Annotated in this window: 58 protein-coding genes, 1 pseudogene and 1 riboswitch (1 of these 60 running past the window's edge); of the genes and pseudogenes, 51 read left to right on the top strand and 8 right to left on the bottom strand. The window is 51.5% G+C overall.

Annotated features, from left to right (window positions below; all coding sequences use genetic code 11):
• Positions 1 to 168: 168 nt before the first annotated feature.
• From E2980_RS14525 to E2980_RS14545, 5 genes are all read left to right on the top strand, one after another.
• Positions 169 to 1,005 carry a hypothetical protein gene (locus E2980_RS14525; RefSeq protein WP_135152906.1) on the top strand — a complete coding sequence of 279 codons (837 nt, stop codon included), beginning with the start codon at positions 169 to 171 and terminating at the stop codon, positions 1,003 to 1,005.
• A gap of 31 nt (positions 1,006 to 1,036) precedes the next feature.
• The gene (locus E2980_RS14530) at positions 1,037 to 1,648 is read left to right on the top strand and encodes an NAD(P)/FAD-dependent oxidoreductase (protein ID WP_135152907.1); all 612 of its coding nucleotides are present in this window, start codon (positions 1,037 to 1,039) and stop codon (positions 1,646 to 1,648) included.
• A 194-nt stretch (positions 1,649 to 1,842) separates the two neighbouring features.
• On the top strand, positions 1,843 to 2,478 hold the full coding sequence (locus tag E2980_RS14535; RefSeq protein WP_135152908.1) for a TVP38/TMEM64 family protein: 636 nt from the start codon (positions 1,843 to 1,845) through the stop codon (positions 2,476 to 2,478).
• A gap of 62 nt (positions 2,479 to 2,540) precedes the next feature.
• Positions 2,541 to 3,212: an ankyrin repeat domain-containing protein gene (locus E2980_RS14540; RefSeq protein ID WP_135152909.1), complete on the top strand. Its 672-nt coding sequence runs from the start codon at positions 2,541 to 2,543 to the stop codon at positions 3,210 to 3,212.
• A gap of 65 nt (positions 3,213 to 3,277) precedes the next feature.
• Complete coding sequence (locus E2980_RS14545) at positions 3,278 to 3,649, top strand: ArsR/SmtB family transcription factor (RefSeq protein WP_205699977.1); 372 nt, start codon at positions 3,278 to 3,280, stop codon at positions 3,647 to 3,649.
• A gap of 152 nt (positions 3,650 to 3,801) precedes the next feature.
• Here the strand turns inward: E2980_RS14545 and E2980_RS14550 are convergent, their stop codons facing one another.
• From E2980_RS14550 to E2980_RS14570, 5 genes are all read right to left on the bottom strand, one after another.
• The gene (locus E2980_RS14550; protein WP_135152911.1) at positions 3,802 to 4,941 is read right to left on the bottom strand and encodes a polysaccharide pyruvyl transferase family protein; all 1,140 of its coding nucleotides are present in this window, start codon (positions 4,939 to 4,941) and stop codon (positions 3,802 to 3,804) included.
• 72 nt (positions 4,942 to 5,013) lie between these two features.
• On the bottom strand, positions 5,014 to 6,633 hold the full coding sequence (locus tag E2980_RS14555) for a glycosyltransferase (protein WP_167747136.1): 1,620 nt from the start codon (positions 6,631 to 6,633) through the stop codon (positions 5,014 to 5,016).
• A gap of 1 nt (position 6,634) precedes the next feature.
• Positions 6,635 to 8,275 (bottom strand): bifunctional glycosyltransferase family 2 protein/class I SAM-dependent methyltransferase, encoded by a 1,641-nt coding sequence (locus E2980_RS14560; RefSeq protein WP_135152913.1) that lies wholly within the window; start codon positions 8,273 to 8,275, stop codon positions 6,635 to 6,637.
• Between the two features lie 24 nt (positions 8,276 to 8,299).
• A complete protein-coding gene (locus E2980_RS14565) occupies positions 8,300 to 9,436 on the bottom strand; it encodes a glycosyltransferase (protein ID WP_135152914.1) in 1,137 nt (378 codons plus the stop codon).
• 75 nt (positions 9,437 to 9,511) lie between these two features.
• Positions 9,512 to 9,928 carry a hypothetical protein gene (locus tag E2980_RS14570; protein ID WP_135152915.1) on the bottom strand — a complete coding sequence of 139 codons (417 nt, stop codon included), beginning with the start codon at positions 9,926 to 9,928 and terminating at the stop codon, positions 9,512 to 9,514.
• A gap of 140 nt (positions 9,929 to 10,068) precedes the next feature.
• A riboswitch (TPP riboswitch) is annotated at positions 10,069 to 10,182 on the top strand.
• 116 nt (positions 10,183 to 10,298) lie between these two features.
• On the opposite strand from E2980_RS14570, the gene E2980_RS14575 reads away from it, so the two are divergent.
• From E2980_RS14575 to coaD, 11 genes and pseudogenes are all read left to right on the top strand, one after another.
• The gene (locus E2980_RS14575) at positions 10,299 to 11,363 is read left to right on the top strand and encodes an ABC transporter substrate-binding protein (protein WP_240703039.1); all 1,065 of its coding nucleotides are present in this window, start codon (positions 10,299 to 10,301) and stop codon (positions 11,361 to 11,363) included.
• Positions 11,364 to 11,393: 30 nt separating this feature from the next.
• Complete coding sequence (locus tag E2980_RS14580; RefSeq protein ID WP_135152916.1) at positions 11,394 to 11,696, top strand: thiamine-binding protein; 303 nt, start codon at positions 11,394 to 11,396, stop codon at positions 11,694 to 11,696.
• Complete coding sequence (locus tag E2980_RS14585) at positions 11,686 to 12,471, top strand: ABC transporter permease (protein ID WP_135152917.1); 786 nt, start codon at positions 11,686 to 11,688, stop codon at positions 12,469 to 12,471. The genes E2980_RS14580 and E2980_RS14585 overlap by 11 nt, the downstream gene beginning before the upstream one ends.
• A complete protein-coding gene (locus E2980_RS14590; RefSeq protein ID WP_135152918.1) occupies positions 12,468 to 13,253 on the top strand; it encodes an ABC transporter ATP-binding protein in 786 nt (261 codons plus the stop codon). The genes E2980_RS14585 and E2980_RS14590 overlap by 4 nt, the downstream gene beginning before the upstream one ends.
• Positions 13,246 to 13,635: a TatD family hydrolase gene (locus E2980_RS14595; RefSeq protein WP_167747137.1), complete on the top strand. Its 390-nt coding sequence runs from the start codon at positions 13,246 to 13,248 to the stop codon at positions 13,633 to 13,635. The genes E2980_RS14590 and E2980_RS14595 overlap by 8 nt, the downstream gene beginning before the upstream one ends.
• Positions 13,636 to 13,790: 155 nt before the next feature.
• Positions 13,791 to 14,909: an RNA-guided endonuclease InsQ/TnpB family protein gene (locus E2980_RS14600; RefSeq protein WP_135152920.1), complete on the top strand. Its 1,119-nt coding sequence runs from the start codon at positions 13,791 to 13,793 to the stop codon at positions 14,907 to 14,909.
• A 196-nt stretch (positions 14,910 to 15,105) separates the two neighbouring features.
• A pseudogene (locus E2980_RS14605) lies at positions 15,106 to 15,474 on the top strand (TatD family hydrolase); the annotation flags it as partial.
• A gap of 459 nt (positions 15,475 to 15,933) precedes the next feature.
• Positions 15,934 to 16,665, top strand: a complete 732-nt coding sequence (locus E2980_RS14610) for a class I SAM-dependent methyltransferase (protein WP_338080691.1) — start codon at positions 15,934 to 15,936, stop codon at positions 16,663 to 16,665.
• A 52-nt stretch (positions 16,666 to 16,717) separates the two neighbouring features.
• Positions 16,718 to 17,086 carry a 4-fold beta flower protein gene (locus tag E2980_RS14615; RefSeq protein WP_135152922.1) on the top strand — a complete coding sequence of 123 codons (369 nt, stop codon included), beginning with the start codon at positions 16,718 to 16,720 and terminating at the stop codon, positions 17,084 to 17,086.
• A gap of 788 nt (positions 17,087 to 17,874) precedes the next feature.
• Positions 17,875 to 18,510, top strand: coding sequence for a 16S rRNA (guanine(966)-N(2))-methyltransferase RsmD (gene rsmD, locus E2980_RS14625; RefSeq protein ID WP_135152924.1), 636 nt, complete (start codon positions 17,875 to 17,877; stop codon positions 18,508 to 18,510).
• Positions 18,479 to 19,009: a pantetheine-phosphate adenylyltransferase gene (gene coaD, locus E2980_RS14630; protein WP_135152925.1), complete on the top strand. Its 531-nt coding sequence runs from the start codon at positions 18,479 to 18,481 to the stop codon at positions 19,007 to 19,009. The genes rsmD and coaD overlap by 32 nt, the downstream gene beginning before the upstream one ends.
• 73 nt (positions 19,010 to 19,082) lie before the next feature.
• On the opposite strand, the gene E2980_RS14635 is transcribed toward coaD, so the two are convergent.
• Positions 19,083 to 20,330 carry a nucleoside recognition domain-containing protein gene (locus E2980_RS14635; protein ID WP_135152926.1) on the bottom strand — a complete coding sequence of 416 codons (1,248 nt, stop codon included), beginning with the start codon at positions 20,328 to 20,330 and terminating at the stop codon, positions 19,083 to 19,085.
• 93 nt (positions 20,331 to 20,423) lie between these two features.
• Positions 20,424 to 21,659, bottom strand: a complete 1,236-nt coding sequence (locus E2980_RS14640) for a nucleotidyltransferase (protein ID WP_135152927.1) — start codon at positions 21,657 to 21,659, stop codon at positions 20,424 to 20,426.
• A gap of 148 nt (positions 21,660 to 21,807) precedes the next feature.
• Between E2980_RS14640 and E2980_RS14645 the strand changes: the two genes are divergently transcribed.
• From E2980_RS14645 to ftsY, 12 genes are all read left to right on the top strand, one after another.
• On the top strand, positions 21,808 to 22,326 hold the full coding sequence (locus E2980_RS14645; protein ID WP_135152928.1) for a YceD family protein: 519 nt from the start codon (positions 21,808 to 21,810) through the stop codon (positions 22,324 to 22,326).
• Between the two features lie 54 nt (positions 22,327 to 22,380).
• Positions 22,381 to 22,554 (top strand): 50S ribosomal protein L32, encoded by a 174-nt coding sequence (gene rpmF, locus E2980_RS14650; RefSeq protein WP_115990919.1) that lies wholly within the window; start codon positions 22,381 to 22,383, stop codon positions 22,552 to 22,554.
• A gap of 199 nt (positions 22,555 to 22,753) precedes the next feature.
• Complete coding sequence (gene fapR, locus E2980_RS14655) at positions 22,754 to 23,320, top strand: transcription factor FapR (RefSeq protein ID WP_135152985.1); 567 nt, start codon at positions 22,754 to 22,756, stop codon at positions 23,318 to 23,320.
• Positions 23,321 to 23,333: 13 nt separating this feature from the next.
• On the top strand, positions 23,334 to 24,320 hold the full coding sequence (gene plsX, locus E2980_RS14660) for a phosphate acyltransferase PlsX (protein ID WP_135152929.1): 987 nt from the start codon (positions 23,334 to 23,336) through the stop codon (positions 24,318 to 24,320).
• A 10-nt stretch (positions 24,321 to 24,330) separates the two neighbouring features.
• Positions 24,331 to 25,317, top strand: coding sequence for a beta-ketoacyl-ACP synthase III (locus E2980_RS14665; RefSeq protein WP_135152930.1), 987 nt, complete (start codon positions 24,331 to 24,333; stop codon positions 25,315 to 25,317).
• A gap of 19 nt (positions 25,318 to 25,336) precedes the next feature.
• Entirely contained in the window at positions 25,337 to 26,263 is a 927-nt protein-coding gene (fabD, locus tag E2980_RS14670; RefSeq protein WP_135152931.1) for an ACP S-malonyltransferase, read from the top strand.
• Positions 26,264 to 26,308: 45 nt separating this feature from the next.
• Positions 26,309 to 27,055, top strand: a complete 747-nt coding sequence (fabG, locus tag E2980_RS14675) for a 3-oxoacyl-[acyl-carrier-protein] reductase (protein ID WP_135152986.1) — start codon at positions 26,309 to 26,311, stop codon at positions 27,053 to 27,055.
• 65 nt (positions 27,056 to 27,120) lie between these two features.
• Entirely contained in the window at positions 27,121 to 27,354 is a 234-nt protein-coding gene (gene acpP, locus E2980_RS14680) for an acyl carrier protein (protein ID WP_115990925.1), read from the top strand.
• A gap of 77 nt (positions 27,355 to 27,431) precedes the next feature.
• A complete protein-coding gene (fabF, locus tag E2980_RS14685) occupies positions 27,432 to 28,670 on the top strand; it encodes a beta-ketoacyl-ACP synthase II (protein ID WP_135152932.1) in 1,239 nt (412 codons plus the stop codon).
• 78 nt (positions 28,671 to 28,748) lie between these two features.
• Positions 28,749 to 29,441, top strand: coding sequence for a ribonuclease III (gene rnc, locus E2980_RS14690; protein ID WP_135152933.1), 693 nt, complete (start codon positions 28,749 to 28,751; stop codon positions 29,439 to 29,441).
• Between the two features lie 39 nt (positions 29,442 to 29,480).
• Positions 29,481 to 33,062, top strand: coding sequence for a chromosome segregation protein SMC (smc, locus tag E2980_RS14695; RefSeq protein ID WP_135152934.1), 3,582 nt, complete (start codon positions 29,481 to 29,483; stop codon positions 33,060 to 33,062).
• 152 nt (positions 33,063 to 33,214) lie between these two features.
• Positions 33,215 to 34,219 carry a signal recognition particle-docking protein FtsY gene (ftsY, locus tag E2980_RS14700; protein WP_135152935.1) on the top strand — a complete coding sequence of 335 codons (1,005 nt, stop codon included), beginning with the start codon at positions 33,215 to 33,217 and terminating at the stop codon, positions 34,217 to 34,219.
• Positions 34,220 to 34,285: 66 nt separating this feature from the next.
• Here ftsY and E2980_RS14705 read toward each other — a convergent pair whose 3' ends face one another.
• The gene (locus tag E2980_RS14705; protein WP_135152936.1) at positions 34,286 to 34,465 is read right to left on the bottom strand and encodes a hypothetical protein; all 180 of its coding nucleotides are present in this window, start codon (positions 34,463 to 34,465) and stop codon (positions 34,286 to 34,288) included.
• 77 nt (positions 34,466 to 34,542) lie between these two features.
• Here E2980_RS14705 and E2980_RS14710 point away from each other — a divergent pair, with 77 nt between their 5' ends.
• The 23 genes from E2980_RS14710 to E2980_RS14820 all read left to right on the top strand — a co-directional run.
• Positions 34,543 to 35,502, top strand: coding sequence for a helix-turn-helix transcriptional regulator (locus E2980_RS14710; RefSeq protein WP_240703041.1), 960 nt, complete (start codon positions 34,543 to 34,545; stop codon positions 35,500 to 35,502).
• Between the two features lie 610 nt (positions 35,503 to 36,112).
• Complete coding sequence (locus tag E2980_RS14715; RefSeq protein WP_135152937.1) at positions 36,113 to 37,717, top strand: PucR family transcriptional regulator; 1,605 nt, start codon at positions 36,113 to 36,115, stop codon at positions 37,715 to 37,717.
• 38 nt (positions 37,718 to 37,755) lie between these two features.
• Positions 37,756 to 39,081 (top strand): 5'-deoxyadenosine deaminase, encoded by a 1,326-nt coding sequence (locus E2980_RS14720; protein ID WP_135152938.1) that lies wholly within the window; start codon positions 37,756 to 37,758, stop codon positions 39,079 to 39,081.
• Positions 39,082 to 39,098: 17 nt separating this feature from the next.
• Positions 39,099 to 40,151, top strand: a complete 1,053-nt coding sequence (locus E2980_RS14725; protein WP_135152939.1) for an XdhC family protein — start codon at positions 39,099 to 39,101, stop codon at positions 40,149 to 40,151.
• Positions 40,111 to 40,767 (top strand): nucleotidyltransferase family protein, encoded by a 657-nt coding sequence (locus E2980_RS14730; protein ID WP_167747138.1) that lies wholly within the window; start codon positions 40,111 to 40,113, stop codon positions 40,765 to 40,767. The genes E2980_RS14725 and E2980_RS14730 overlap by 41 nt, the downstream gene beginning before the upstream one ends.
• Positions 40,715 to 42,250 carry an ABC transporter ATP-binding protein gene (locus E2980_RS14735; protein WP_135152941.1) on the top strand — a complete coding sequence of 512 codons (1,536 nt, stop codon included), beginning with the start codon at positions 40,715 to 40,717 and terminating at the stop codon, positions 42,248 to 42,250. Before E2980_RS14730 ends, E2980_RS14735 begins: the two co-directional genes overlap by 53 nt.
• Positions 42,247 to 43,371, top strand: a complete 1,125-nt coding sequence (locus tag E2980_RS14740; RefSeq protein WP_135152942.1) for an ABC transporter permease — start codon at positions 42,247 to 42,249, stop codon at positions 43,369 to 43,371. The genes E2980_RS14735 and E2980_RS14740 overlap by 4 nt, the downstream gene beginning before the upstream one ends.
• 15 nt (positions 43,372 to 43,386) lie before the next feature.
• Positions 43,387 to 44,316: an ABC transporter permease gene (locus tag E2980_RS14745; protein WP_135152943.1), complete on the top strand. Its 930-nt coding sequence runs from the start codon at positions 43,387 to 43,389 to the stop codon at positions 44,314 to 44,316.
• Positions 44,317 to 44,345: 29 nt separating this feature from the next.
• Positions 44,346 to 45,275 (top strand): FAD binding domain-containing protein, encoded by a 930-nt coding sequence (locus E2980_RS14750; protein ID WP_135152944.1) that lies wholly within the window; start codon positions 44,346 to 44,348, stop codon positions 45,273 to 45,275.
• A complete protein-coding gene (gene pucD / locus E2980_RS14755) occupies positions 45,262 to 47,535 on the top strand; it encodes a xanthine dehydrogenase subunit D (protein ID WP_135152945.1) in 2,274 nt (757 codons plus the stop codon). Before E2980_RS14750 ends, pucD begins: the two co-directional genes overlap by 14 nt.
• Positions 47,532 to 48,035: a (2Fe-2S)-binding protein gene (locus E2980_RS14760; protein WP_135152946.1), complete on the top strand. Its 504-nt coding sequence runs from the start codon at positions 47,532 to 47,534 to the stop codon at positions 48,033 to 48,035. The genes pucD and E2980_RS14760 overlap by 4 nt, the downstream gene beginning before the upstream one ends.
• Complete coding sequence (uraD, locus tag E2980_RS14765) at positions 48,032 to 48,544, top strand: 2-oxo-4-hydroxy-4-carboxy-5-ureidoimidazoline decarboxylase (protein ID WP_135152947.1); 513 nt, start codon at positions 48,032 to 48,034, stop codon at positions 48,542 to 48,544. Before E2980_RS14760 ends, uraD begins: the two co-directional genes overlap by 4 nt.
• Before the next feature lie 24 nt (positions 48,545 to 48,568).
• Complete coding sequence (gene pucL / locus E2980_RS14770; protein ID WP_135152948.1) at positions 48,569 to 49,519, top strand: factor-independent urate hydroxylase; 951 nt, start codon at positions 48,569 to 48,571, stop codon at positions 49,517 to 49,519.
• On the top strand, positions 49,519 to 49,878 hold the full coding sequence (gene uraH / locus E2980_RS14775) for a hydroxyisourate hydrolase (protein WP_135152949.1): 360 nt from the start codon (positions 49,519 to 49,521) through the stop codon (positions 49,876 to 49,878). Before pucL ends, uraH begins: the two co-directional genes overlap by 1 nt.
• A 13-nt stretch (positions 49,879 to 49,891) precedes the next feature.
• Positions 49,892 to 51,157: a Zn-dependent hydrolase gene (locus E2980_RS14780; RefSeq protein WP_135152950.1), complete on the top strand. Its 1,266-nt coding sequence runs from the start codon at positions 49,892 to 49,894 to the stop codon at positions 51,155 to 51,157.
• Positions 51,154 to 52,407, top strand: coding sequence for a pyridoxal-phosphate-dependent aminotransferase family protein (locus E2980_RS14785; RefSeq protein WP_135152951.1), 1,254 nt, complete (start codon positions 51,154 to 51,156; stop codon positions 52,405 to 52,407). The genes E2980_RS14780 and E2980_RS14785 overlap by 4 nt, the downstream gene beginning before the upstream one ends.
• Before the next feature lie 412 nt (positions 52,408 to 52,819).
• The gene (locus E2980_RS14790) at positions 52,820 to 53,086 is read left to right on the top strand and encodes a CD3324 family protein (protein ID WP_135152952.1); all 267 of its coding nucleotides are present in this window, start codon (positions 52,820 to 52,822) and stop codon (positions 53,084 to 53,086) included.
• Between the two features lie 255 nt (positions 53,087 to 53,341).
• Positions 53,342 to 53,695 (top strand): YlxM family DNA-binding protein, encoded by a 354-nt coding sequence (gene ylxM / locus E2980_RS14795; protein WP_135152953.1) that lies wholly within the window; start codon positions 53,342 to 53,344, stop codon positions 53,693 to 53,695.
• Between the two features lie 64 nt (positions 53,696 to 53,759).
• On the top strand, positions 53,760 to 55,136 hold the full coding sequence (ffh, locus tag E2980_RS14800; RefSeq protein WP_135152954.1) for a signal recognition particle protein: 1,377 nt from the start codon (positions 53,760 to 53,762) through the stop codon (positions 55,134 to 55,136).
• Positions 55,137 to 55,181: 45 nt separating this feature from the next.
• Positions 55,182 to 55,454, top strand: coding sequence for a 30S ribosomal protein S16 (gene rpsP / locus E2980_RS14805; RefSeq protein WP_135152955.1), 273 nt, complete (start codon positions 55,182 to 55,184; stop codon positions 55,452 to 55,454).
• Between the two features lie 26 nt (positions 55,455 to 55,480).
• On the top strand, positions 55,481 to 55,714 hold the full coding sequence (locus tag E2980_RS14810; RefSeq protein WP_115990949.1) for a KH domain-containing protein: 234 nt from the start codon (positions 55,481 to 55,483) through the stop codon (positions 55,712 to 55,714).
• Between the two features lie 189 nt (positions 55,715 to 55,903).
• Positions 55,904 to 56,872 (top strand): NAD-dependent epimerase/dehydratase family protein, encoded by a 969-nt coding sequence (locus E2980_RS14815; RefSeq protein WP_205699976.1) that lies wholly within the window; start codon positions 55,904 to 55,906, stop codon positions 56,870 to 56,872.
• Between the two features lie 120 nt (positions 56,873 to 56,992).
• Positions 56,993 to 57,671, top strand: partial view of a lysylphosphatidylglycerol synthase transmembrane domain-containing protein gene (locus E2980_RS14820; protein ID WP_135152956.1) — the 5' portion only. Its footprint extends 269 nt past the window's final position; the window shows 679 of its 948 coding nt (coding positions 1–679); its start codon is at positions 56,993 to 56,995; its stop codon lies beyond the right edge, outside the window.

Genomic DNA, 57,671 nt, shown 5'->3' on the forward strand with positions numbered 1-57,671 from the left:
ATCTGTTTTGGGCGCTTGCCTATAATGTCATCGGTATTCCGATTGCAGCCAGCGGTTTTCTCGCTCCGTGGCTTGCCGGGGCAGCTATGGCACTCAGCTCGGTTTCGGTCGTACTAAACGCATTGCGGTTACAAAGAATAAAGCTTTAAATCTACGGGAGGTACCCCAATGAAACGATTACCACTCTTATTGTTAATTGTCGCTCTTGTTAGTTTGACCGCCTGTTCCAAACAAAATGGCAATAACCAAATGGAACATGGCGGCAATGGAATGGATCACGGATCACATGCAGAGAAGGATCCAACAAGCGCCGCACAATCAACAAGTGCCGTCTGGAAGCTTTCGACTGAAAAGCCGAAGCCGAATACAGATACGGACATCACGATTCAAATTCAAGATAACGAAGGCAAGCCAATCGAGAAGTTTGATATCAACCATGAGAAGAAGATGCATTTAATCGTAGTGAGCAAAGATTTATCGTTCTTCGACCATATTCATCCTGAATACAAAGGTGACGGGAAATTTGTCGTGACGACGCAGTTCCCGAATTCTGGGGACTACAAGTTGATAGCTGACTATGTCCCGACCGGCAGTTCAGCGACTTCCCAGAGCGAATGGGTGAATGTGGAAGGGGATGCTCCAAAATTAGCTGAAATAACTCCTGAAACAAGCTTCGTAAAGACGGTCAACGACATAGATGTTACGTTATCTTTTGATCATCTGATGTCTGACATGGACTTGAACTTGAAGTTCAACATGGTTGATGCAAAAACGAAAAAGCCGGTTACTGATTTGCAACCATACCTGGGTGCAGTTGGCCATGTTGTTATTATAAGCGCGGATGCTGAGCAATATTTACATGTTCATCCGACGGATGAGAAAGCCAAAGGACCGGATGCAGAGTTCATGACGAAATTCCCGAATAGCGGTGTTTATAAAATCTGGGGGCAGTTTCAACGGAATGGCGAGACCTTTATTGTCCCGTTTGTCGTAGAAGTTCCTTAAGTTTGATGTGAATTTTTTGGGAGGGGAAAAAATGAAAATCGCAGTTGCTCCACGTATTGGGGTCGGGGGAAGTTTGTTCACTGCAGAACAGTGGAAATCGATTGGAGATGTGCTTCATGCAGACGCTAAAATTGAATTCACCACGTTTAAGCAGCTTTATATCGATATCGAAGAAGATCATTTCGATGAAACGAAAGAAAAACTCGTAGAAGCGGGTTTAGAGGTTTATCCGACCGGTTTCTTCTCCAAAAACTTAATCGCTTGTAATTTCTGCAGAGGCGCGGAAGAAGCAGGACTTTCCGTTGCACTTAAATTGAACGAAATCGTCGCAGGCCATGCGGTTCCCAGCCCGCTGAAAGTTGGGTATGCAGGTTGTGCGAACGCGACAAGCGAGCCGCTATTCAAAGATATCGGGATCGTCAAGATGAAAGCCGGGTTCAATATTTACGTTGGCGGGGAAGGGAAATCTATCAAAGCCTCATTGGCTCAAATACTGTTCGAGAATGTTCAAGAGATTCAATTAATTCCGATAGTCGAGCGCCTGATCTCCTATTACCAACAGAATGGCAAGACTAAGGAGAGATACTCGCGGTTTGTGCAGCGCATGACCTTAGAGCGGCTTAAGGAAGAAATAATCTCATAAAGTGCGGCAGCAGTCGATTCGTTTTTATGGAAAGGTGTTAAACGAAGTTCCCAAGAACGACCAACGAATGATCGTTGAAGGGATCAAAATGTTTACAGCTGCAATCACACGTGTTAAAGGGGACCAAATCGTTTCCATTGTGCTTTCGTTGGGGTTTATTGCTTTTACTTTAATAGAATACGGATGGTAGTTGAATGTTAAAGAAATGTTTGATTATCGGACTATACATTTTGGCGGCAATTTCTCATACAGTATATCGTGGTCCTTTAATTCTGTGGATGTCATCTGATACTGTCTGGTATTTTGATATCTTGATATTTCTGTCCGCATTACTAATCGCAATAGTGCCAGCAATTCCGTATGGAATAGTGGCGGTCGTCATCGGAGCGAAATATGGGGCAATGATTGGTGCATGCGTTAATATTGCCATTTCTGTATTGGGGGCAATAATCATGTTTATATTTGTTCGGGCTGCTTTTTCAGAAGAAGGAAGACTTAAGACCGCAAATAGGAGGGGAATTAAGTTCTTCACCAAATACGCCGAACGCAACCCTTTTTTTGCCGTTTTATTTGCCCGATTATTACCGCTCATACCTGCTCAAGCCATAAATATCTTTGCTGCGATTATGAGAATACCTTGGAAACTCTATCTCTACGCGACCATACTTGGAAAAATCCCCTTTATCCTGCTGGTCTCCTTGTTAGGTGCTCAATTTCTCAATGCGCCAGATTTTAAGGTAACTATCATCATCATAAGTGTGTACGGATTCTTCTTGTTGGCGGTGTATGGGTTATATCGAAATTTGAAGTGGAGGTGGACAAGATCTTAATATCCATAGACAAACCGCTAGCTTCCGCTTTAGTTAAGGCGATTCACACTGGCGATCTCCCAATGTTAAAGCGATTACTTACAGAGAATCCAGGTTTAATCGCGGCAAGAATAGTCGGATATGACCACGACTACGACAGCGACAGTAATTCGCGCACTCTGCTGCATGTAGCGACGGATTGGCCAGGCCATTTTCCAAACGGTGAAGCAATCGTGTTAGCGTTGATCGAAGCCGGTGCTGAAGTTAATGCTCGGTTCGCTGGTCCACATAGCGAGACGCCGCTGCATTGGGCAGCGAGCAGCAATGATATCGAAGTACTAGACGCATTGCTTGATTCTGGTGCCGACATCGAAACGACAGGCGCGGTAATAGCCGGCGGTACGCCTCTAGATGATGCTGTTGCATTCGGGCAGTGGCAAGTTGCTCAACGGCTGGTAGAACGAGGGGCGCAAACCAAACTCTGGAATGAAGCTGCACTCGGGTTGATGGATCGCGTCAAGGAACGTTTTATTGGGAACAATGTTCCTTCCCCCAGTGAAATTACTATAGCATTCTGGCAGGCCTGCCATGGCGGGCAACGTGAAACGGCGGAGTATCTCCTTGATAGCGGGGCCGATCTTAACTGGATAGGATACAATGAGTTAACCCCGCTAGATATTGCAAGCCATTCCAATGCCGACAAGATAGTGGAATGGTTGCGCAGCCTTGGCGCGCGGTCGTCCGAAGATTCGTAAATCGTAACCTTTCCGAAAAACTCCGAACTTGCTATAATAGTTTTAAATCGTGTAATTCAAAGGTGATGCAGGTGGAAAAGCAATTAATCGAGATGTGCGGCAATACTTGCGACGGCACAGAAATATTTTTACCCGCAGTTAAACAAAAGATGATCGATGAAACGTCCGCCTACGAAATGGCTGAACTATTTAAGGCGCTTAGCGATCCGACTCGAGTGAAATTAATCGGAGCATTGTTAATAAACGAATTGTGCGTACATGATTTAACTGTTTTACTTGAGATGGGACAATCGGCAATATCACATCAGTTAAGATACTTAAGAAACCTTAGAATTGTAAAACGACGCAAATCCGGTAAGACGGTCTATTATTCCCTAGACGATATGCATATCGAACAGATATTTGTGTTGACTTTGCAGCACTTGAAGCATGAGTAATTTAAGCTGTACACGATGTTCCGCTATAAAAGAACGCTCCGATCCAGTTTCAACAGGGATTCGGAGCGTTTCTTCATTTTTGGATGGATAAGTTTTTAACTAATCCGAACGGATATTTACGAAAATAAATAAGGCAGATTCGGGACGATTGCCTACGTAATCATTTGTATAATATTATTAAAATGTTGTTCAACTTGATTTATCAAGTCTTCGCGTATTTTATTTTGTTGTTCATTTGGATTTGGTAGGGTGGAGTTATTTTTATTTTCCAAAGCAGTCTCAATATCTAATAGGGAATTCACGCAAAGATCAGGTTCCTTAATTAATTCAAAAAAACCATTCAACTTTACTAGAACTGCAGTGTTAATAGCCATATGGCCAATTCCGTATGAAAAGGCAGCAATATTTCCGTGTAAACTTGAACCTATAAAAAATCTTGATGAAACAATGAAGGATAGAATATCGATGGGGGATAATTTATTTTCAATATAATGAAAACAATGCGGATGAACACTATTGATTCTTTCTAGAGTCAACCCGTCGTTATGACAATACCCGATCGGTAATAGAACAATTTGAAAACCATATCTTAATTTAATGGATAATAAGATATCGGCTGCCTTTTTAATATTTTCTGCTCCCCAAACAAATCCAGGGGATGACTGGAAAATAAGAAAATCCTTTCCGATAGCTAAGCCATTAGCATTTTTTAATTTCGTGAAATGTTCAACCAAAGCATTTTTGTTGAAGTAATTACTTAAAGCAACCGCAGTATCAGGCACGACGAGAATTTCCCTCTTTACGCCGGCATCTATTAATATATTCTTTGAAAGATGGTCCCTTACAGCTAAATAATTTATATGATCGCAATATGCGCGAACGAGTTCCCGTTCATTTTCATTGCGAAATTTAAAAGGAACGCCGATCGAATTCCAGATGACCGGTATGGAATATTTATCTGCAAAGGTTGAGACATTCCATAATAATTGGGTAGCTGGCGTCATTCCTTGGGTGTAGAACTCCGAAATGTTTGTGTCCAGTCGAAAGAGGTCGCCTCCACCCAAAATAACGGCATTGAAGTTATGTTTTTTATGTTCGGCATCAAAATTAGTGATGGGTTGTACCATGGTATGGGGTTCAAATGGTTTTGGACCGCCAATCGGTGAAAATAATGAAAAACGATTTAAATCGATCCGTTTAGATAGACCACGCTTCAAAATTTCCGGAAAAAGCAAGTCTCCAAAATTCTCTACGTCAAAAGTCCCAATGTTTGCTATATGACTTCCTCTCATTTCAATCCCCTTTTCACTGGTTTGGCGATTTTGTGCGCTGTTTCCGAACGGTAGAATTTATCTAAGTCGGTTTTAATCATGTCTGTACGGAGATTGCAGTGGATGAACAATAGACTGAATGCACTGAGTAATGACCGAGTCGACGGAGAGGGTTTCCAGCAAATCTTGCCGGTCCGCATTAATAGCCATTTGCAAGAGATTCGAACTAAGCCGTAACTGATGGATAAGCGCGGTTTTATAATCCTTCTCGCATTGAAGAAAACCGTTCTTTCTCGCATCCTGTATCAGATGGAACCAGTTGTTGAGAGTGGGGAACATCGTATTTAGATCATTCTGACCTTGACCGGAGTGTCGGCGAAAGTAACTTAAGGGCTCGGCTATATACACTGCGTTTCCCTTGGTCAGAAGATGCAGCCATGAAGCCAAATCGTTGATGCATATATGTCTTCTACCTTGGTAGTGATTAAATTTTTCCGTTAAATCTTTTTTTCTGAACAGGACGGTTGTAGGCTCCCCGATGATGTTTGTACAATACTTTAAACAGAAATTTCCCAGATCTTTACCGTTTATTACGACGTCACTTTCGGAAATTCTTGCTGTGCTTTCAGTGTCAGGCAGCGGTTTCCCCTGTCCGTCAATACATCTACGATAGGAAGTAACGAGCGATACATCAGGTCGGTTAACCAACCAGTGCACCATTTTCGCGATTTTTTCGGGATAAAACAAGTCGTCATCGTTCAGGAAATTAATGTAATCGCCGGTCGCCAATTCAATGCAACGCTCATAATTACTTTCGATGGAACTTTGTTCATTGTGATAATAACGGATACGAGGGTGCTTCGACAGGTAAGGCTCGAGCATTCGCCGCACCCCGTCATGGGTGCTGTCATCGCTTATGATGATTTCAGTATGCGGATAGGTTTGATTAAGTGCGCTCTGAAGCGCAAGCTCCAAAAAATGCGGCCGATTGTATGCGGGAATCAAAATACTGACGAGCGGCATGTCGGATACCTGCGGGAAGTCTTGGGCAAGGTAGTTTCGGCAAAATGTTACCCGGGCCCGGTCATAAGCCTCATCGATAGGCGTTACGCCGCAATCATGCCAACACCAGGGTTCCTGCTGGTTCGGAACAGCTACCTTATAACCTGTCTGAATAAATTCCATACATTGGGACGTATCGTAAAAATGCCAGCCGTCAAACAGGTCATCGCGCCACCTTAAATCGTATTGCGTAGACATCAGCAGGCCATCAACCACCAGAACCTCGGATAACGCTCCGGTAAATCCGCCCCAATCGGTAATCGCCGCTTTGCCGCTGATCGAATCGTAGATTTTACCGACTCTTTTAGGCGCTTCCCACCATATGCCGCTTACCGGGAGCGTTTTGGCGCCGACTACGCCAAGAAGACCTATGGCCGGATGTTCTTCAAACAATTTGATCAGATCGACGAAGAAACGCCGATTCAGAATCAGCACGTCCTGATGCATATAGACTTTATATTTAGCATCGGTTTGCTGAAGCGCTTGGTTATATCCTAATGCCATGCTGCCGGAACGGCGTACGGCGAGCGGTTCGACCGTGAATCCTGCTGGGACCGTTAAAGCATGAATAAATTTCAAGCATTCCGCATATTTCGATTCGTCGTTAACACAGCTGATGACGGCAATTTTCCGAGGGTCAGTGCCGTTCATGCTATCGATTACCCTTCGACAATTTTCCAAGCAGCTCTTCTTTTGAAGGAAATAGTCCATGGTTCATCAATATTTCGGTGATTTTCTGCGCAGTCTTAAAAGGAAAAACGACATCTTGCTCGAGGATGTTTGCCATATCCTTAACTTCGATTTCTCTATTCCGATACATTTCGACCAGTTCCGCACTGCTTTCTTCCGGATCAATCTCCCACTCGATGCGTCGAACGAGTTTTCTCAGCTGTATGATGACTTCAGATCGTGATGTGTCTGGAGCAGGCTGTTTTTTATAGGCTTTTACAATATACTGGTAGACTTTCCATTCTTCCTTCATATCATTGCCGACAAGGCGCTCCATCGCGTCCATCCATTCCTCGTCTTCCCGAGAAGGTTGCAGAATATTGACTCGGAATTGCAAAGCTTGGAATCCGGTGCCAAAAAACAAGCGGCCTATTCCCTCCCGGGTAAAAAAACGAAGATGAGTAACATCCAACAACCCTTTGTCCGTGTAAGTCCAATATCCCTTGAGCAGGTCGCGAATAACCGAGTAATGGGCGACGTTCGGAATGCTGGCCAGCACTTTTCCGTTCTCTTTCAAATAAGGCATAACAGTGCGGAGAACGTTCCAGGGTTCGACCAAATGCTCGAGCACGTCCGCGAAGATAATATAGTCGAAGTATTCGTGCGGCAATTCGATATCAATCGATTCGATATTTTCTGAACGGACATTCGCAAAGCGGGAGGCGATGGCGGCCGCATGCGGGTTTAGTTCGATGCCGTGCAGCTCCGCATTAGGATACCAGTTTTTCAATTCAAGCAGCGTTGCCCCGCAAGCGCAGCCGACTTCGAGAACCCGAATCGGTTCAGCTTCAGGCTCTTCTAAGCACTGTAAAATATCATGCCGAATTCCAAGGGAATAATCCGGGCTAAACCCCCATTTTTGCGCGAACTTTCGGCTATTGGTTTGCATCAAAGCGTAAAAGGATTGCGGATCCTCCCGGAACGAAGCGCTGCCTTCATGATGGATAAACGTATCCGTACTTAACATCAGCCGGTAACCGGCCTGGCGGATGCGAAGACTATAATCGTCATCCTCAAAATTGCCGGGCGAGAATCGTTCGTCCAAATCACCTACGGCTTCGTAAACTTCGCGTTTGATAAGCAGGCAGAAGCCTACTAACTTGAGGCGCTCCTCCCATTTTGAAGGGTCGGTGCGGTTGTATTGCTCGGCAAAGGGGATCATATCCTCCAAAGTCTGGTAAGGAACCTGGAGAGCCGAGTAGTAGGCAGCAGCGTTTGTGACAGGGCCGACCCCGCCGATCCAATCGTCGCTGTAAAGGCAGGAGAGAAGCTGACCAAGCCATCTGGGGGTAACGATCGTATCGTTGTTAAGCAGAAGCAGGTTATCTCCCTTGGCCAGCGCCATACCTTGATTGCAGCCTTTCGGAAAGCCAGCGTTGTCCTTATTATAAATGACTTGTAAATCGGATTGCGCCCTAAGCCACTCGACAGTCCCGTCGGTTGATCCGTTATCGACGACAATGATTTCATAATCGTTCGGCGGGGTATTTGTCCGTATGCTATCGATACATTTTCTCGTAAACGAAAGACCGTTATAGGTCAGAAGAATGATGCTCGTTTTCACCCAGGTTCACCTGCCTCTGCGATTTCAGTTTTTTTTGCCAAACCCATCCGAGCTGTCCGGCCTCGTATTTATAGGCATGCGCATGGCTTCCTCCAATTGTTTTTTGTTTTGCAGAAGGTTGCCGTCTCCCTTCAAATAGTCCAGTGCCTTCAGGTTATGTTCGTACGCTTTTTCGAGCAGGGCAAGCTTGCCGTAACAAATCATTAGTTGAACGTGGGGAGCCCATGTCCAGCAGCTTTTATTCATTAAACCGAACACATGCTTCGGAATTTCATGCCTAAGAGCCGTTTCGTACCAATAGACGGCTTTATCATAATCTTGACGTTCCTGATACCAAAGTCCAATTCGGCAACAATAATCCGCACGGGGCAAATCGAATTCGAATGTACGGAACAAGTAGTGCAGTTCGCGTTTATGCTCGCCTTTCGTACGATAGCAATGCGCAAGGTAGCCGCAGGCGGTCACTTGATCTTCAAAGTAGGCTTCATCCCGGAGAAGAAACGATTCGTACAGGACAATTGCTTCCTCCAGCTGTCCGGTATCCATTAATTCATTGGCGTAATAATAGTGGTAGCGGGAGTCCTCAATGTTATGCTCAGGCTCCGAATGTTTTTCAATAATTTTCAGGTTGCGCTTGGGATCTTTCTTTTCCCGGTTAGGTCCATGCGTGATTTCGATCTCGGAGATCAGCAAATTGCCGCCGACGAGCAGCACCTCGTGAACGGGGTATACCCATCGAAATTGTTGAGACCTCTTCACAAGCCGATTCCGCCTGGTAAACAGCAGCGTATTTCCATAAGCATCCCGCGACACCGCGTAATCCATCAAGACCGAATCGTAGAACGGATTCAGCGTCGCTTTCAGGCTGCGGAATGCTTCCCGGTCTTTGTCTAGCAAGAAATCGTCCGCATCCAGCCAAAGGATATATTCTTTCGTTGCATGCCGGAATGAAAAATTGCGGGCGGCGGCAAAATCGTCGATCCATTCGAAATCGAAAATGCGGTCCGTATAAGCGGACACAACTTCTTTCGTCCTGTCAGTCGAGCCTGTGTCGACGATATTTATCTCATCTACCAGATCCGACACCGAGTCGAGGCATCGGGCGATGTTATTTTCTTCATTTCGGACGATCATACAAAGGCTGATCGTAATCAAATTCATTCATTCCTCTCATTAACAACTTTCTAATTGGGTAAAAAAGCTACACGGCACGAAAGCCGTATAGCTTCTGAAAGATTAGACGGTTGAAGAAGCAATACCCCAGAAGACTTCTGGGCCGACCCGAGTGATAGGGCCGCCGCCAGGCGTAATAACAACGGCTGCCTCGTAGACGATTTCAGCTGCCGCAGGGGCGAGCAAATCTTGCGCCGTAAAGGAAGTAATATCGCCAAGAGGCGCACCAGTTGTTCCGACTTGGGCGGTATAGAAGACAACACCATTGCGGGTTACTTGAATCAATGCCGTAAGGCCGAGAGCGCCTGAGAGACCGATTGTACCCGTGAGATCGACGATCGGATTCGGCACGCCTTGTGTCTGCAGACCGATGCGTCCGAAGATGGAAGTCGTGAGACTAGGGGTTGATGTGACGCCGATAGCTATCGATCCCGTTGAATTGCTGTTCATTGAACTTCGTTGATCAAGAAAAGTTCCCATATGACATCCTCCTTTCTTTTGTAGGATAGTACATGCTATTCAAAAGACAGAGGGATTGAGTAGGTCAAGCATCACCGTAATTTGCGGATTTTGAATAGTTTGCTATAATAAGGGTTGAAAGAAGCGGGTTTCATGAATTGAATAAGCCCCGGGGGAGCTGGAGCAAGGCCGGCTGAGAGTGCATCCCATCGAAGATGCAGACCCTTATACCTGATCTGGTTAATGCCAGCGTAGGAAGGTGGGAGCACGACTTTTAATAGGTTGTGTGATTCGTCCGTGAATATAGGACGCCCTCCGGAAAAGGTGGGCGTTTTTTTGATTATAAGAAGCCCTCTTCTCATCAAATAGATTTATAGAGAGGGAGAGAAAGATGAAAAAAAGCAACAAGGTTTGGCAAGGTTTGGGGTTAACGATGTTAGCGGGTATGTTGCTATTGGCGGGCTGCGGCAACAATGAGAACACGTATGGTTCCGGAAGTCCTTCAGGGGCAAGTCCATCGGCTTCGCCTGCAGGAAGCGTGGAGGAGCCTGCACAAGCGCTGCAAGAAGTGACGCTCGTGCTGGATTGGACGCCGAACACGAACCATACCGGGCTTTACGCGGCGAGAGACCAAGGCTTGTGGGAGAAACGCGGGCTTAAGGTGGAAATCATTCAGCCTCCTGAGACAGGTTCGGACGCAATGGTGGCGAGTGATGCGGCGGAGTTCGGAGTTAGTGCCCAGGAAGGTATGATGCTGGCTCGGGAGCAAGGGTTGCCGATCGTTTCCATAGCAGCCATCATTCAGCATAATACGTCCGGATTTGCTTCCCCGGCGGCCAAGAACATCAAGGAGCCCAAGGATTTCGAGGGTAAAACTTATGGCGGATGGGGTTCACCCGCGGAGCAAGCGGTCATTCAATCCCTAATGAACGTTCAAAGCGCAGACGTCAACAAGGTGACTTTCGTCAATGCAGGGTCTGCGGACTTTTTCACGGCGGTAAAAAAGGATATCGATTTCGAGTGGATTTTCTACGGGTGGACGGGAATCGAAGCCGAGCTTCGCAAAGAGCCTATCAATATGGTTTATTTGTCCGATTACAGCAAACAATTGGATTACTACACCCCTCTTCTGACAACGAATGAAAAGCTGATCAAAGATAAGCCGGAACTCGTTCGCGCGTTCGTGGAAGGGGCTGCGGAAGGTTATCAGTATGCGATCGACAATCCGGATGCGGCTGCCGAGCTGTTGCTTAAGGCGGTTCCGGAACTGAATGCTGATTTGGTAAGAGCAAGCCAGAAGTGGTTAAGCCCCAAATACAAAGACGATGCTTCGCGTTGGGGCGAGCAGAAGAAGGAAGTATGGTCCGGATACGGGGAATGGATGACAAAGAACGGACTGTTGAAAAAAGAACTGAACTACGACGCGATGTTCACGACCGAATTTCTGCCTAAATAAATATAGCAGGACCATAAGGAGATGGGACGCATGGCTCAAGCTTTAATAAGCATCCAAATATTGCCGAAAGTAAATGCAGGCGAAGAGGTTATTCCTTACGTAGACCGGGCAATCGAAATTATTAAGGCATCCGGAGTCCTATATCGGGTCGGACCTTTGGAGACGACGATGGAGGGCGACCTCGACCATTTGCTCGATATCGTGAAACAAATGAATGCTGCCATGTTCGAAAAAGGAAGCCCCTCGGTCATGTCGCAAATCAAATTGGTCGTGGACGGACAGGAAGGCGCATCAATCGCGCGTCTGCTGCAGAAATATCCGGATGGGCAATAAGGCTCTCCGAAGCTTTCTGATCCCGATAGCGACTCTGATTGGATTCATCGCGGTATGGCAAATAAGCTGCATCGTATTTGAGATGGACCCGTGGATTTTACCTGACCCGCGGACGATTGCGCTGCGAATGGCGGAAGACTCCGCGCTGCTCTGGAAGCATTTCCTATCGACGCTGAAGCTGGCGCTTATGGGTGTTGGGCTAGGATTGGCGGTAGGAATTATCGTCGCTATCGTTCTTCATTCCGTTTCCTTTTTGCGTACAGCTTTATCTCCTTTATTGGTTCTGTCGCAGAATGTTCCTATTATTGCGCTTGGACCGCTGCTGATGATCTGGTTCGACTTCGGTCTTATGCCCAAATTGATATTGCTCATCATCGTTTGCTTTTTCCCGATTGCCTTGTCGATGCTGATCGGGCTTGGACAAGCCGAGCCTCAGCTGCGCGAATATTTGGGAATGATCGGAGCAACCCGGTGGGAACGGATGAAACGGTTGGAATTTCCGGCTTCGCTGCCCTATTTGTTCTCGGGCCTGAAGATTACGGCAACCTATGCGGTCTCATCGGCGGTCGTAGCGGAATGGCTCGGGGCTAGCAAGGGGATCGGCTATTATTTGGTATTGAAATTCAAAGGTTACGATACTTCCGCCGTATTCGGAGCGATCGTCTGCATTGTCACGCTCAGCCTGTTGTTGTATGGCGCGGCGGCTTTGCTGGAGCGTCTAGTCATCCGTTGGCGTCCGCGTACTTCCGACGACTGGGCAGGTGAATCGTCATGAAGGAATATGGGCGCAAGATGCTGGAACTTACCGGAATTTCCAAGTCATATCGAAGAGGAAAATTACGTGTACCTGTTCTGCAAGAAATAACGTTGAACGTCCGAGAGGGCGAGTTCGTAACGCTCATCGGACCATCGGGAAGCGGTAAGTCGACGCTGTTTCGTCTCATTGGCGGCGTGGAGCGCCCGGATGAGGGGCAAATTGCCGTCGACGGGAAGGTAGTGACCGGCAAACGAGGCCTTATCAGCTATATGCCGCAGCAGGCGGCGCTGTTTCCTTGGTTGTCCGTGGCCGACAACATTTCTTCGGCATTGGCGACTTCGGGTACATCGAAGAAAGAAGCGAAGGAACAAGCGCTCGAGTGGCTTCACCGCATCTATCTGGGAGGCGTGGCGAAGGAATATCCCCATGTCCTTTCCGGCGGAATGCAGCAGCGAGTGTCCTTCTTGCGTGCATTGCTCATGCGGCGCGATGTGATGTGCTTGGACGAGCCGTTCGCGGCTTTGGATGCTTTAACAAGAGCGGATATGCAGAGGTGGCTGCTAGAGCTATGGGAGTCTGATCGCCGTTCCGTATTGTTCGTTACGCACAGCATCGAAGAAGCGTTGATGTTATCGGACCGTATTTATGTGCTGTCTCCTGCGCCGGCGACCATTTTACAAGAAATTACCGTTCCTTTTGAACGTCCTCGCCGCGCGGATGTTTGGATGGAGCCGGCATTCGCGGAGTTGAAGCGGGAAGTGCTCAACCTGTTGGAAAAAGGGGATATCTCTCGTGTTTGATACACATATCCATCTTGATCTTTATGAGCCTGAAGAGCGGAATAGGATGCTGGAAGCGGCTTGGGGATCGGGTATAGAAGGCGTGGTGTCCGTGTCCATGGGAATGGACTCTAGCCTTGTCAACCGCGAGCTGGCGTTGCGGCATCATGGACGGATCATGCCCGCTTACGGCCATCACCCTGAGCAGCCGCCGCTTGACGGGGAAGGGCTGCAGGTTTTGTGCGATTGGATTCGGGAGCGGGGAACAGAGCAGGAATCGTTCGCCATCGGAGAGGTCGGTCTTCCTTATTATACGCGCAAGGAAGCGGAGGAAAAGGGGGAGGCATTCGATCTGTCGCCCTATAGGAGGCAGCTGGAAGACTTCATCCGGTTGGCGGCGTAGCTGGACCGGCCAATCGCGCTTCATCAATTTCACCTCAGGATACTCCCGCTTCTATAAGCGGGGGAGGAATGAGTGTCAGGCGACAGTCTGAATGCCTTAATGATGTGCACTTCTCCCAGAATATGCTATAATCAGCACAGAAAGGAGGCGAACATATGATCGTAACCATTACCGCCAAAATCAAGATCAAGCCGACTGAGATCCAAATCCGCGCCTTACAGGAAACCAGCCACGCTTATCGACAGGGTTGCAACCTCGTATCCGCTGTTGTTTTCGAATCATACGAATTAAACCAGGCTATTCTGCATCGCAAAATCTATCATACCCTCCGCAGCACGATTGGCCTCCGCTCCCAAATGTCTCAATCCGTTATGAAAACCGTTATCGCTAGATATAAGACGAATCAGTCCAACGGCCATGACTGGGTGTGCGTTCGGTTCAAGAAGCCGGAATATGACCTCGTCTGGAACAGAGACTATTCGCTGACCTCGAACCTATTTTCCGTAAATACGCTTCAGGGACGAATAAAAGTGCCGTATGAAGCGAAAGGGATGGAAAAATACTTCGATGGTTCGTGGGATTTCGGTACAGCAAAGCTAGTGTGTAAGCATCAAAAGTGGTTCCTGCATATCCCGATGTCTAAAGATATTTCCAAACCGTCAATGGAGGCGATCACACAAGTTGCAGGCATTGATCTTGGCATCAACTTTGTCGCAACCGCTTATGACTCAGATGGCAAAACCGTTTTCTTCCGGGGCAGAAAGTTAAAGCGTAAACGGGCGAACTACAAACGTATGCGCCAGCAGCTGCAACGAAAGGGAACGCCTTCGTCCCGCCGCAAGCTGAAACAAATCGGAGAGCGAGAAACCCGTTGGATGACCGATGTAAACCATCAGGTCAGTAAGGCACTCGTATCCCGATATGGGGCGAATACGCTGTTTGTACTTGAAGATTTGACAGGCATCCGCCAGACGACTGAAAAAGCCAGGCTCAAGGATCGTTACGTGACGGTATCGTGGGCATTCCGCCAATTGCGCCAAATGGTGGAGTATAAAGCGAAACTGGCAGGATCACTGGCCATTGCGGTAGATCCGAAACGTACCTCGCAAGCGTGCCCGAAATGCGGCCTTGTCGCAAAGGCGAACCGGGACAAGCGCAAACATCGCTTTTGCTGCAAAGGATGCAGGTATCAAAGCAACGACGATCGCATCGGAGCGATGAACCTGACCCAAAAAGGCAAACAAATCCTTCTCCAAGGTGCAGGCGCAGCATGACTGCGCCTGCAGGGCAGCTGTCAATCTGCCCATCGATAAGCGTAATCTTATCGTGGATGTGACACCACGTTCCCTGTGAACGCAAAAAGATCGGAGTCGAGAGACGTAGAACGATCGGGTAGTCACAAGCTCCCACTTCAAACGATAGTTAAGTGGGGGTTATTGACGCGTCTATGAGGATGCAGATACGGCGCTTGATTTGTTGGAGCGCTATTCCATCCGCAAAGCCCACTTTCATTGGTTTAAAGGGAGTTCGTACGCGGTAACGCGTATCGTTCGTAACGGATATTACGTCTCTGTAACTCCGGATGTGCTGTACGAACCGGAAATTCGGGAGTTGGCGGTTGTATTCCCTCTCGATCGTCTGATGATCGAGACGGACGGCCCTTGGCCTTTCGAAGGTCCGTTTGCCGGCAAGCAAACGGAGCCTGGCATGGTCAGAGAGGTCATCCGTGAAATCGCATTGCATCGCGGATTGGACGAAGGGGAAGCAGCTGAAGCAGTGAGCGATAACAGCAAAATTTTTTACGGATGGAATTCAGATCCGATTGAAAGATGCATCTAAGGTTGCGGGCTGTCTTTTGAGATGCAATAGTTAAATTGAAGCCAGCGTAAAACGACGTGCAAATTGACAACAATTTGTACGTCGTTTTTTTGTGCGGAAAATGAAGGCAGGCTGTTATATGCAGCAATACTGAACCTATCGATGCTTTTGCGGTTCGATTTGACGCTGTAAATTCAGATTCTGAACCTAGCGATTCTATTGCGACTCGATCCGGTGCTGTAAGTTCAGATTCTGAACCTATCGATGCTTTTGCGGCTCGATCCGGTGCTGTAAGTCCAGATTCTGAATCTACAGATAGAGAGCGGCATTTTGCTTCTCCTTCTATGGTGACTGAGATCCCGGTCATAGCTTTTTTTACCCGCGATGCACCTAGATTTATGTCGGAACCTGGATAGGCCGCTGATGCCCTGACAAGTTATCGTGTTCCAGCATAGCATAGACAAGAAGTTCCGTTTGAATTTGCAAGAAGATTTCTTTTGGGGAGAGATGGACTTGAACAGATTTTGGGAAAAAGCGATAAAGCCGATTATTCTTTCTACTAAACCGAAAATCATAGTTGAAATTGGCTCCTTGTCTGGGGAAAGCACATTCAAATTACTTGATTATTGCAAATATTGCGGAGCGCAAACGATCATTATTGAGCCTATGCCGCTGTTCGATGTACATGCGCTCCAGCAAAACTATGGGAACGCCGCGAAGGTCATGCAAATGTTTAGCCTTGAAGCATTACCCAAAATTGATAAATACGATCTCCTCTTGATTGATGGCGACCACAATTGGTATACCGTGTATAACGAATTGAAACTTGCGGAGAAAATGGCCGAACGAACGGGAAGATTTCCTATTATTGTGCTGCATGATACAGATTGGCCTTATGGTCGGCGAGATATGTATTATTTTCCCGAATCCATTCCGGAAGAGATGCGAAAGCCCTGTGCGCTTAGGGGATTGGAGCCGGGCAGATCCGAATTGCTGGAGTCGGGGGGCATGAATTGCACCGTCTATAACGCTCTGTACGAATATGGTGAACAAAACGGCGTTCTCACCGCGGTCGAAGATTTCATGCGGGAATCTCATTTCAAACTCAAATATTATCAACTTTACTCCAACAATGGATTAGGAATAATTGTGCCGGACGATAGTCCTCATCATTCGATCATCAATTATATTGTTGCCACGTCAGGCCTATGAGATAGGCGAGAGGACTCCGCCGAGTTTCGGTTAAAAACGGAGGAATCATAGGATGAGCGATTGGTGCTTCTATCGGTATGGACAGGCGGCTTTCGTGCTGGCAGAGGGTGATCGATTCGCTAGTCGAAACGGGTGCAATATGGGTTGGATTCACCAGGAGAAGCAAGTGTTTACTTTAACAGGTCAACCGATTGGATGGCTGGATAAAGGAGTGTTGAGGGATCGCTCGGGTAACATTATCGCATTCTCCCGTTCGGCAAGTTCTTATTTGCCGTCCATTCCGGGGATGAGCGGAGCACCGGGAACGACTTCGATCCCGGGACGGCCAGCCAAGCCCGGCTTTGCGGGATCGGTTAGCGATCCCGGCACCGGGGGATGGTCGAGCAAGTCCATCCGCGAGTTCTTCGGAACGGACGTTTGATAGATAAATCCTCTTGGAATCAGCTCCGCTTTAATAGCACAAAGCCGCTCACATCGGTAGACCTTCTGCTAACAACGATACGGAATCCGTTATCTTTTAAACATCTTAACGCTGTACGCAATAATAAATTTGGCCTTAGCAAGCTTCTGCATGGTCTAGCGCTTCCGATTACGCGAACTGCCGTGATTCTGCGAGGGGAGCCGGGTAGCAAGGGGTTCCTTGTCCAACTTATGAGCACAAGATCGGGTTCGCGAGGAATAGTGACAGGCATGAATCATTCACCTCTCTTCCTGATGCTCCTATATTGAATGCGAAGCAGAAAGCGATGGTGCTATTTTACTCGCCTGATTTGTTCGGATTTAACGATAAATAGCCTCAAGTACGCACGAAGTCGAGCGCCGTCCGGGACGGCTCAGTACCATAAAACCCCGCCCAGCCACATGGCCAAGCGGGGTTATGAATGTGAACCGTCATAAGCATTTTAAACAAAAAAGTCGAGCCCCGTCTCGCGACGAGGCCCTTCATGGGAGAGGAGAAACCGGACGAAGAGCTTATGGGGAAACGTAAGTCTTCTCCGCGGTTGTCCCCGACACCTCTCGGCGCCGGTACTATCATTGTGACCTTGGGCGAGGAAATTATACGTACGGTTGGAAAAAAATAAACGGCTCGCTTTAAAAAGGCCGACCGCGCGGGTTATCATCTTTTGAAACGCGGGAGATTGTGGTAACATAACAACCAGTTAATCACGAACGAATTACGACATCGTATCACTAGCAGGGGTTGAGAGATTGCGGGTTATATCAGGACAAGCCAAGGGACATCCGCTCAAATCGGTTCCCGGGAGCAACACCCGTCCAACGACGGATAAAGTAAAGGAATCCCTGTTCAGCATCATCGGGCCGTATTTCGACGGCGAGCGGGTGCTTGATCTATTCGCCGGAACCGGCGGGTTGGGCATTGAAGCGCTTAGCAGAGGCGCAGCGAGCGCGGTATTTATCGATTCAAGCTCGAAGAGCATCGAAGTCGTTCGGGCTAACCTAGCCTCGACGAGACTGGCTGAACGGGCCGAAGTCTATCGTAACGACGCACGCAGGGCGCTCAAACTATTGGAACGGGCGGGCAAACCATTCGATCTTATTTTTCTTGATCCGCCGTACGTCATGAAGGACTGCGACGCGTTGTTGACGGAGATGGGATCAAGAAGCCTAGTGGCAAACGGAGCCGTCGCCGTCATCGAGCATCATCCGGACGTCAAATATGACGAGGTTTTCGAAGGTTTTCAGCGTACCAGGTTTGCAGCTTACGGAGAAATCGCGCTGTCCATTTACCGTTATCAAAAATTAGACGAGGCGGAGCCCATCCCTTCCTCGGCCAAGGAGGAAGCAGTAGATCATGAGCCCTCATCAAACGCGAACCGAGCATGAATTTCGCATTGCCGTTTATCCCGGAAGCTTTGATCCCGTTACGTTCGGACACCTCGATATCATTCGTCGCGCCGCCAAGCAGTTCGACCGCGTCATCGTGGCTGTATTGAATAATACGGTCAAGACTCCGCTGTTCAGCGTACAGGAAAGAAAAGAGTTGTTGGCGGAGGTGACGCGAGATTTGCCCAACGTGGAAATCGACAGCTTCCGTGATTTGCTCGTGCGTTATATGCGTTCCCGACAAGCGCAGGTTATCGTTCGGGGTATTCGTTCCGTTACGGATTTCGAATACGAGTTGCAGATGGCTTCTACCAACCGACAATTGGACGAAGGGATTGAGACGGTATTCATGATGACCAATCCTAAATATTCCTACTTAAGCTCAAGCATCGTCAAGGAGATCGCCAAGTTTAACGGTCCCGTCCAGGATTTGGTTCCTCCGGCGGTGGAGGTAGCGTTGCAGGGGAAGTACGTGCCGCCAGGCGGGGCGAAACCCTAACTTTTCTGATACCTATCGACTTGCTAAACCCGTTCCTCCCTAGCTTCCGGAGATTTCCGTGAAATGCCGGACTTCAAGGAGTGGCGTCCTCATCTCTCTTCGTAGGCGTTTTCGGGCGAATGAGCGCGGCCAGCAAGGCGAGCAACAAGAAAACCCCGAAGCTGGCTAACGCAATCATGATATTCTCGGGGATATGGTCCCATCCGCTTGGCAACGCGCCGCCGGACGAGGTCCAAGCTTCGATAGCCAACATGCGATCGGGCCACAGACTGTCCATTAAGTCCCTGATGGGACTGGAGAGGGCGACTAACGCAAGCGGGTAGGTCAAACATAAAGCTAAGGCGCCATGAAGAAGACGGCTTGCGATCACTTTTACCCACGGGAAGGGCGAGCCTGAACCGAAGGCGGCGCGTGCCTGCAACAGACCGCTCCATCCGGTCCATGCCAATGCCGCGGATAGAAGGGCCGCCGCCTGCGCGGGAGCGGAAGAGAACAATGCGGAACGGCTGCTCTCGTAAGCGCCTAGATGCATTTCGTAGAAACCGGGGATGGCTAACCAAAAGTCATTGCCGGGAAAAAACAGTTGGATCAGCTTGACGATAACGGCGCTCATCATCATGAGGCCGCCTAACGTCATCAGTGTGCTAACGGAATGGGTTACCGAGTCCGCAAGCTGCTTGCCGAACGGACGCGCGTCGTCATTGCGGGCATCGGCTGCCGCGCGCAACGCCCTTTGTACGAGCGCGCGAGGTTGATTCAAGGGGATCTGCGGTACTCTCGGTTTCCGAGGTTTGATTAACCGCGCCCACAAATAACCGGATAGAACGGCGGAGAACCACAAGCCTATCGCGATCGCCCACCCCAGCTCGGGCGACTGAAGGAATCCGCATCCGATAACAAGCACGACGAGGAAAGGATTCGGCAAATGGGAAACGAGCAGAACGGTATCTACGTCTTCGTCCTGAATCATGCCGTTGTCCCGAAGTCTGGCGGTTTCTTTGGCACCGGCGGGAATTCCTGCCGACCAGCCGAAGGAGATGGCCCATCCGGACGCCCCGGGCAAACGGAACAAGCCCCGGGTTAGCGGCTCGGCTAACGTGGCTAACCCGTGCAGCAAGCCGGAAGCGGCAAGCAACTCCGCCAACATTAAGGGAGGAAGCAGTCCCGGGAACACGTTAAGCCACCAAATTTGCAAGCCGGATAAGGACGCGCGAAAGGCTTCCCCCGGCGAATGGACGATTCCCGTCACGACAAGCAAAGCAGCCGTTCCGAGAATAAGAGATAGGAAGGCCGAGCCTCTTTTTCTTACGCCTGTAACCACGCATACCGCCTCCCATGTACGCAAATACAATACAATGTACGCCTTGCATGGAAAGGATAGACCTCTTGTCCCATTTGGATCGTTAGAAACCGTTCAAACGCGGATAGGCGGCTGCGTATAATCGCGCATGGCCGATGATGGGGCGGCGTTCCGGAAAGCCAAGGAATAGACGGCGGTGGCTCGAGCGTCCAAATTAAGGTAAGCCCAGTTCCCTTTAGCTGCCGAAGTGATGATAGGTACTTTGGCTTTGGTGCGCATGTCATGAAGCAAACTTTGCCCGCGTTCATTAAATCCAAGCACGCGAATGTATTCAACTCCCGCGGCGAGACTCTCCGGGTTAAGCAGTTCCTTTCGATGGCCAAGCAATATGCGCAGCAGCGTACGTTGCAGCTTCGTGCGGGTATATCTCTTGGTCTTTAGAGAATGCAGAAGAGAAGCGACAGATAGCTCTGACAGTTCGGGGAGTACTCCTTTGATCCGATGCTCCAGCCCTTCGCTCACTTCGGCGTTCTCGGCCAACCGCGCTTCCTCTTGCCGGAACAGTTCATGAAAGAGGGGACGCGAGAAGTTCTCCCAATGTATGGGAGCGCGCCCCGCATCTATTTCCCGCGTTAGAATTTCCAAGGTTGAATGAGGTACATAGTCGGCAAGCTGACCAAGAGACCCCGATTTGCCAAGCAGCAGCTTACGAAGCGCAGTCGCGCTAGCGATCCGGCCATCCGTTATGTCGGATTGACCGTACTCGGACTTCTCGCGACGGAGAGTGAAGGGGGTTATGCTGCTGTTTATTTTCCGCAATGCCATGAGATAATGAAGACCGAGCGTATGATTAGGCTGCGTGAGCGAGAAGGCATGTTCTTCGAGCCCGTTGGCTTGCAGATAAGTCGTGGCAGCAGCGGTAAAAGCGGAAGGGTACGGAAGACCTTCTTTAAGTCGTGCGGCCAACACGGCCGTGAAATCCGCAGGCTCTTCCGTTAATAACGAAGCCATAACCCGAAGCGATTCCAATTCTCCGCTTTCGCTGCCGAAGCAGACCGAATCCACGACCCCGGTAGCTTCAAGCATGGCAATAGAGCCGTACGCGAACCATTGGGCCGGCTGGGAGCTGTAGGCGACGGGAAGCTCTAGGACAAGATCGCAGCCCGCGCGCAAGGCCATCTCCGCCCGAGCCCATTTATCCGCCAATGCCGGTTCCCCGCGCTGAAGGAAATGTCCGCTCATAACCGCGACGACATTTTCCGAACCCGTTATTTTCTTGGATTGCTGCAAATGATAGAGATGTCCGTTATGCAATGGGTTATACTCTACAATAACGCCGACCGTTGACATGACAGGCTCCTTATTGGGTAAAGGTAGTTTGCCACAATATAACATGAGGAGTGCGCTTAGGAGAAGATTGCCCTAAAACTCGCCGATCATGTTGACAAAAGACACCTAAACTCGATATAATAATTTTTGTTTGTTTGGAGTGATATCATTGTTGCTAAAAGTACAAGAGCTTGTAGCCCGGCAGCAGCCGTTAGAGCTACAGGGAACTCTCGACATCGCGGAGTTGTTCCGAAACAGCTCGGAATACAGCCCGCTCACACCGATGAAATACGATCTTGTCGCGAAAGCGTCGGATGATCGGATTCTCGTGTCGGGTCAGCTCGCCTGTGACGTACGCATGCAGTGCTCGCGCTGCTTGGACAACTTCGACGAGACCTTAAACGTTACCTTCGAGGAACAGTTTCGGATCGTGGAGGACGGAGAGGCTGAACTCAATGAAGACGATGAAGCCGTGCCGGTAACGGAAGAGCGGATCGATCTTGCGCCATATTTGGTGGAAGAGCTGGTGGTCCAATTGCCGTACGCACCCCTGTGCAGAGAAGACTGCAAAGGATTGTGCCCGGAATGCGGAGTGAACCTGAATGAACAATCGTGCGGATGCAATACGGAGAAGGTTGATCCCCGTATGGCTGCGCTTCAGGATTGGTTTAAATCTCAGAAAGAATAGGTCTGGCTTGCAAGAGCCATGGCGATATTCGGACCTGATAAGGAGGTGGCAGCAATGGCAGTGCCTTTTGCAAAGACATCGAAAGCCCGCAAACACAAACGCCGGACGCACTTTAAGTTGGTAGTTCCTGGTATGGTGAAGTGCGAGCAATGTGGAGAATTGAAAATTTCGCACCGCGTTTGCAAGGTTTGCGGTACGTACAAATCACGCGAAATCATCAAGCAATAAAGCTTAGACGCGTCTGGATTCACGACGAGGAAGCGCGCTCGATCGCACTGCGGTCGATGTTGGCGTTACTTGCGTCGTTGCATGCGGGCGCGTTTTTCTTTAACTTCTTTTGGCACCAGGTATTAAAGGCTATCTATAAACGTAAATTCCAAAAGCATGAAATTATCTCTATAAGAAAGCGGTGGTGGGCATGGAGCGAATCCCCAAACGTCAGCGTCATCAACAGCTTAGCCGGCTTTTGGAAGAAAATCCGTTTCTCACCGACCGGGAACTGACTCGCCAGTTGAAGGTCAGCATCCAGACGATTCGATTGGATCGCTTGGAGCTTGCCATTCCCGAGCTCAGGGAAAGACTGAAGCTAATGGCGGAACGGTCGTATGATTCCGTTCGTTCCTTGCCTTTGCATGAAGTCATTGGCGACATTCTTGATTTGCAGCTGGATAAAAGCGGTATTTCTTTGTTCGAGATTAGCGACGAGCACGTGTTCTCGCGTTCGGGAATTGCCCGGGGACACCATGTGTTCGCCCAAGCGAATTCGCTTGCGGTCGCCGTGATCAACGACGAAATCGCCCTGACGGCATCCGCGGATATCCGATTTATTCGTCCTGCCCGTTTGGGCGAAAAGTGTATTGCCAAAGCTTATGTTAGAGCCAGCGGCGAGCAAAAAGGAAAAGCTAAGGTCGAAGTGTTTACATATGTTGGGGAAGAAATGGTGTTTCAAGGGAACTTTATCATTTATAGGTCCGCAGGCGAATCGAAAACATAAAGGAGTGTAGCTCATGCGGATAGCTATTGATGCCATGGGAGGCGACCATGCGCCGCACGCCCATGTCGAGAGTGCATTGTCTGCAGCTGCCGAATGGCCCGATACGCATTTGATTCTCGTAGGCGATCCGGAAGTGCTTCAGCCCTTATTGGGCGGTGCTCCTCATAATATAACGATTGAACCCGCCTATGAGGTCATTGAGAGCGATGACGAGCCGGTCAAGGCCGTTCGCCGCAAAACGAATTCCTCGATGGTCGTAGCAGGGCGATTAGTCAAGGAAGGTAAAGCAGACGCCATGATATCCGCCGGCAATACGGGTGCATTAATGGCCATCGGGCTGCTCGTCGTCGGCAGATTGAAGGGAATAGATCGTCCCGGATTGGCTCCTATGTTTCCGACTCTGGACAATGCCGGTATCCTGGCATTGGATATGGGTGCTAATATGGACGCTAAGCCCGAGCATCTGGTACAATACGCGCTTATGGGCAGCCTGTACAGGAACAAAGTACACGGCATTCGAGAACCTCGCGTCGGATTGCTAAACGTAGGTACGGAAGCGGCCAAAGGAAACGAGCTCACGAAAGCAGCATTCGAACTGCTGGAGCAGGCTCCAATTAACTTCGTAGGCAACGTTGAATCCCGGGATGTGCTGGAGCGACCGTGCGATGTGCTTGTTTGCGACGGCTTTTCGGGAAACATTATGCTGAAGGCTATCGAAGGCGCTGCGTCCGTGATATTCAAGCTGTTGAGGGCGGAGTTGACGGCTTCTTTCACCTCCAAACTAGCTGCAGGCGTTCTTAAACCGAACTTCAGGCGCGTCAGGGATAAAATGGATTATAACGAATATAACGGCGCTCCATTATTGGGGGTAAACGGTTTGGTCATCAAGGGCCACGGTTCCTCGGATGCCAAAGCCATGAAGACGGCGATCAGGCAAACGCGCACGGCAATCGGAAACGGACTCATCGCGGCGCTAGCGGATGAATTCAGCGGAAAGTGAGAGAGGACTCATGAATGAAATAGCTGTCGGTATTCTGGGAACGGGCAAATACGTGCCGGAACGCCGTCTAACGAATCAAGATTTGGAACGGATGGTTGAAACGAACGACGAATGGATCGTTACCCGGACGGGAATTCGGGAACGAAGGATCGCGGCTCAGGAGCAAGCGACGTCCGACCTTGCTTATGAGGCTTCCGTTCAAGCGTTGAAGAGCGCGGGAATATCGGCGGAAGAGCTCGATCTGATTATCGTCGCGACGATTACCCCCGATATGTTCTTTCCTTCCACGGCTTGTTTGCTGCAAGAAAAGCTGGGTGCGAAGAAGGCCGCGGCGTTTGATTTATCCGCCGCTTGCTCCGGATTCATCTATGGGCTCGCAAACGCGACAGGATTTATCAAGATGGGAATGTACCGTCACGTTCTCGTTGTAGGCGCCGAATGCCTGTCCAGGATTACGGACTACACGGACCGCAACACTTCGATTCTGTTCGGCGACGGGGCAGGCGCCGTCATACTAGGCGAGGTTCCGGAAGGCCGCGGATTCAAATCGTTCAAGCTGGGAGCCGATGGCTCCGGCGGCGAGTTGCTGAAGATCAGCGGAGGCGGTTCCCGTCTTCCGTCGACGGAGCAATCCGTCAGCGAACGCCGTCATTATATCGAGATGAACGGACGCGACGTGTTTAAGTTCGCCGTCAGGGTCATGGGAAGCGCAGCAGAGGAAGCTTTGGCCAGCGCCGGCTATGAGAAGTCCGACATTGATCTTCTCGTTCCGCATCAAGCGAATATCAGAATCATCCAATCGGCTTTGGAGAGATTGGATTTGTCGGAGGACAAGGCTATGATCAACTTGGACCGTTACGGCAACGTATCCGCTGCTTCCATCCCGCTCGCCCTTGCGGAAGCGGTGGAAGAGGGACGCGTCAAGGAAGGGGATTGCCTCGTGCTCGTCGGCTTCGGCGGCGGATTAACGTGGGGTGCTTCCGTCTTGGTCTGGTAAGGGAAGAGGAGGAGTTACATTGGGTAAAATCGCATTTGTATTTCCCGGTCAAGGAGCGCAATCGGTTGGCATGGGTAAGGATGCTTACGATAGCAATGCCGCAGCTCGCGCGATCCTCGATCAAGCTGACGCGGTGCTCGGGTTTCCGTTAACGGAGCTGGCGTTCGAAGGACCGGATGAGGAATTGCGTCAGACGGCCAACACGCAACCGGCATTGCTGGCTACCAGCATTGCCTTGCTTGAAATGTACAAAGATCAGGGCGTCAAGCCGGATTTCGTCGCCGGGCACTCCTTGGGAGAATACAGCGCGCTTGTCGCCGCGGGCGTGCTCGCTTTCGAAGATGCGATCCGGCTCGTGAGGGCGCGCGGTCAATTCATGGAGCAAGCCGTACCGAGCGGACAAGGCGCCATGGCTGCCGTGCTTGGCGCGGAGCGTGAAACGTTGCAGTCTCTGTGCGCGGATATCTCCGCTTCGACAGGGCTCGTAGAACTCGCTAACGTGAATTGCCCGGGGCAAATCGTCGTATCGGGGTCCGCGGAAGGCGTTGCGGCCGTCGTCGAGCGGGGAAAAGAGGCGGGAGCCAAGCGGGTTATCCCGCTTGACGTCAGCGGTCCTTTTCACTCGTCGCTCATGCAACCTGCGGCGGACAACTTAGCAGGGGAACTGTCGAAGGTAGAATTCCATTCCGCTCAAGTGCCGGTTATCGCGAATGTTCATGCCAAACCCGTTACCTCCGGCGCAGAGCTTCGCGAGCTATTGGTGAAACAAGTGGTATCCCCCGTTCAGTGGGAAGACACCGTTAAGTATCTGATCGGCGAAGGCGTCGACACTTTCGTGGAGATCGGTTCCGGGACGGTTCTTGCCGGCTTGATCAAGAAGATCGACAAATCGGTACAGGTGATTTCGGTAAACAGTGCCGCGGCAGCCGACGCAGTTGCACAATGAAGCTGAAACAGCGACAATGTACGAGAGGGTGATCGGATAATGGCGATGTGGGATCTAAACGGCAAGAGCGCTCTCGTAACGGGAGCGTCGCGCGGAATCGGCCGGGCGATCGCGATCGCGCTTGCCGAGGCAGGCGCGGACGTGGCGGTTAACTATTCCGGCAGCGAAGCGGCTGCGGCGGAAACCGTGAAAGCGGTGGAAGCGCTCGGTCGCAAAGCGATCATGGTTAAAGCGAACGTCGGCAAAGCCGCGGAATTCGAAGAAATGGTATCGAAGGCAATCGAAGCCTTCGGCAAGCTGGACATTCTCGTGAATAATGCGGGCATTACCCGTGATAACCTAATCATGCGAATGAAGGAATCCGAATTCGACGAAGTCATCGAGACGAACCTGAAGGGCGTGTTCAACGGCCTGAAAGCCGTGACCCGTTCCATGATGAAGCAGCGGTCAGGCCGGATCATCAACATTTCGTCCGTCGTCGGCGTGCTCGGCAATGCCGGGCAAGCCAACTATGTCGCCGCCAAAGCGGGCGTCATCGGATTGACGAAGTCCGCGGCAAAGGAATTGGCTTCGCGCGGGATTACGGTTAACGCCGTAGCGCCGGGCTTCATCGAGTCGGACATGACCGACAAGCTTCCCGCGGAATATCGGGAGAAGCTGCTCGGAGAAATTCCGATCGGTCGCATGGGCCGTCCCGAGGACATCGCGGCGGCCGTCGTTTACCTGGCTTCCGATGCCGCTTCGTACATGACCGGCCAAACGATTCACGTCGACGGCGGAATGTACATGTAGCACGGTTAAGCAGTATGGCTTTTTGTCCATGATTCACGTATAATACGTTAAGGGAGGTGAACCGGATGTCCGATGTACAAGAACGTGTTAAACGCATCGTTATCGAACGCCTAGGTGTTGAAGAGGCAGAGGTAACAGCCGAAGCATCCTTCAAAGACGACTTAGGCGCTGACTCTCTCGATGTGGTAGAACTCGTTATGGAGCTCGAAGACGAATTCGACTTGGAGATTTCAGACGAGGATGCAGAGAAGATCACAACGGTGGGAGAAGTCGTTAAATACATACAATCTCATGCGTAATGATCGACCGGGTCCCGTTATTGCGACGGGACTTCTGCACATTTAAGCGTCTTTTACCCTGAAGAGGTGAATTGGTTTTGACACAGCGTGTTGTAGTCACGGGAATGGGGGTCGTCACGTCCCTCGGATCCGATTTGCCTACGTTCTGGAACAACTTATTGAACGGTAAATCGGGAATTAGCCTAATAGAAGCATTCGATACCACTGAATATACAACGAAGATAGCAGCAGAAATCAAGGATTTCGATCCTGGCGCATATATCGACAAGAAAGAATCCCGCAAGATGGACCGCTTCGTGCAATTCGGCGTGGCGGCCAGCAAACTCGCCGTCGAAGACGCAAAGCTCGTCATCGGCGAGAATGCCGACCCTGAACGGGTTGGCGTCGTCGTCGGTTCGGGAATCGGCGGATTAGGCACTTGGGAAGATCAGCATACTGTGCTGATGGAGAAGGGGCCTCGCCGCGTGAGCCCGTTCTTTATCCCTATGATGATCGCGAACATGGCCAGCGGCCAAGTTTCGATGATCACCGGCGCCAAAGGCCCGAACTCCGCAGCCGTCTCGGCTTGCGCGACGGGAACGCACTCCATCGGCGATAGTTATAAAATGATTCAACGCGGCGATGCCGACGTTATGATCTGCGGCGGCGCGGAAGCGACGATCCGCCCGATCGGGATGGCGGGTTTCTGCTCCATGCGGGCGATGAGCACGCGCAATGACGAGCCGGAGAAAGCGAGTCGGCCGTTCGACGTGGAACGCGACGGTTTCGTTATGGGCGAAGGCGCGGGCGTACTTATTCTAGAGTCGCTTGAGCACGCTCAGAAGAGAGGCGCTCGCATCTATGCCGAAGTCATTGGCTACGGGATGAGCGGAGACGCCCATCATATGACCGAACCGGATCCGGACGGCGCTGCCCGTTGCATGAAAAAGGCGTTGAACGACGCCGGAATCGCCCCGGAAGCCGTCCAGTATATCAACGCTCACGGTACATCGACTCCGGTTGGAGACCAATCGGAAACGATGGCGATCAAGAAAGCTTTCGGCGACCACGCTTACAAGCTTGCGGTCAGCTCGACGAAGTCGATGACCGGTCACCTGCTCGGCGCTGCCGGCGGCGTGGAAGCCGTTATTCTGGGGTTAACGCTTCAGAACGGCGTTATACCGCCGACTGCAAACCTCGACAATCAAGATCCGGAGCTCGATCTGGATTACGTACCGAATAAGCCGCGTGAAGCGGACGTGCAAGTGGCATTGTCTAACTCGTTCGGGTTCGGCGGCCATAACGCGACCATCATCATGCGTAAATACGAAGCCTAATAAGCGCGTGAACGTCGACGCAGGCGGCATATGCTGCCTGCGTCGGTTGTTTATGCGGCGCAATTGAGGTGAGAGAAGATGACAGACGTATTTAAGGAATTTCAAGAACGCATCGACATGACATTTCGGAATCCGGCATTGCTCAAGCAAGCGTTCACTCATACTTCCTACGTGAACGAACAGCGGGGCCCCCGCATTGCCGATAACGAGCGGCTGGAGTTTCTAGGCGATGCCGTACTGCAACTAACGGTTTCGGAGTATTTGTACCGGCTGTATCCGGATTCTCCGGAAGGGGAATTGACCCGTTTGCGGGCGAGTATCGTCTGCGAACCATCGCTTGTCCGTTTTGCCGAGACGCTCGAATTCGGGCAGGTCGTGCTGCTCGGCAAAGGGGAGGAGCAGACGGGAGGCCGAACGCGTCCGTCTTTGCTTGCCGACGCTTTCGAAGCGTTCCTAGGCGCTCTATATTTGGATCAAGGATTAAACGCCGTGCGTACTTTTCTTGACCGTCATTTATTTTCCGCGTTGCCCCGTGACGGGCAAACTCCGCTTAAGGATTTCAAGACGGAACTGCAGGAGAAAGTTCAGCAACTGTCGATGGGGGCTCTTGATTACCGCATCGTGGAGGAGCGGGGTCCCGCCCATGATCGCGAGTTCGTCGCCGTCGTGGCTATCGGCAAGCAGCGGCTGGGCACGGGGATAGGACGATCTAAGAAGGAAGCGGAGCAACAAGCGGCCTCGCAGGCGCTTGCGACATTTCCGAAGGCGTAACTCGGTTAACCGAACGACTCGAGAGGAGATATTATCCTTATGTTTTTGAAAAGAATCGAGCTGACCGGTTTTAAGTCATTCGCGGACCGGACCGAGCTGGAATTCGTACGGGGCATCACCGCGGTAGTCGGACCGAACGGCAGCGGCAAAAGCAATATTTCCGACGGCATTCGCTGGGTACTTGGCGAACAGAGCGCGAAATCGCTCCGCGGCGGCAATATGCAGGACATCATTTTCGCGGGCAGCGATACCCGGAAGGCCGTAAATTTCGGCGAGGTATCCTTGACGTTGGACAATATGGACAAGGCATTGCCCCTCGACTTCAGCGAAGTGACGGTGACCCGCAGAGTTCACCGGAACGGGGAAAGCGAATATTTGATCAACAAACAACCATGCCGGCTCAAGGATATTACGGAGCTGTTCATGGATACGGGAATCGGCCGGGAAGCGTATTCGATTATCGGACAAGGCCGCATCGAGGAAATCTTGAGCACGCGTTCGGAGGATCGACGGGGAATTTTCGAAGAGGCTTCCGGGATCGTAAAGTACAAAAGCCGGAAGAAGGAAGCCCAGAAGAAGCTCGAGGATACCGAGAATAATTTGCTGAGGATTCATGACCTCGTCAGCGAGCTTAATGGCCAGATCGAGCCGCTTAAGGAGCAATCGGAGAAAGCCGAAGCCTATAAAACGCTAAAAGAAGATTTGAAAAACAAAGAAATCGCGCTGTACGTTCATCAGATCGAGGGAGTGCATACTTCCTGGACGCAAACGAACGAGAAGCTAGCGGTTCTTCGCGATGAACAATTGGGTTTATCCACATTCGTAAGCAAACATGACGCGATCCTCGAGGAAGAACGTCAAGCGCTAGTTCAACTGGAGGAATTGTTGGAGAAGCTCCAGGACGAGCTGCTTCGTTGCAGCGAGGAAACCGAGAAATCGGAAGGCTACGTGGAATTGCTTAACGAACGCCGCGGTCACCTGGAGCGTACTCGCAAAGGGCTGCAGCAGTCGTTGACGTCAGCCGAAGAGCGGTTCGAGCTAACGACCGCCGAGGATGCGGCGTTAAAGGTGAAGAGAGCTCAGTTGGAGACGGAATTGTCCGGGTTCTCCGCTAAGCTTGCCGACGAAGAAGACAGATTGGCGTTGGCGGACGGAAGCACGGAAGTCGAAGAGCGCTTGAAGGCCGAGCTGTTCGATACGCTGAACGCGATGGCGCAAGCGCGTAACGATATCCGCTACGGCGAAGGCCAGCGGGAAGTGTTGGAACGCAGGGTTGCCAGGATCGCGGAAGAGGAAACGAAATGGCGCGAGCAGATGGATGCCCTTCAGGCCAAGCGCGAGCAGCTCGAGGAGAGGATAGCGGCCGTAACGCGGGCGCTTACGGAAGTTCGCGACCGCTACGTTGCGGAAGGGGTCCGATCGGGAGAACTGCAACGGAAGGTCGAGGAAGCCCAGGCGTCCGTACGCCGGTTCGAACAGAAGAAGGAAGCTCTAGTGTCGCGAAGGGACACGATCAAAGAGCTTCAGAATGATTATGACGGCTTCCAACACGGAGTCCGTGAAGTGCTCAAGGCATCGAAAAGAGGCAATCTGCACGGCGTTCACGGTGCCGTGGCAGAGCTCGTCAGCGTACCGGGTCATCTGGAGGTCGCTATTGAAACCGCATTGGGAGCGGCGCTGCAGCATATCGTCATGGAAGACGAGAAAAGTTCGCGTACGGCTATCGCCTATTTGAAGCAACGTCAATCCGGACGGGCTACGTTCCTCCCGCTCGATGTCATCCGGGCAAGAAACTTGCCGGATAGCGACCGCCGCATATTAGAGCAGGCCGAAGGCTTTATCGGCGTGGCTTCCGAGCTTGTCGGCTCGGAGCCGAAATATTCCGCGATCGTCAGCAGCATGCTTGGAAACGTGATTATCGCCGAGTCGCTGGAGCTGGCTAACCGGATTGCTTCCAGGCTGCAATACCGTTTCCGCGTCGTAACGCGGGACGGCGACGTCGTGAATGCCGGGGGTTCGATGACGGGCGGTAGTCTCCAGAAGAAGTCTTCCAGCTTGCTTGGCCGCCAGCGGCAATTGGAAGAGCTGGAGCGAGAGATCAAGGAAGCGGAGACGGCAAGAGAGCGGGCTAAAGCGGAAACCGACGATCTGAAAAAAGAGCTAGCCCAAGTCGCTCAGAATATCGAACAGCTTCGCAATCAAGGGGAGCAAGAACGCTTGAAGGAGCAGCAGGTATCGGGAGAAAGCGGGCAACTCTTGCAAGACGAGAAGCTGCTCGAGGAGCAACGGGTCGCGATGCTGGGAGAGAAAGCGGCTTTCGATGCGGAAGCCGGCGGACTGAACACCAGCAAAGAGGAAGCAGAGGCGCGGCTTGCCGCACTTACGGATGAAGAGCAGCGTATTCAGAGCCGAATCCGCGAGGCCGAGGATCTGCGGCGCAAGAGCGCTTCCGCGAAAGAGGAGCTCCAAGCGACGCTTACTGAGCTGAAAGTATCGATAGCGCGGTTGGAGCAAGATCGAACCGCCGTCGACGAGCAGATCGGCCGTCAGCGTGCCGACTTGCAACGCATAACCGCAGAAAGAAAACAATTCAAGGAATCCTTGGAGCATAACGACGCGGAAACCGCCAGAACGGTGGAAGAGTCGGTAGAGCACAGGGAACGCTTGAACGAATTGCGCATACAGAAGAAACAATTTACGGAAAATATCGAATTCAAACGGGCGGACCGCGCAGAGAAGCACCGCGAGCTGGAACGCAAGGAAGGCGAGACGAAGGAACAGCGCGCGAAGCTGAGAAACGTCGAGGAAGGCTTGCGCCAAGCGGAAATCGCGGTTAACCGGATGGATGTAGAACTTGATAATCTGCTGCGCAAATTAACCGAGGAATACGAAATCGGCTTCGAGCTCGCCAAGGAGCGTTATCCGGTTCCGGAGGACATTCTGGCTACCCAGAACGAAGTCCGCGACATGAAACGGAAAATATCCTCGCTTGGCGACGTTAACTTGGGGGCGATCGAGGAATACAAACGCGTATTCGAGCGTTTCCATTTCCTGTCGGAGCAAGAAAACGACCTCATCGAGGCGAAGACGAAGCTGCATGGCATTATCCGCGAGATGGATGACGAGATGTCCAAACGCTTCCGTACCACGTTCGAGGAGATCCGGAAGCATTTCGTGGTCGTGTTCTCCCGGATGTTCGGCGGCGGCCGCGCGGATCTCGTTCTGGTGGAGCCGGACCGTCCGCTCGATACGGGCATCGACATCGTCGCTCAACCGCCCGGCAAGAAACTGACGAACCTGCAGTTGCTTTCCGGCGGAGAGCGGGCGCTTACGGCTATCGCGCTTCTGTTCGCGATATTGAACGTCAAACCGGTACCGTTCTGCGTGCTGGACGAAGTCGAGGCGGCGCTGGACGAAGCCAACGTAGCGCGATACGCGCAATACATGCGCGAGTTCTCCGATTCGACTCAATTCATCGTCGTTACTCACCGTAAAGGAACGATGGAGGAAGCGGACGTTCTATACGGGGTCACGATGGAAGAGGGCGGCGTTTCGAAGCTCGTATCCGTCCGTCTGGAGGAGACGGAAGAGATGACGGCACCGGCTACTGCGACGGCATAAAACTCTGCTCGCGTAGAGCAGAATAACGGCCCGTGGCACCGCTATTTTCACGAAATCGGGCCTTGCAGACGAAATAACGGCCTGTGGCACCGCTATTCGTCTGAAAAATACAAACAAAACAATGGATTAGCAATAGGTTGGAGGGAACGCAAATGAGTTTTTTCAAGCGTCTTAAGGAAAGCATCGCCTCCAAAACCGAAGCGGTCACGAGCAAATTCCGAGAGGGATTGTCAAAGACGCGCGACGCGTTCGTCGGTAAAGTGGAGGAGTTGTTCAGCCGGCGCAAGAAGATCGACGAGGATTTTTTCGAAGAGCTGGAAGAAATCCTGATCGGAGCCGACGTTGGCGTAAATACGGTAATGGGTTTGATCGACGAATTGCGCGCGGAAGTGAAAAAACGCAAAATCGAGCAGCCGTCCGAACTTCGCCCAATTCTATCCGAGAAGCTTGTGGGGATGCTACAAGGTACTGGAGAAGAGGTCGGCATCAAGGAGAACCCTAACGGCATCACGGTTATATTGTTCGTTGGAGTGAACGGCGTCGGCAAGACGACGACGATCGGAAAGCTGGCATGGCGTTATAAGCAACAAGGCAAGAAAGTGTTGCTGGCGGCGGGAGACACTTTCCGAGCGGGCGCAATCGAGCAATTGGAAGTGTGGGGCGGACGCGTTGGAGTCGATGTCATTAAGCAGGAGTCGGGTTCCGATCCTGCCGCCGTTATGTTCGATGCCGTTCAGGCGGCCAAAAAACAGAACGTCGACCTTCTCATCTGCGACACCGCGGGAAGGCTCCAAAACAAAGCCAATCTCATGGAAGAGCTGGCCAAGATCCACAGAGTCATCCAGCGCGAAATTCCCGGCGCTCCGCATGAGACATTGCTTGTCCTGGATGCGACGACCGGTCAGAACGCCCTTCAACAAGCCAAATTATTCGGCGAGAAGAGCGGGGTTACCGGTTTGGTGCTAACTAAGCTCGACGGCACGGCTAAGGGCGGAATCGTCATCGCTATTCGCAACGAGCTGTCCCTGCCGGTTAAGTTTGTCGGGTTAGGCGAGAAAATGGACGACCTGCAGCAGTTCGACGCGGATCAATTCGTTCATGCTTTGTTCGCGGGACTAGCAAGCGCCGAGGAGTCGGATATCCCGGATAACGACTAGCTCTATAATATACAAAACAGATGACCTCCGATAAATTGGGGGTCATCTGTGTTAATGTTTACTATTTTATCGCGAAGATGCAGTAGGTTCGGTGTTGCTCATCGTAAAATACCCTTTGCCGATTCGCTCAATATCGTTGTCGGTTGCCAGCCTGACAATAAAAGCTTTGCCTTTGATCCATATGATTTCTTCGTCTTGCGAATCCAATAGATAGTCCTCGAACGGCAGTTTGTTAGTTTTGTTCATATTCGCTCCTCTCGCGTTTATTCCGTCGAGTTAGTGACGGTAGACAACAGTATAGTTTATGATGAATTAGAAAGCTGTTGAATATTGTCTTTCACAAAGTTTTCATAACCGGAGTGATCGCCATCAAATTAGAACGTTTGATATCCATTACTTACGCATTGCTGAACAACGAAGTCATCTCCGCCTCGGAGCTGGCGGATAAATATCAAGTATCCCAGCGTACGATATACCGCGACATAGAAGCGATCGGCGCCGCCGGAATTCCAGTTGTCTCTTATCAAGGCGTTAACGGAGGCTTCGGGATAATCGAGGAATACAAGATGGATAGAAGTCTCTTGCGGACGGACGATATTCAATCTTTGATCACCCTTCTTCACAGCACGGCCACCGTGTTCAAGGATGTTCGGGCAGAGGAAACCCTGCATAGGCTTCAGACGATAAGGCAAGGAGATCCTAATCCCAGCCTCTCGCTTGATTTCGGAAGCTGGAGAACTAACAATCATATGCTCTACTTGCTCCGTAAAGCGGTTGAAGAAGAAACCGTCATTCGCACGGATTACACGAATGCCAACAATGAGCGAACCACTAGAGTCATCGAGCCGGTCAGCTTGCACTTTAAGTACTACTCTTGGTATTTGCATGGGTTTTGCAGAGAACGTAATGATTACAGGGTTTTCAAATTATCCAGGATGACGGATGTTCATATTTTGCCGGAGCGGTCAAGAAAAAGCCATGCATCAGCTCCGAGAGACATCTGGAACGATTTCAGGCCGGAGCCGGATATCGGCATTGCCGTGATCGTTGTCTCTGGGAGCTCGGTAGCCAAAGCGCTGGATATTTTTTACGGGGATGAAAGGCAATTCAACGAAGATGGCTCGCTGACATTTACCACTTCGTTCAACGCAAAAGATCCCGAGTGGTTGATGTCCGTGATACTGGGATTCGGCGACAACGCGGTCGTGCTGCAACCGCCTCCGCTAAAACAGCTGCTTCGCGAAAAAATCGAAAAAATGCTTCGGCGATATTCCGAAGTATGACAATCAGCTGTCATACTTCATCTTCTATGATGTTCCTATCGGGAACGCATAGAGGAGGAAACGGGATGCATCATCACCACCATAACCTTGAAGAGCAGATCCGCCAGCAACGCCGGCGTATTAATTTCATCGAAAAGAACGCATGGAAATGGAATGTACAGCGAACGAGCGGCTTAAAAAGGCAGATTACTTTTCTTTTTAATCTTCTAACATCATAGTTCGCTTGCGCAACCTTAAAACGCCCTTTAATCTTGGCTTTGCCAAAAAGGGCGTTTTTCCTTTGTCCGCTCTTAAAGGTGTATTTTAACTAAAATCCAACGCATGTGTTATGTAATCTAACAAATCATTTCGCATAACGTTGATGGAGCGGGATAAATAAACATAAAATGAAGCATTATCTTATCATTTTTGCAACGCGCCTTTTAAATGAAGCGACATGGCGAACTCAAATCGATTATAGAATAGTAAGAAACGCCAGATTTATGTAACAATACATGACATTGTTATTGCAATAGAACAATTTTACCCCTAATATGTTATATATATTTACATACAATTCACATAATTTCTCTTGTCTTGTATAGATTTGCTTGCTAAGGGGGAGACGGCCATGTATTTGACAGTCGAGCAGGCTTTAACCGTATATCCGCTTTCGGAAGGAAAGCTAATCGCAGGCAGCACGGGAATCAACCGCGTCGTCAAATCCGTTAACGTCATGGATGCGCCCGACATTACGGATTGGATCAAGGAAGGCGAGATGCTGCTTACGACGGCGTACCTCTTGAAAGACGATCCGGAAGATGCCTTAAAGCTTCTTAATAAGCTTAATGAATGCGGCTCCGCCGGTCTCGGCATCAAGCTCGGCAGATTCTGGAGCTCCGTTCCCGTTAACTTGGTCGAGCAGGCGAATGAGCTTGGGTTTCCCCTAATCGAACTCCCGTATCAATTTACGTTTTCGGATCAGATGAACGGCTTGTTTCAAGCGGAAATCAAACGCAGCACGGGTCTGCTGCAGGACGTATTGAACAAACAAATCCGTTTAATGAGATTCGCGCTTCAGGCAGAGCCGATTCATCGGTTGTTCGAAGCGGTGACCGACGTCATCGGAGATCCGGTTGCCATAATCGGCTCCAGAGGTCAGTTAGTGTACAACTCGTCGAACGTGCCCGAAGACGTCCTGCTTTCGGAGCGTCAATCTTCCCATCACTCCAAATGGGTCAAACAGAAGGATTGGCAAGCCTACAGAGTTCCCCTTATGAAACAAGAGCAATGCACGGGATATGCGATGTTCTTCAACTCCCGGTTGTTCCTTTCATCGATCGAAGAAAGCTTATATCTGCAAGCCGCGGAGCTGCTCTCCTATCATCTTAATTTTAACTACGAAGATTATTTCGAGCATTCCGTCCAGAAGGATTTCGGACTCCTCATTAAACGCCATCTAAAGCACGGACTTCCTATCGAGACGGTAATGGAATACGAGCAACGCTGGGAAATCGATCTCTTCAAGCAGCCTTATCGCTGCGTAATAACGGATTTCCCTCTGTCGACCCAAACGGAAGTCCGAATGGAGAAGCTGGAGTTTCTGAAAAAAGAATATTTGAGCCATACCCGGCTGCAGGAGATGAAAGGGATCCATCTCGTCATTGACGAGGGAGTTCTCTCCTTGTTCCCCGATCGGACGGAGGATGGCGGAGAAAGCTTGCTATCGGCGCTTGATTCTTGTTTCTCGGGTAAGGCGGATCGGGCGGAACGGCCCATTGCCGCGATCAGCAGCCGCAAGAAAAAGCCGGAGCAGCTGTTCGAATCCTTCGACGAGTGCCGCGAAACCCATCGGCTGGCGAGGGATTGGGGAATGAACGAACGGCTTCTTAAATTCGAGACGCTCGACATGGCTTTTATTTTCGAATCCGTGCCCAAGGAAAAGATGAAAACGTATTGCGACCGTTGGCTTGGAGGGTTGCTGGGCAGGGATCCGGAATACGTGCAGGAAATGATGAGGACACTGGAAACATACCTTGACAATGACGGTCAATTAAACGAGACGGCCAAGCGGCTCTTCATCCATCGCAATACGGCCACATACCGGATAGAGAAGCTAGGAGAATTGCTCGATGTCGACTTTAAGCGAATCGACGATTTATTGAGGTTAAAGATGGCATTCCTATTCAGGCGACTATTGAGTAGGGAAAACTCGTCGACAGACCGCATACGGTAAAAGAAGCGGCAATAGCAGCTGGGAGGAGACGATAACCCATGGCAACGAAACTAATCCGCAATGCGGTCATCATGACGATGAATGCCGGCAACGAGGTTTTGAAGGGTGACATCGCGATCACGGATAACGTCATATCGGCGATAGGAGCGAATTTGGACGTTCAAGCGGACGTCGTTATCGACGCGGGAGGTAAAGTGCTGCTGCCGGGGTTTATTCAAACGCATATTCATTTATGCCAAACCTTATTCCGGGGCAGAGCGGACGACTTGGCTTTGATCGACTGGCTGCGCCAGAAAATATGGCCCTTGGAAGCCGCGCACGATGAAGACTCGGTCTATTATTCCGCATTGCTTGGGTTAGGAGAACTGATCCGCAGCGGAACGACGACGATCCTCGACATGGAGACGGTCCATCATACAGAATATGCCTTCCGGGCAATCGAGGAAAGCGGGATGAGGGCTTTATCCGGCAAGGTTATGATGGATCATGGCACGGAGGTGCCCCTGGCGCTGCAAGAGGAAACGGATAGCTCCCTGCGTCAAAGCGTCGACCTTCTGGAGCGGTGGCACGGAGCAGCGAACGGTCGGATTCAATATGCGTTCTGCCCGCGGTTCGTCGTATCTTGTACCGAGGAGTTGCTTATCGGGGTACGCGACTTATCCGAGCAATACAAGGTAAAGGTGCATACGCACGCCTCGGAAAACTTAGACGAGATTGCGTTGGTCGAAGCGGAGCGGGGAATGCGTAACGTTGTTTACTTGGACCATATCGGACTTGCAAAGCCTAACTTAATCCTGGCTCACAGCATTTGGCTGAACGATGAGGAGAAGGGAATCATCCGCGACCGAGGGGTGAAGGTAACCCACTGTCCGGGCTCTAACATGAAGCTTGCCTCCGGAGTCGCCCAAGTGCCGGAACTTCTGAGGGAGGGCATAGCGGTCGGAATCGGAGCGGATGGCGCTCCCTGCAACAATAATTTGGATATGTTCCAGGAAATGCGCTTGACCGCCTTTATCCAGAAAATCCAGCACGGTCCGACGGTCATGGACGCGAGGACCGTGCTTCGGATGGCGACGATGGGCGGAGCGGAAGTGCTAGGCATGGAAAAGGAGATCGGAAGCATCGAGGTGGGGAAGTTGGCTGATTTGCAGCTGCTCGATCTGGAAGATTTCCATGCGTATCCTTCCTATGACGCGGATTTGTTCTCCAGAGTCGTCTATGCCGCTACTCGGGGCGACGTGGATACGGTTCTGATTGACGGAGAGATCGTCATGCAGGGCAAGATCGTTCGCACTGTCGATCGCAAGCGGGTGTTAAAAGAATCGGATCGCGTGCTTAAAGAGCTATTGAGCAGAATCGGTTAGAGAACGGAGGCGATGGAATGGATGGAATGGATGGATACTCGATCTTGTCCTACGCCCATCGCGTAGGAGAGCCGGCCGTGCTTGCCACCCTCGTTCATGCGGAGGGGCATTCGTACCGTAAAGCGGGGGCTGCGATGCTGCTCTTGCCGGATGGCGGCAAAGTCGGGAGCTTAAGTCCCGGCTGCTTGGAATCCGATCTGCAGGAAAGAACGCAAGAATTGCTGCAATCGGGCGAAGCCGAGCTAGTCGCTTATAATATGCGGCCTGAAGAGGATGCCATCTGGGGCGAAGCGATTGGCTGCGGAGGAGTAATACGTATTCTGCTTGAACCGATGGGCGATCAATGTCTCAACTCGCTAGCGGAAGCATATCACTCCGTGTCGGCGGGGGCTGAAGTTGAAATGATTCGGTATTCGGCCGGACGAAAACTACGCTATGAATTCAAGAAAATATCGCAGCGACAGTCCGCGGCTTCTTTAACCAAGAGCGGGCAGAAGCCGTTATTTTCCACCATTTTCAAACCCAGAACGAGGTTGTTCGTTTACGGGACGGATGAGGGTACCGTACCGATCGCCCGAGCTGCAAGCCGAATCGGTTTCCGCGTAGCGATAGGGGATTGGCGATCGACTTTATGCCATTCCGGGCGGTTTCCCGGCGCGGAGCTGGCGGTCGGTTCGCCCGAGGCGATCGTGAGCTCGCTTAATATACGGTCATCCGACTATGTATTGATCTGCAGCCATCAGATGCGCAAGGATCGCGAGATGCTAGAGCTGTTATTGCCTTTGAAGCCGGCATACTTGGGTATTATGGGTTCCAAAAATAGAATTAAGCATTTAACGAACGGACTTCCGGCCGAGGGCGTGGTTAGCGCTCCGGTCGGCTTGGATATCGGGGCGGAAGGTCCTGAGGAAATCGCGGTTAGCATCGCTGCGGAGCTGATCGCGGTAAGGAACAGCCGGCGAAGAGAGCGTGAGGTGAGCGGCATTGCGTATCGTTGGGATTTATATGGCGGCGGGACAGAGCAGGAGAATGAAGGTTCCCAAGCTTTCCTTGGAGCTTGCGCCAGGTAGCCGTCTTGGATCGATCGCCCTGAATGAAATGATCGGTTGCGATCGTCTGGATTCGATAACCGTCGTCGTAAGGGAGAAAGACGAGTTGAATTGGATGCCGCGGGAATCGCCTCTTGCGGGGGCGAAAAACGCAAAGCTGCGCATTCTTCCTTGTCCAAGAGCTGCCGACGGGATGTCCTATTCTTTACGAGAAGGGCTGCAGGATGCTTTATCCCTGAATCCGGACGCGATCTTGATCGTCCTTGCGGATCAACCCTTTATCTCTTCGGATTTGCTAGATAGGCTAGTTGCCGCCTATGTTGCCGAACCGGATCTGGATTTCGTCGCTTGCGCGGGCGAAGCAATCGGGAAACCGCCTGCCTTGTTCGCTCCTTCCATGTTCCCTGGACTAAACAGGCTGGAAGGAGACATGGGAGCAAGAAAGCTGCTCGCCTCTCCCGATTACCGGGGGAAGCTGGTGCAGGTTGCTTCGGAGCTGGTATTCGCGGATATCGATACCCCCTTTGATCTGAAGGAAGCGCGCTGTCACTGGATAGATTCGAGAACGATAGGAGGCGGTGGATATGAAACCAACGGTGTCGGTGGAAATGCGCCAAATCTGCAAGCAATTCGGTAAGGTGGCGGCGAACGATCACGTTGATTTTAGCGCCAACGCGGGTGAAATCCACGCGCTCCTCGGAGAGAACGGGGCAGGCAAGAGCACGATGATGTGCATGTTGTCGGGCGTATATCGTCCGACAAGCGGAGATATCCGCTTATTCGGCAAACCGGTTAAAATCCGTTCGCCGAAGGAAGCTTCTCAGTTCGGAGTCGGAATGGTATTCCAGAACTTCCGTCTCGTTCAAACGTTAACCGCCGCGGAGAACATCGTTCTCGGCGAGAAGTCGTCGTTCTGGCGCGGCGCGAGATGGATGAAAGAGAAGCAAGAGGAGATTCGCGGGATATCCGAGAAATTCGGCCTCGCTTTCCCGGTCGATCGTCCAATCTGGCAATTGTCGGTCGGGGAGCAGCAGCGCGTCGAGATCGTCAAGACGCTTTACCGCGGCGCGAGTCTTATTATCTTGGATGAGCCTACTTCCGTGCTAACGCCGGGAGAAGCAGACCAGCTGTTCCTGACGTTGGAGAAGCTGAAGGCGGAAGGCAAGACGATCATCCTGACGACGCACAAGCTGAAGGAGGTCATGGCCGTCGCGGACCGAATATCGGTCATGCGCAAGGGCCGAATGATCCATACGGTCGATAAGAACGATACAAGCGAGCGGGAGCTGGCGCAGATCATGGTAGGCAAAGAGATTTCTCCGCCTCGCGAGTTGTCGAAGCGCGAGAGGGGCGAATCCTTGCTCAGCGTACAGCATCTGGATGTCTATGTCGAACACGGGCGCAAGGCGCTTGATCATCTTTCCCTTGAAGTCCATCAGGGAGAGATCGTTGGCGTAGCCGGCGTTGCCGGCAACGGGCAGAAGGAGCTCGCCGAAGTGCTCTCCGGTCTCCTCCCGTGGAAGAAAGGGCGAATCGTGTTTAATGGTCGGGAAATGAAAAACGCCTCCGTTCGCCATGCGATCGAATCGGGTATCTCCCATGTTCCCGAGAACCGGATGAAAAGCGGGTTAGCGGGGAGCTTAGGCGTCGTGGATAACTTGCTGTTCAAATCCTACCGGACGAAGGAGCGTTCATGGCTCGGTTTCCTGCGTATCGGACGCAACCGGCAATGGTCGCAGGAGCTGGTCGAACAGTTCGACGTTAAGACGCCGGACTTGGATACGCCGGTACAGCAGCTGTCCGGAGGCAACCAGCAGAAGCTGCTGTTCGCCAGGGAAATTCATCGCCAGCCGCTGTTAATGATCGCCGTGCATCCTACGCAAGGCTTGGACATCGGCGCAACGGAGGGCGTGCACCGTCTGCTCGCGAACTTGCGCGATTCCGGGAAATCGGTGCTGCTCATCTCGGAGGACTTGGATGAGGTGATGCAATTGTCCGATAGGGTACTCGTGATATACAACGGAGCCATTATCGGCGAGATGTCCCGAGAGGAAGCGGATCGGGAACGGATCGGGCAATACATGGCAGGTCTTCAAGACAACGGGGAGGAAGCGGTATGAGCGAACAACCGGTGACGGGAGAGGTTTCCCTTAAACAAGGCGAAACTTCCTCATCTTCTACATTCATTCGTCTTCCGTATCGGTTGGAGTACGATCCGAGCAAACGAATTAACGTCTGGCGAGTGACGATATCTTCTGTCGTGCTGGCTTTGGTCGTCTGCGGGATATTCATCGCAGCAAACGGGATGAATCCTTTTCCGGTATACAAGAAGCTGCTGTCCGGGGCTTTCGGAAGTACTTTCGGGCTGACCGAGACGCTGGTTAAATCCATTCCGTTGCTTTTATGCGGGCTAGGCGTTTCGATTGCTTACCGGATATCGGTATGGAACATCGGCGCGGAGGGGCAGTTTGCCGCAGGGGCAATAGCCGCGACGGCCGTTACGATTTATTTTCCTGATTTGCCGATCTATTTCAGCATTCCTTTTATGATTGTTTTCGGGATCGCGGCGGGTGCCTTCTGGGGTTTGCTGACGGCGATACCGCGGACTTATTTCCAGGTCAACGAACTCATAACTTCCTTAATGCTCAATTATGTAGCATTGCTTGCGCTGAATTATTTCGTGTTCGGCCCTTGGAAAGACCCGAAGGGATTTAACTTTCCCGGTACCCCGGTCTTTAACGCAGCGCAGTCGTTGCCCGTACTCGGCGATACGCGACTGCACTTGGGTCTTCTCTTTGCGATTATCGTGGTCGTTCTCTACGCTTTCACGATTCGTTATACGCGATGGGGGTATGAGCTGCGGTTAATCGGCGCGAATGCGGAAGCGGCCAAGAACGCGGGCATCCGTATTTCTCGCCACATTATCATCGTAATGCTCATTAGCGGCGGGTTAGCCGGTCTTGCAGGGATGAGCGAGGTGTCCGGAGTTACGCACCGCCTTATGTACGGGATATCCCCGGGGTACGGATATACGGCCATTATCGTGGCTTGGCTCGCCAAGCTGAATCCGGTTGGGCTTGTCGTATCATCGTTCTTATTCGGCGGCTTGATCGTAGGCGGGTATAGCGTCCAGACGTTAGGACTGCCTTCGTCGATATCCAACATGCTGCAGGGCGCGATTTTGTTTTTCTTGATCGCGGGCGACACGATCGGCAAATATCGGCTAAGGCGGAACGGTTAAGGGGGCGGATAAACGATGGATATGTTCATACAAATCATAGTAGCGGCGGTCGGATCCGGAACTCCTCTCTTATTCGCGACGTTAGGCGGAATTCTGATCGAACGCTCGGGAATCATTCAACTCGGGGCGGAAGGCCTCATGCTTATGGGCGCCGTCGCGGCGTGCATGACCTATCTGAATACGGGGAGCTTAGCGTTGGCGCTTCTAGCCGTATTCGCCGTTAGCGCCCTGTTAGGCATTATCCACGGATTTCTTACCGTTTCCTTGGTTAGCAACCAAATCGTATGCGGTCTCGCGATGACTTTGTTCGGCGCAGGCTTAAGCGCTTATCTCGGGAAATCTTACAGCGGGATCCCGCTCCCTGGCTCCGTGCCGAAATGGCACATGCCCGGCCTGGAATCCATACCGTTGATCGGCGATCTGTTCGCTCATTTGGACGTGTTGACTTGGTTTAGCTTCTTGCTCGTTATCGTTATGCATCTGTTCATTCACCGGACTTCCTGGGGGCTCCACCTCCGGGCGATCGGCGATAATCCGCCGACGGCGGACGTCATGGGCATCCGGGTTCAAGCTTTCCGTTACGGTTACATCGTTGCAGGGTCCATGCTCATCGGGTTGGCCGGCGCGGATATGCTGCTCGTCTATTCCCCGACTTGGACGGAAGGGATGACTTCGGGACGCGGCTGGATCGCCGTCGCTCTGATTATTTTCGCCAGATGGAATCCGGTTCGCGCATTGCTGTGCGCGTATTTCTTCGGGGCGCTGGATTCGATCGGCTTCCGGGTTCAGTTGCTTGGCAGTCATATTCCTTCCTATTTTCTCAAAATGATTCCTTATATCGTGACCATTCTCGTTCTCATGTACTTAGGCTGGCGCAATCGCAATAAGCCGTCGGGTGCTCCCGAAGCGCTCGGGATTCCTTATATCAGGGAACAAAGATTTTAACCATTCCATAAGAAAAGGAGGGAGTAACGATGGCGTCCGGACAAGAGGACAAGATGATGTCTCCCTCCGTATGGCATCCGCGGGATGCGACGGAAGCATGGACGTTCAAGAAACTGTTGGATGCGGATGCGATATACGTGGCCGGCGGGACATTGCTGCGTACGCAGTGGGAAGCGGGCATCGCGACCATGCCGAAGCATTTGATCGACTTGAGCTCCATCCCGGGACTGAAAGGGATCGTTAAGGAAGAACATTCGATTACGATAGGCGCACTTACTCCGCTTGGCGATTGCCGCAAGGATCCGCACGTTATCCGGCATTATCCGATGCTGGCGGATGCGATTCGCTCCATCGCCGCTTCCTCGGTAAGGAATCTCGCTACGGTCGGAGGCAATATCGCCTCCCGCGTGGGCGACTCTCTTCCCGTATTCATCGTCAGCCAAGCCGAGTTCGAATGGAACACGGGACTTAGCCCGATGACCGAAGATGCTTCGCAGTGGGCGGAACGGCTTCAAGAGCAATTACCGAAGGCTTCCCATTTGCTTACCCGGGTGCATCTTCCAATAATCGAAGAAACGGAGCTCGTACCGAAGCGATTCGGAGCATTCCACAAAGTAGGGCGCAGGGAAGCATTCACTCAGTCGTTGGTTACCGTCGCCATTAGCGGAGGGATAAAGGCAGACGGCAAGCTTGCGGAAATTCGAATCGCCGCAGGCGGGGGCCAGACGATTCCTCATCGCCTGCCCGCCGCGGAGAAGCTATTGAAAGGGCAGATTCCGAACCGGGAGCTGCTCGGAGAGGTTCATCAAGCTGTCATGAACGGCTATAGGCCGAAGTCGGATCCGTTCGCCACGGACGAGTACCGCAAGAAGGCGGCGGCGAATTTGATCGTCATGGAGCTATGGAAAGCTTGCGGCGAGCCTTCAGGGGCGGGGAGGGAGCAAGATGGCGTTAAATAAGACGACAAGCGGAGGAAGATGGCGAATCAGGCCCGACGGGCCGGAGAAGGTAACCGGAAAGCTCGCTTATTTGACGGATATGTCAAGGGACGGCATGCTCGTCGGACGCGTGCTCAGAAGTCCTCATCCCCATGCCGGTATCGTATCGATTCATACGGAGAAGGCGAAGAGAATACCTGGAGTGCACGCGGTCATCACGCATGCGGACATCCCGGGAATGAACCGGTTCGGCATCGTGAACCCGGATCAGCCGGTCTTGTGCGAGGATAGGGTCAGATATATCGGCGACGCGGTAGCGGCAGTGGCCGCGGAAACGCCGGAAATCGCCGCTCAAGCTTTAGAGAGCATTGAAGTGGAATACGTGGTGCTGCCGGTCGTGGATGATCCCGTGAAGGCGCAGACCAAGCAGGCTCCCAAGCTGCATCCGGGAGGAAACGTGCTTCACCGTAACCAATACGGATACGGGGAAGTAACTAGTGGGTTCGCCGGTTGCACTCATATCGTCGAAGAAACCTATTTAACCCCGAGACAAATGCATACCTACATGGAAACGGAAGGGGGCTTGTTCATTCCGGAGGAAGGCGGCAGATTAACCGTTTATTCTCCCACTCAACATGGCTATAAGGATCGGATGCAGCTTGCGCGGATATTGGGGCTGCCCGAATTTAATATCAGAGTCGTCTCCAGCCCGATCGGCGGCTCCTTCGGCGGCAAGGACGAATTGAACGTTCAACCTTACGGGGCGTTGCTCGCTTTGGTGACGGGCAGGCCAGTTAAGATCCACAACTCGCGCTGGGAGTCGGTTCGCGCCGGTTTAAAAAGGCATCCGATGAGGATCGCGATGAAAACCGGAGTCGACGATAGCGGGCGCATTCTGGCGCACCAAGTCAGCATTGTCGCGGATACGGGGGCCTATGCAACGCTTGGCGCGGAGGTGCTTAACTTCGCGATAGAGCATGTGACGGGCCCTTACCGATATGATTCCGTCGAGGTCGAAGGCGTGTCTGTGTATACGAATAACGGCGTATCGGGAGAGTTTCGCGGCTTTGGCGGCAACCAGGCGATCTTCGCTTTGGAAGGCCAGATGGATCGATTGGCGGAGAAGCTCGGTCAAGATCCATGGGAATTCCGCTTGATGAACATGCGCAAGCCTGAAGACCCGGGACCACTGGGACAGACGATCGTCCGAACGGACGGTGCGATGCAAGTATGGAAGTCGCTTGCGGGAAGCTCGATGTGGTTGGATCGGCAAGATAGGATCACCGATAATCCATGGCTGCGCAAGGGGACGGGAGCTGCGTTCGTCATGCACGGCTCGGGGCTCGGATTCGGCATTCCGGATCCCGCGGGAGGTATGCTGGCCTTGGCGGAGGATGGCAAGATCGAGGCGATTTTCGGCTACGAGGAGTTCGGGCAAGGATTGATCGCAACGTTAGAGCTCATGCTGATCGAGCAATTCGGCTTCGGGACGGAGGACATTCGAATCGTGATCGGGGATACCGATCTCGTTCCCCACAGCGGGTCCAGCACGGCGTCGCGGGCGACGAGCATGATGTGGAAGTCGCTTCAGAAGCTTCGGGGCCCGTTTCTTGACCGAATGCTGGATGAGGCATCCAAGCTGCTGTCCCTGCCGACCGAAAGTCTTCGGGTCGGAACCGGAGGCATCTGGAATAGGTCGGGAGAGCATCTACTCCTTACGTATGGTCAGTTGGCCCAAGGTGTCCAGGAGGAAATTCGGTTCCAAACGCATTTTCCGTTTCCCGCTTCGCCGACCAAAAGAATCGGAGCGCATTATTTGTATACCTATTCGGCGGTGGCCGTGGAAGTTGAAGTGAACGTTCTTACGGGAAGGGTTAAGGTATTGAAGCAATATCACGCGGTAGCAGCCGGTCCCGTAATGAACCCGCAAGGGTTTCTAGGGCAGATAGAAGGCGGCAGCGGCATGGCTGTCGGATTCGCTCTTTCGGAGGATTCCGTCATGGATAGCGGCGTGTATTTAACCCGAAATCTCGATACGTACATGATTCCGACTTATACCGACTTGAATGGAGAGATAGAGGTTCATGCGATAGAAGATCTTCCCGAGGATGACGAGCACGGTCCTCGCGGGGTCGGAGAAATCGGCTCCGTCGGCGTTGCGCCCGCTATTGCCGCAGCGGTCTATCATGCGACGGGCAAACGAATAAGCAAGCTGCCCATAGACCCGGAATCTCTTCAGGAAGTACCCGATTTTCTCGTAAAGGCGGTGAGTCGCCCATGATCAACAGAAGCTTGGCCGAGCGCAGGTCCGATAAAGTGATCGAGTGCGATATTAACGGTCAACCGATATCGTTAGACGTACCCCCGACCAGAAGATTGCTGACGATTCTGCGCGATGATCTGCAGATGACGGGTACGAAGGTATCTTGCGAGATCGGAAGGTGCGGGGCTTGCATGGTGCTTGTCGACGGGCAGCAGGTGAATTCTTGTCTGACGATGGCTTACCAATGCGAGGGCAAGAAGATTACGACGATCGAAGGGCTTAGCCAAGCGGAGATCGACCCGATCCAGCAATGTTTTCTTGAAGAGGGCGGTTATCAATGCGGTTACTGTACCCCTGGAATGATCATTTCCGTAAAAGCATTGCTGAGCCATAACCCTGAACCAAGCACGGAAGATATCGAAGAGGCGCTTTCGGGCAATCTATGTCGATGTACCGGTTACGGAGGTATCGTGCGTTCCGTCCAAAAAGCCGTTCAATTAAGGAGGGATTCCTCATGAGAACTAAAATAGCCATCCCCATGCTGGTCATTAGCAAAATGAGCCGGGAACAGTTTACCGAGGTGCTTGGCGGCATTTTCGAGAATGCTCCATGGGTCGCGCAAGGCGCATGGGAACACAGGCCGTTCAAAACCCGCAAGCAGCTTCATGACAAGATGATGGAAATCGTGCGGCAGGCTCCCGAAGAGACGATAACGGCTCTGTTCCGCGGACATCCCGATCTGGCGACTCGATTAGAGGTGACGGATTATTCCGCTGCCGAACAGCAGGGCGCCGGGCTTAACCAGCTATCGCAAGAAGAATTCGAGCAATTCGCTTCCTATAACCGCGAATACACGGAGAAGTTCGGGTTTCCTTTTATCATGGCGGTAAAGGGAAAAAGCAAGAACGAGATATTGTTCTCCATGAAAATTCGCATCCATCATTCGGAGCGGGAGGAAAGAGAGACGGCTCTTGGGGAGATCGGGAAAATAACCGGTTTCAGGCTCGAGGATTTGGCGGGAGATTAATCAGAAGACGGGGAGAGGGAAACCATGCAAAAGCTAACCAGCGGCCGAACGCTCTATTACGGCAAGGGAGACGTGCTTACTTACCGGACTTACGCGGCTCCTTTAACCGTAGAACCGATAGCGGAGTCCCCTTTCAACGGGAACGAAAACGTCATTTTCGCGCATAATATCAAGTTCTCGGTCAGCGGGGAAACCTTGCTTGCCTCTTTTACCGAAGGAGACAACGGCCAGGTCGTGGCGACCGATTCGATGAAAAATTTCATTCTGCGTCATAGCGCTTCTTATGAGGGATGCACCACGGAAGGTCTGCTTGCTTATATTGGCAAGAGGTTTTTCGAGAGATACGCTAATGTCACGGCGATCGATATCGAGGCAACGCGTCTTCCGTTCGGCCAGGTTTTGGTTCAAGGGCAGCAGGGGTACGAGAATAGCAAGCTGGTATACCGTCCTTCGCACAACGAAAAGGCGCATGCCCGATTGGAGCTTGTTCGCGGTGATGGCAAAATGTCCACTGCATCGCTGCAATGCGGAGTATCGGACCTGCAGCTGATTAAAGTGAGCGGAAGTTCTTTTTTCGGCTTTATCCGCGACGAATATACGACTTTACCGGAAAGCTATGATCGGCCGTTATTCATTTTCCTTAATATTAACTGGACTTACGATAAACACGCCGATGCCATGAGCGAGCATTCTTACGTAGCCGCGGAGCAAATTCGGGATATCGCCCACCATGTGTTTCACGAGTTCAAAACGCCCTCTATTCAATATTTGATCAATCAAATCGGATTGCGGATCTTAAAGAGGTTTCCTCAATTGACGGAGGTATTCTTCGAATCCAATAACCGGACATGGGAAACGATCGTTGAACCCGAGGGCATCGGCCAGGCGGGCGTCTATACGGAGCCGAGGCCGCCTTACGGCTTCCAAGGCTTTACGATGACTCGCGACGATTTAGCGGAAGCGGGGGGCGCCTGATGGGAGCATCCGGCAGGATTACGACGCATGTGCTCGATATTTCTCATGGAAAGCCTGCGATGGGGATGAATGTGCAGTTATGGAAGCGGGGGGAGGACCTAACGCCCGTGCTGCTGAAAAAGGATCGCATTAATTCGGACGGGCGGTTGGATGAGCCCTTGCTTGCGGGCGAAGAATTGGCCGCGGGAGTCTACGAAATCGTCTTCGAAGCGGGTCGGTATTTCCAAGAGGTACGCGGAGTGGAGCCGCTATTGTTCGATCTTATCCCGATTCGGTTTCGAGTGGATGACGAGCAAAGCCATTTCCACGTTCCGCTGTTGGTCGCTCCCGGCGGATACAGCACCTACAGAGGGAGTTAGGGAGGGGTCAAGGATGGGAGAGCTTATTCAATTCGATAAGGCTTCGGAGCTTTGTCGCTTGATCGACAGGCTGGCCGAGTTCAGCGATATCGCGGAGGACGGAGACAATGCCGGCGTAACCCGCTTGTTATATACGCAGCCTTGGATGGAAGCGCAGGCTTTTCTCGCGGGAACGATGAGCGATGCCGGCCTTGCCGTTCGCTTCGATAGAGTCGGCAATTTGATCGGCCGGCTCGAAGGAAGCGATCCGGATGCGCCTGTTATCCTGACAGGTTCTCATGTCGACACGGTAAGGAACGGGGGGAAGCTGGACGGCGCATACGGTATCGTCGGGGGCATTGCGGCGCTGAAGCATTTGAAAGAAACTTACGGCGTTCCCGCCCGTACGCTCGAGGTGGTTTCCTTCTGCGAGGAGGAAGGGAGCCGGTTCCCTATTGCCTATTGGGGGTCGGGTAATATGACCGGTCAATTGGACTGGCGCAGCGGAAACGAGCTAAGAGATACGGAAGGAACGAGCTTGCAAAAGGCGATGGAAGCATCGGGCTTCGGCTTGATCGAACAGCCGGATTGCGTTCGGGGCGAGCTTGGCGCTTTCGTGGAGCTTCATATCGAACAGGGCGTTATTCTGGAAAGAATGGCTAAGCAAATCGGCATCGTCGAGGCAATCGTCGGACAGCGGAGATATTCCGTCTCCTTGCGCGGGGAAGCGAATCACGCGGGGACGACCCCGATGAACATGAGAACCGACGCCATGGCCGGAGCGGCCGAATTCATCGTGCGGCTGGAGCAGTTGGCGGCTCGGGCCGCGTCGCTAGTTGCAACCGTAGGTCGCATTCAAGCGGCGCCGAATATCCCGAATGTCATACCGGGAACGGTTGAGTTTACGCTCGATATCAGGCATGATAGCGAGCGTACGTTATCCTGGTTCTGCGATTACCTGTTCCAGGAATACGAAGATATCGCTAATCGAAGAGGATTGGCTCTTGTTATAACGCCATGGCTTGCCACGACGCCCGTCCCGATGAACAGGTCGCTCACGGGACAGATCGAACAATTGTGCGGCAAGCTTAACTTGACTCACCGGAGAATGTTTAGCGGAGCCGGACACGATGCCCAGCTGTTCGCCGAGCTTTGCCCGACGGCGATGATCTTCGTGCCTAGCAAAGCGGGAATCAGCCATTCGCCAGAAGAGTATTCTTCTCCCGAGCAGCTGGCGGACGGTGTTTCGGTGCTGGCGTCGCTCTTGTACGAATTGGCCTACGAGGAGCAATCGAAATGACCTTCTATTCCGAGTTATCGCCATCCCCCCGCACAATAATGACTCCAGGCCCCGTTGAAGTGGATCCGCGCGTGCTTCGGGCCATGTCTTATCCGATCTTAGGGCAATTCGACCCGGAATTCACCTCGCTCATGAACGATGCGATGGAGATGATCAGGGCTGTCTTCCGTACGGATAACCAATGGGCTTTCCCGGTGGACGGCACTTCGCGTTCGGGTATCGAGGCGGTGCTTGTCAGCCTTATCGAGCCGGGCGACAAGGTGTTGATTCCGATTTTCGGCAGATTCGGCTACTTGCTTCAGGAGATCGCCGAACGGTGCGGAGCCGAAGTGACTGTGCTGGAGAAAACTTGGGGGCAGGTGTTCGATCCGGAGGAAGTGATCTCCGCGATTCATCGGGAGAAGCCCGATCTTGTCGCGATCGTCCATGGGGAAACCTCAACGGGCAGAATTCAACCGCTTGAGGAGATAGGTAAAGCATGCCGGGAGCTTGATATCCTCATTGTCGTGGATGCGGTAGCCACGATTGGCGGAGTACCGGTCGAAACCGACGATTGGTGCCTTGACGCCGTAATCGGGGGAACGCAGAAGTGTTTGTCCATTCCGTCCGGGATGGCACCCATTACTTATAACGAACGCGCGGAACGCAAGGTGCTTAGACGCAAGAGGGTTGAAAAAGGGATTAGGCAGGCAGGCGACGGCATTCAAACGGGCGGGTTGGACGGTTTTAGTCCCGTTCGGAGCAATTACTTCGATCTAAGCCAGCTCCAAGACTATTGGAGTCCGAGGCGACTCAATCATCACACCGAGATGACGTCGATGCTATACGCGCTTCGGGAAGGGTTAAGGATCGTACTAGCAGAGGGCTTGGATGCGCGTTTCGCCCGCCATCGCCTGCAGGAAGCAGCTCTGATTGCCGGGCTAACGAAGATGGGGCTGTCCTTGTACGGCGACGCTTCATGCAAGCTCCCCGTCGTTAATTGCATCGACATTCCGCCCGGAGTCGATGGGGAATCGGTTCGCTCGATGTTGCTCGACTCCTTCGGCATCGAGATTGCCAGCTCCTTCGGTCCGCTCAAAGGGAAAATATGGAGGATCGGCACGATGGGCTACAGCTGCAGTCGGAAAAACGTCCTTCATCTGCTGGGCGCGTTGGAAGCGGTCTTAGTACGACACGGCGTTCGCGTCCCTCAAGGGTTGGGAGTACAGGCGGCCTTGGATGTTTACGATCAAGTTCCGAAAATCACTTAAGTCGGCAAGGATGGTAAAGATTATTTATAGACGTTTTTTCACTATCCATCTTCCATGCTTTGGAAGTAGAATGAGGGTGTCGGCCGACGAAATACGAGGAAAGGAGATGATCGACTTGAATATCAACCATGAGGTGATTTCGGGCTAACCGAAATCAACTGGGACGGGGAGGCCGAAAGGCCTCCTTTTTACGACTGCAATAAATCCGAGAATAAATGGAAGAAATATTAATATTTATTGAGTCATGAAGGGCTTTCTATATACTTTAGGAATGCTGGCACCTGATCAAATGAAAGTTCGGCTGGCTAAATCATTGCTTTGAAAATTTACGAGAGGAGGCAGAAAAAAATGATGATTACTGCCACTATACCAAGTCATGCAAGGATGAACCCGTTCGAGGAGGACGTTTATCGTGAATTACAAAAATGGAAGAGATGTGCTTCCCCCTAGGTTGTTTAAGGAGCTGCAAAAGTACATTCCGGGCGAATTGATCTATATTCCCAAGCGGACCGATCAGAAGTCCAGTTGGGGAGAATTGAGCGGAACGCGTAAGCTGCTGGCTGACAGGAACGAAGAGATTTATCGGTTATTTTCAAATGGATGGACGATAACGGATCTGGAGCATAAGTACCATTTATCCGGTGAAAGTATCCGTAAAATTATCGTCAAAACACGTTAATAGGCACCCATTCGCCAAAATCCCCACATAAACCATAATAATAATAATAATAAAGAAGCTGCTCAATTTTAACTTTTGAGACAGCTTTTTTGTGTTATTAATTGGGATCAGGCCTGCAAAGTCGTAGGTTTCAGATAAAAAATGTAAAGGATTAAACCTTGACATCCATCTTCATTTTCCGTAGTATAGGGGAAGTGAGTTGGGTGTCAAGTGTTTTGCCTTGACGCATGCGTTTGACAAAGGGAGTGACATCGGTTGCCCTGGGACAACGACGCGCTGGAGAAAACAAACCGAATCAACGTGCTTCACGATTTTTATGGAGCCCTGTTGACGGAGAAACAGCAAACCTTTATTAAATGTTATTATCACGATGATTATACGTTGGCAGAAATCGCTTCCGAATTTCAGATTAGCAGGCAAGCGGTTTACGAGCATCTGAAGCGGGCCGAGCAGGTGTTGGAGGAGTACGAATCCAAGCTGCATCTTATGGATCGGCATGGACGGCTGCACGCCGGCATTGACTTGCTGGAGACGCAGATAGCCGGCCTGCCTCCCGAATGGCGCCAATCGCTTACGGAAACCGCCGCTAAGCTGCGGAACGCGGAATGAACTCGTCACTTGTCGCAGGCATGAAATAGATTAAGCAATACCGTTCCGAAGGAGGGATGGGAATATGGCATTCGAAGGGTTATCGACCCGGCTGCAGAACGTGTTCGGCAAGCTGAAGGGACGAGGCAAAGTATCCGAGGACGACGTCAACGAAGCGATGCGCGAGGTGCGCTTGGCTTTGCTCGAAGCGGACGTTAACTTCAAGGTCGTCAAGGATTTCATCGCCAAAGTGAAAGAGCGCGCGACGGGCCAAGAAGTCGTCAAGAGCTTTACTCCGGCGATGGTCATCATCGATATCGTCAACAAAGAACTGACCGAGCTCATGGGCGGCACGCAAGAGAAGCTGGCGAAAGCGAACAAGCCTCCGACCGTTATTCTTATGGCTGGCTTGCAAGGTGCGGGTAAGACGACGTTAACAGGCAAGTTGGCCAAGCTGTTGCAAAGCCAGAATCACAAGCCGCTTCTTGTCGCGGGGGATATTTACCGTCCTGCGGCCATAAAGCAGCTTCAAGTACTCGGAGGTCAGATCGGAGCGCCGGTGTTCTCGCTTGGCGATCAGGTTAGTCCCGTCGAGATCGCGAAACAAGGCGTTCAACTGGCCAAGGACCAAGGAAACGATTACGTTCTCATCGATACGGCAGGCCGTCTGCAGATAGACGCCGAGCTTATGCAAGAGATCAAGGACATCCATGCCGCGGTCAAGCCCGATGAAGTATTGCTCGTCGTCGACGCGATGACCGGACAGGAAGCCGTGAACGTGGCGCAAAGCTTCCACGAACAGTTGGCCCTCACCGGAGTCGTTCTGACGAAGCTCGACGGAGATACCCGCGGCGGAGCGGCGTTATCGGTCAAAGCCGTAACCGGCTGTCCTATAAAATTCGCGTCTACGGGCGAGAAGATCGACCAGCTTGAAGCGTTCCATCCGGACCGGATGGCTTCGCGGATTCTCGGAATGGGCGATATGCTGTCGCTGATCGAGAAGGCGCAGACGAACATGGATGCGGAGAAGGCTGCGGAGATGGAGCGCAAGATGCGCACCGCGGATTTCACCTTCGACGATTTCCTCGAGCAGATGGAGCAGGTTCGCAAGATGGGCCCGCTAGATCAGCTATTAGATATGATGCCCGGAATGAACAAGCTTAAAGGCAATCCGAACTTTAAGATCGACGAGAAACAAATCGCGCGTACCGAAGCGATTGCCAAGTCGATGACGAAGGCGGAGAAGAAGAAGCCGGACATCATCAACTATAGCCGCCGCAAGAGGATTGCGGCAGGCAGCGGAACGACGGTAGCCGACGTCAACCGATTGCTGAAGCAGTTCGAGGACATGAAGAAAATGATGAAACAGTTTTCCGGCATGATGGGTCCCAAAGGACCTAAAGGCGGCATGAAAGGCCTGAAGAACATGTTCGGCGGCAAAAACATGAAATTTCCTTTCTAACTTTCAGCAATCAAGATCTAATCTTTTTCAAGGAGGTGAAAGTCAATGTCAGTTCGCATTCGTTTGAAACGTATCGGTGCTCACAAAGCTCCGTTCTATCGCGTAGTCGTATCGGATTCCCGTTCCCCGCGTGATGGTCGTTTTATTGAAGAAATCGGCGTGTACAACCCGGTTGCTCAACCAGCTCAAGTACAAATCGATGAGGAAAAAGCTTTGAAATGGCTGCAAAACGGCGCGCAAGCGTCCGATACCGTTCGCAACCTTCTGAGCAAAGCCGGTGTCTTGAAGAAATTCCACGAATCCAAGCTCCAGAAGTAATCGTCTCAATACCGGAGGGCTGAGCCATGGAACAATTGATTCGGGTTATCGCCCGAGCGTTGGTGGATCATCCGGAAGACGTGCAAATTCAGGTCAAGGAAGACGCGAGAGGCCTGGTGTACGAGCTTTCCGTTCATCCCGACGATGTCGGCAAAGTAATCGGCAAGCAGGGACGTATCGCGAAAGCGTTACGTACGGTAGTCTCTTCCGCTGCTGTCAAGGAGCGGAAGCGCGTCATCGTGGACATTGTCTCGGAATAATTGGTAATTGGACCGTATCGTGCTTATGCATGGTACGGTCCTTTTCTCGACTATTCAGAATGTATAAAATTTCGCTATCCATTTCTGAATAGTCTCCGACATAAACCTATGCCGCCATCCCGAGGACGGCGACAGCCGTTTATGCTTACAAAAACAGACAGGATCATTTGGAAATGGAGTAGAGAGCGAATGATGGCTTCACCAATCCTGATAACAGGCTGTGCGGGGTTTATAGGATTTCATCTAGCTAACAGGCTATTGAAAGACGGATACTCGGTAATCGGTCTAGATAATCTAAACGATTATTACGAGATCTCATTGAAACAGTCGCGATTGGATATTTTAAAACAAAATCCTTCCTTCGCCTTTGTGCGGGCTTCACTGGAAGATCGAGCGGCATTAGAAAACATGTTCAGCGACGATTCTTTCTCCATAGTCCTTCATTTAGCTGGACAAGCCGGCGTAAGGGCAAGCTTTACCCATCCGCATGCTTACGTGGACTCCAACGTAGTCGGATTTCTTAATATACTGGAAGCTTGCCGCAACCATCGAGTAGGTCACCTGATGTATGCTTCATCTAGCTCGGTGTATGGAGCGAATACGAAATTGCCTTTTTCCGTTCAGGACCCGACCGATCATCCGTTAAGCTTATACGCCGCCACGAAAAAGGCCAACGAGTTGATGGCGCATTCCTATAGTCATCTTTATGGGCTGCGCACGACAGGCTTGCGTTTATTCACGGCATATGGCCCCTGGGGCAGGCCTGATATGGCTTATTATTCGTTCACGAAACGAATCTCCAATGGAATTCCGATTCAAGTGTACAATAACGGTTTGATGAAAAGAGATTTTACCTACATCGACGATATTGTCGAAGGGGTCGTGAGGCTGATGAATCAGCCGCATAACGCGCCTTATGAGATCTATAACATCGGAAATAACCAACCCATTGAACTCATGAGGCTGATTGAGCTTATAGAAGAAGGTCTGGGCAAGAAGGCGATCATTGAGTACTTGCCTATGCAGGCTGCAGAAGTTGAGACGACATTCGCTGATATTAGTAAACTGCGGGATGCGACAGGATTCTCGCCTCTAACCCGAATAGAGGATGGCATGAACCGGTTTGTAGAATGGTACTGCCGATACCATTCCGAATAGGTTCATTCGAGTCGTTGGCAATGATTACTGTTGACGAATGAACGAATAGCCCATATAATTCAAAGCGATGCCTATTAATGAGAATTATTCTCAATATCTAGAAAAGAGAATCGGTTCTAAATGTCGATTAGAAAAGGTTTTGCGTTAGTTGCGGTTATCTTGTTTCTTTTCTTCCTCTTCATGACTTGGAGATGGTTCGACCCGAAGGAGATTCTACTCCGGTTGCATACGCTTGCCGTGCATCCACAATGGCTTGCTATGATGTTCGGTGCTTACTTGCTATCCTTTATGCTGAAGGCCGAGGCATGGAGAATGTACTCCGGTTCCCAGGGAAGATTCCGGGTTTATTATCACGGAATGATCTACAGCTTGTTGGTTAACCACCTTCTCCCGATTAAAGTCGGGGATATCGTTCGGACTGGTTTTTTGATGAAATACACACGCAAAACGTGGGACGAGGCCCTTCATTCCGTTGGCATAATGCGATTGATGGATATGTTCGTACTTGGCGCTTTTTCATTAATCGGAGTCGCGTATATCGGCTTGTCCGCTCCTTGGGGATGGTTCGTTATCATACTCTCCGTAATGGTCTTGCTCGCGTGCCTTATGAGATTTACCCCGCTGTACAAATTTCCCTTCGTACGGAAGCATTGGCTGCATTTCAAGTCCGTCATGGTCTCGCGAAAAGGGTTGTCCGTCCTAATGCTCATTGCCCTTAGCTGGATATTGGAAGCGGCCGTTATATACGGCGTCGCCGTCATCTTGAAGTTAGGAGTAGGAGCGGCTTCTCTGGTATGGG

Source organism: Cohnella luojiensis (genome assembly GCF_004564235.1).
Lineage (GTDB): Bacteria > Bacillota > Bacilli > Paenibacillales > Paenibacillaceae > Cohnella > Cohnella luojiensis.

Coding starts and splice junctions, on each gene's coding strand:
- E2980_RS14525 (WP_135152906.1), top strand. CDS start 169: ATGAAACGATTACCACTCTTATTGTTAATTGTCGCTCTTGTTAGTTTG.
- E2980_RS14530 (WP_135152907.1), top strand. CDS start 1,037: ATGAAAATCGCAGTTGCTCCACGTATTGGGGTCGGGGGAAGTTTGTTC.
- E2980_RS14535 (WP_135152908.1), top strand. CDS start 1,843: ATGTTAAAGAAATGTTTGATTATCGGACTATACATTTTGGCGGCAATT.
- E2980_RS14540 (WP_135152909.1), top strand. CDS start 2,541: ATGTTAAAGCGATTACTTACAGAGAATCCAGGTTTAATCGCGGCAAGA.
- E2980_RS14545 (WP_205699977.1), top strand. CDS start 3,278: ATGCAGGTGGAAAAGCAATTAATCGAGATGTGCGGCAATACTTGCGAC.
- E2980_RS14550 (WP_135152911.1), bottom strand. CDS start 4,941: ATGAGAGGAAGTCATATAGCAAACATTGGGACTTTTGACGTAGAGAAT.
- E2980_RS14555 (WP_167747136.1), bottom strand. CDS start 6,633: ATGAACGGCACTGACCCTCGGAAAATTGCCGTCATCAGCTGTGTTAAC.
- E2980_RS14565 (WP_135152914.1), bottom strand. CDS start 9,436: ATGAATTTGATTACGATCAGCCTTTGTATGATCGTCCGAAATGAAGAA.
- E2980_RS14570 (WP_135152915.1), bottom strand. CDS start 9,928: ATGGGAACTTTTCTTGATCAACGAAGTTCAATGAACAGCAATTCAACG.
- E2980_RS14575 (WP_240703039.1), top strand. CDS start 10,299: ATGAAAAAAAGCAACAAGGTTTGGCAAGGTTTGGGGTTAACGATGTTA.
- E2980_RS14580 (WP_135152916.1), top strand. CDS start 11,394: ATGGCTCAAGCTTTAATAAGCATCCAAATATTGCCGAAAGTAAATGCA.
- E2980_RS14585 (WP_135152917.1), top strand. CDS start 11,686: ATGGGCAATAAGGCTCTCCGAAGCTTTCTGATCCCGATAGCGACTCTG.
- E2980_RS14590 (WP_135152918.1), top strand. CDS start 12,468: ATGAAGGAATATGGGCGCAAGATGCTGGAACTTACCGGAATTTCCAAG.
- E2980_RS14600 (WP_135152920.1), top strand. CDS start 13,791: ATGATCGTAACCATTACCGCCAAAATCAAGATCAAGCCGACTGAGATC.
- E2980_RS14615 (WP_135152922.1), top strand. CDS start 16,718: ATGAGCGATTGGTGCTTCTATCGGTATGGACAGGCGGCTTTCGTGCTG.
- coaD (WP_135152925.1), top strand. CDS start 18,479: ATGAGCCCTCATCAAACGCGAACCGAGCATGAATTTCGCATTGCCGTT.
- E2980_RS14640 (WP_135152927.1), bottom strand. CDS start 21,659: ATGTCAACGGTCGGCGTTATTGTAGAGTATAACCCATTGCATAACGGA.
- rpmF (WP_115990919.1), top strand. CDS start 22,381: ATGGCAGTGCCTTTTGCAAAGACATCGAAAGCCCGCAAACACAAACGC.
- plsX (WP_135152929.1), top strand. CDS start 23,334: ATGCGGATAGCTATTGATGCCATGGGAGGCGACCATGCGCCGCACGCC.
- E2980_RS14665 (WP_135152930.1), top strand. CDS start 24,331: ATGAATGAAATAGCTGTCGGTATTCTGGGAACGGGCAAATACGTGCCG.
- fabG (WP_135152986.1), top strand. CDS start 26,309: ATGTGGGATCTAAACGGCAAGAGCGCTCTCGTAACGGGAGCGTCGCGC.
- acpP (WP_115990925.1), top strand. CDS start 27,121: ATGTCCGATGTACAAGAACGTGTTAAACGCATCGTTATCGAACGCCTA.
- rnc (WP_135152933.1), top strand. CDS start 28,749: ATGACAGACGTATTTAAGGAATTTCAAGAACGCATCGACATGACATTT.
- smc (WP_135152934.1), top strand. CDS start 29,481: ATGTTTTTGAAAAGAATCGAGCTGACCGGTTTTAAGTCATTCGCGGAC.
- ftsY (WP_135152935.1), top strand. CDS start 33,215: ATGAGTTTTTTCAAGCGTCTTAAGGAAAGCATCGCCTCCAAAACCGAA.
- E2980_RS14705 (WP_135152936.1), bottom strand. CDS start 34,465: ATGAACAAAACTAACAAACTGCCGTTCGAGGACTATCTATTGGATTCG.
- E2980_RS14715 (WP_135152937.1), top strand. CDS start 36,113: ATGTATTTGACAGTCGAGCAGGCTTTAACCGTATATCCGCTTTCGGAA.
- E2980_RS14720 (WP_135152938.1), top strand. CDS start 37,756: ATGGCAACGAAACTAATCCGCAATGCGGTCATCATGACGATGAATGCC.
- E2980_RS14725 (WP_135152939.1), top strand. CDS start 39,099: ATGGATGGAATGGATGGATACTCGATCTTGTCCTACGCCCATCGCGTA.
- E2980_RS14730 (WP_167747138.1), top strand. CDS start 40,111: ATGAAGGTTCCCAAGCTTTCCTTGGAGCTTGCGCCAGGTAGCCGTCTT.
- E2980_RS14735 (WP_135152941.1), top strand. CDS start 40,715: ATGAAACCAACGGTGTCGGTGGAAATGCGCCAAATCTGCAAGCAATTC.
- E2980_RS14740 (WP_135152942.1), top strand. CDS start 42,247: ATGAGCGAACAACCGGTGACGGGAGAGGTTTCCCTTAAACAAGGCGAA.
- E2980_RS14745 (WP_135152943.1), top strand. CDS start 43,387: ATGGATATGTTCATACAAATCATAGTAGCGGCGGTCGGATCCGGAACT.
- E2980_RS14750 (WP_135152944.1), top strand. CDS start 44,346: ATGGCGTCCGGACAAGAGGACAAGATGATGTCTCCCTCCGTATGGCAT.
- pucD (WP_135152945.1), top strand. CDS start 45,262: ATGGCGTTAAATAAGACGACAAGCGGAGGAAGATGGCGAATCAGGCCC.
- E2980_RS14760 (WP_135152946.1), top strand. CDS start 47,532: ATGATCAACAGAAGCTTGGCCGAGCGCAGGTCCGATAAAGTGATCGAG.
- uraD (WP_135152947.1), top strand. CDS start 48,032: ATGAGAACTAAAATAGCCATCCCCATGCTGGTCATTAGCAAAATGAGC.
- pucL (WP_135152948.1), top strand. CDS start 48,569: ATGCAAAAGCTAACCAGCGGCCGAACGCTCTATTACGGCAAGGGAGAC.
- uraH (WP_135152949.1), top strand. CDS start 49,519: ATGGGAGCATCCGGCAGGATTACGACGCATGTGCTCGATATTTCTCAT.
- E2980_RS14780 (WP_135152950.1), top strand. CDS start 49,892: ATGGGAGAGCTTATTCAATTCGATAAGGCTTCGGAGCTTTGTCGCTTG.
- E2980_RS14785 (WP_135152951.1), top strand. CDS start 51,154: ATGACCTTCTATTCCGAGTTATCGCCATCCCCCCGCACAATAATGACT.
- ffh (WP_135152954.1), top strand. CDS start 53,760: ATGGCATTCGAAGGGTTATCGACCCGGCTGCAGAACGTGTTCGGCAAG.
- rpsP (WP_135152955.1), top strand. CDS start 55,182: ATGTCAGTTCGCATTCGTTTGAAACGTATCGGTGCTCACAAAGCTCCG.
- E2980_RS14810 (WP_115990949.1), top strand. CDS start 55,481: ATGGAACAATTGATTCGGGTTATCGCCCGAGCGTTGGTGGATCATCCG.
- E2980_RS14815 (WP_205699976.1), top strand. CDS start 55,904: ATGATGGCTTCACCAATCCTGATAACAGGCTGTGCGGGGTTTATAGGA.